A 57,671-nucleotide genomic window follows, 5' to 3' on the forward strand; every position below is an offset into this window, starting at 1 on the left:
AGCCGGAGGTCCGTTACGGCCTCACCACCATGTGCGTCGGCTTCGGCATGGGCGCCACGGTGATCTGGGAGAACCCGCACCACAAGGACGCCGGAGGCAACAAGTGAGCACCGCTGAACTCCTGAAGGGCGCGGCCGAGCTGTTCCCGGACGAGGTCGTCACCCAGGCGCACGTACGCCACCTCGACCTGCCGTACGGCGCCGGGCGCTTCGCGCTGATCACGCTCGACAACGGCTTCGACCACACCAAGCCGACCACCTTCGGCCCGGCCTCGCTGGCGAACCTCAACACCGCCATCGACCAGGTCGAGCAGGAGGCCGCGGCCGGCGAGATCGTCGGTGTCGGTGTCACCGGCAAGCCGTTCATCTTCGCCGTCGGCGCCGACCTCAAGGGCGTCGAGCTGCTGAAGAACCACGACGACGCGCTCGCCATCGGCAAGGGCGGCCATGAGGTCTTCAAGCGCCTCGCGGGCCTCGCGGTGCCGACCTTCGCGTACTACAACGGCGCGGCCATGGGCGGTGGCGTCGAGGTCGGTCTGCACTGCGAGTACCGGACCGTCTCCAAGGCGCTGCCCGCCTTCTCGCTCCCCGAGGTCTTCCTTGGCCTGGTCCCCGGCTGGGGCGGCTGCACGCTGCTGCCGAACCTGATCGGCGCCGACAAGGCCGTCTCGGTGATCATCGAGAACAGCCTCAACCAGAACAAGCAGCTCAAGGGCCAGCAGGTCTACGACCTCGGTATCGCCGACGCCATCTTCGAGGGCGCCGACTTCCTGGAGCAGTCGCTGATCTGGACCGCCCAGGTACTCAAGGGCGACGTCGAGGTCGAGCGTCCGGTGATCGACCGCGGTGAGGCCTGGGACCAGGCTGTCGCCAAGGGCCGTTTCATCGCGGACGGCAAGGTGCACGGGGCCGCTCCGGCCGCCTACCGCGCCCTCGACATCATCGCCGCCGCCAAGAACGGCGACCTTCAGCAGGGGTACGACGCCGAAGACAAGGCGCTCGCCGACCTGATCATGGGTGGCGAACTGCGCGCCGGTATCTACGCGTTCAACCTGGTGCAGAAGCGCGGCAAGCGCCCGGCGGGTGCGCCGGACAAGAACCTGGCGCGTCCGGTCACCAAGGTGGGCGTGGTCGGCGCGGGCCTGATGGCATCGCAGCTGGCTCTCCTCTTCCTGCGTCGCCTGGAGGTGCCGGTCGTGCTGACCGACATCGACCAGGAGCGCGTCGACAAGGGTGTGGGCTACGTCCACGCCGAGATCGAGAAGCTGCTCGGCAAGGGCCGTATCAACCAGGACAAGGCCAACCGTCTGAAGGCTCTGGTCAGCGGTGTCCTGGACAAGGCCGAGGGCTTCTCTGACGCCGACTTCGTCATCGAGGCCGTGTTCGAGGAGATCGGCGTCAAGCAGCAGGTGTTCGCGGAGGTCGAGGCGGTCGCTCCGGCGCACGCGATCTTCGCGACGAACACCTCGTCGCTCTCGGTGTCCGAGATGGCGTCGAAGCTCAAGAACCCCGAGCGGGTCGTCGGTTTCCACTTCTTCAACCCGGTCGCCGTCCTGCCGCTCCTTGAGATCGTCCGCGGCGAGCAGACCGACGACGCCTCGCTGGCCACGGCGTTCGCCGTCGCCAAGAAGCTGAAGAAGACGGCGGTTCTGGTGAAGGACGCCCCGGCGTTCGTCGTGAACCGCATCCTCACCCGCTTCATGGGCGAGATCCAGAACGTCATCGACGAGGGCACGCCGGTCGAGGTGGCGGAGAAGGCGGTGGAGCCCCTGGGCCTGCCGATGTCTCCTCTCGTCCTCCTGGAGCTGGTCGGTCCCGCGATCGGTCTGCACGTCTCGGAGACCCTCAACCGGGCCTTCCCGGACCGCTTCACGGTCTCCCCGAACCTCGCGGCCGTCGTCAAGGCGGGCAAGCGCGGCTTCTACGTGTACGACTCCGGGAAGCCGGAGCTCGACCCCGAGGTTGCCGCGCTGCTCAAGCAGGGCGATGTCGTCCTGACCGAGGAGCAGGTGCGGGCGCGCGTCCTGGACGCGGTGGCACAGGAGATCGGGCTCATGCTCGACGAGGGTGTCGTCGCCGAGGCCCAGGACATCGACCTCTGCCTGATCACCGGCGCCGGCTGGCCCTTCCACCTGGGCGGCATCACGCCGTACCTGGACCGCGAGGGCGTGTCGGAGCGCGTGAACGGGAAGCGGTTCCTGGAGGCGGGCGTGGCCAGCGTCCCCGTATAACCGCTGATGATGTACGTCGGTGCCCCGCACGCCAACCGGTGTGCGGGGCACCGGCGTTGTCGTCGCTAGAGGTCTTCCTGCCAGGCGGCGAGTGCGAGGCCGGGCTCGTCCTTCTGGCGGGCGAGGCGCAGGACGCCGTCCGGGGTCATGCTGGCGGCCACGACGCGTCCCTCGGCGTCCTCCGCCAGGGCGACCCGGGTGCCTGACGGGAGCTGCGGGCCGGACTCGGTCCACCACAGGCCCGCCGACTCCAGTTCGGTCGGGTAGGCGGCGAAGGCGACACGGCCGGAGGCCGAGCGCTGTGCGAGCAGGGTGCAGTCGTGGCCGTCCAGGACACAGCGGGCGGTGGCCACCGGGCCGGGGCCCACGGCGGCGATGAGCGCGACCGGATCGCCGCCCGGCCGCCACGCGTACAGCATGCCCTCGGGGTCCGCGAAGAACAGCGTCGTCTGCTCCTTCGAGGTCGGCAGCGCGCTCAGCGTGCCCGGCTCGATGCGGACGGGCAGGGGATCGGCCGCGATCGGGCGGGCGCCGGCTTCCTGCTGATGCCAGCTCAGGATCCCGTCGGGGTTGGTGGCGTACACCTCGACGAGGCCCGACTCCCCGGTGACGGCGACGAGTTCCTCGTGCACCCTGGAGCCTCTGAGGTTGTGCCAGGCGTTCCAGCCGCCGCGTTCCTTCTGGTTGATGGTGTGGACGCCCTTGCTGCGGTTGCGCACGAAGAGGTACGCCCGGCCCTCGGCGTCGACGGCGACGGCGGGCGTGCCGCTCCGCTCGCCGTTCTTCTGGGGATGGCCGATCGGGATCCAGTCCAGGGGCGCGAGCAGGGGCCGGAAGTGTGTGGAGTGCACCAGGCCCGACTCGCCCCGCACCGTGGGCCGCCAGGCGACCAGATGGGCGTAGCCGTCGGCACCTTGGCCGACCGCGAACCCTGCCTGCACACTCTGCTCGCCGCCCACGCGGCGCGGGGCGTCCCACGGGCCGCCGGGGACGCGTTCCGCCCGGCACAGGACGGCGTCGTCCGACAGCCAGTAGACGCCGAGGCGGCCGTCGCGGCCGCGGATGAGCCAGTCGCCGTTCACCGCCTCACTCTATTCGGGCCGAACCGCGGACCGGGGATCGGCCCCCGCCTGGTCACAGCCGTTCGGGGCCGACACTTCTCCCGCGCGGCCGGACGGCCGCGCCCGCGTCTTCCGGCGCCGAAACCGGGCAGGCATTCCTCTACGTTGGACAGACGTGGCACGCGCGCACACCCGCGACACAGAAAGTTGACGCAGATGACCGACCAGCTGACCGTGAGCGTCCTGGGCACCGGGATCATGGGGGCCGCGATGGCCCGTAACCTCGCGAAGTCCGGCCTCGCCGTGCGGGCCTGGAACCGCACCCGCGCCAAGGCGGAGCCCCTCGCCGCCGACGGCGCGTACATCGCAGACACGCCCGCCGACGCCGTCCGGGGTGCCGATGTCGTACTGACCATGCTGTACGACGGTCCCGCCGCGCTGGACGTCATGGACGAGGCCGCGTCCGGCCTGCGTCCCGGTGCCGTCTGGGTGCAGTCCACCACCGCCGGTCTCGACTCGATCGCCGATCTGGCCGCCTTCGCCGAGGGACACGACCTGGTGTTCTACGACGCGCCCGTCCTGGGCACCCGGCAGCCCGCCGAGGCCGGGCAGCTCACCGTGCTCGCCGCCGGGCCGGAGCGGGGGCGGGAGACCGTGACGCCGGTGTTCGACGCGGTCGGTGCGCGCACCGTGTGGACCGGGGAGGACGGGGCGGCGGGTACCGCGACGCGGCTGAAGCTGGTCGCCAACAGTTGGGTGATCGCCGCGACCAACGCCACCGGTGAGGTGCTGGCGCTGGCCAAGGCGCTCGAGGTGGATCCGCAGGGGTTCTTCGACCTCATCGCGGGCGGGCCGCTCGACATGGGCTACCTGCGGGCGAAGGCCGGGCTCGTGCTGGAGAACCGCCTGACGCCCCCTCAGTTCGCCGTGACGACCGCCGCGAAGGACGCGCGGCTTATCGTCGAGGCGGCTGAGCGGCGGGGGGTACGGCTGGATGTCGCGGCTGCCGGTGCGGAGCGGTTGGAGCGGGCTGTTGTGCAGGGGCATGGGGGCGAGGACATGGTGGCAGCGTATTTCGCCAGCTTTGACGAGAAGTCGGAGGACTGAGCGGCGGGGTGGGGCTGGGCGGAGGTGGGTCGCGCGGCCCGGCGGGGTGGCTGAGGCGGGTGGGTCACGCAGCCCGGCGCGAGGGCTGAGGCGGGGGTGGGTCGCGCAGCCCGGCGCTGACGGGGTGCCGCCTGCGCCCACCCGTGCCGCCCCAGGCGGCACGCATGCCCGCAGCTGGGCGGTACGGGGGTCGCAGCTTGAGGCGACGGCAACCCACCGCCTGCAGGGTGGAGCGCCGACCCAGACCGCACGCATGCCCGCAGCTGGGCGGTACGGGGGTCGCAGCTTGGCGGGACGGCAGCCCGTCGGCTGCTGGGTGGGCGCCGATCCAGGCCGCACGGCTGCCCGCAGCTGAGCGGGACGGGGGGCGCAGCTTGGCGGGACGGCAGCCCGTCGGCTGCTGGGTGGGCGCCGATCCAGGCCGCACGGCTGCCCGCAGCTGAGCGGGACGGGGGTCCGCAGCTTGGCGGGCGCCGCGTGCGACCCTAGGCCCATGGGTGATGAATCTCCGCTGCTTGTCATCGTCGACGCGGCGAATGTCGTCGGGTCGGTTCCCGATGGGTGGTGGCGGGATCGGCGGGGGGCCGCGGAGCGGTTGCGGGATGTGCTGGCTGCTGATGGGGTGCCGGGGCATCTCGGGCCCGTGGAGATCGTGCTCGTCGTGGAGGGGGCCGCTCGGGGGGTCGCGTCCGTGCCCGGCGTGCGGGTCGAGGGGGCGAGTGGGAGCGGGGACGATCACATGGTCGAGTTGGTCGCGCGGGCGAGCGGTCGGGACTGTCTCGTCGTCACGGCCGACCGTGAACTGCGGCGCCGGGTGACGGAGTTGGGCGCGGAGGTCACCGGCCCCCGGTCGGTCCGCCGCCGGTGATCTCGTACCCGGCGAGCGACAGCCGCATCCCGCACTGGTCCTCGGCCTCCACCGTCACCCGCTGCCCCCAGTGGGCGGTGAGGCGCTGGGCCACGTCGACCAGGCGGCGGCGCTCCTGCGGGGTGTAGGCGGGGAAGCGGGTCCAGCCGCGTTCGGCGATCTGGTTGCCCAGTTCGTGGAACAGGGCCGACCTGGTGCGCTGTTCCTCCTCGTCGCTGAGCGGGGTGGACTCTTCGCCTCCCGTGTACCGCACGTTGTACAGGTCTCGGATCACTGATGGCTCGCCGTTCCGGTCGGGTATGTGTCCGGTGAGCCTACCGACCCGCCTACCGACCCCGCAGTCTCCGCCGGAGCGGGCCGCGGGGCCGGATCGGTGGCTGGGCCCGCTACTGGGCGTCTCCGGGCTTCGGCGGCTTCACCACGTCGCTGACCTTCGTCTCCGCGTGCCGTCCGAGACGGCTGTGGGAGCGGCCGTAGACGAAGTACACGACGAAGCCGGCGGCCATCCAGACGGCGAAGCGGACCCAGGTCTCGGCGGGCAGGTTGAGCATCAGCCACAGCGAGGCGCACACCGACAGGATCGGGATGAACGGCACCCACGGGGTGCGGAAGGCCCGGTGCAGGTCGGGGCGGCTACGCCGCAGGATGATCACGCCGATCGCGACGACCACGAAGGCGAACAACGTGCCGATGTTCACCAGCTCCGCCAGCTCGCTGAGCGGGGTGAAGCCGGCGAGGATCGCGATGAGCACGCCGAGCAGGATGGTCGGCCGGTGCGGGGTCTTGAACCGCGGATGGACGTGGGAGAAGAAGCGCGGCAGCAGTCCGTCACGGCTCATCGCGAAGAAGACCCGGGTCTGGCCGAGCAGCAGGATCATGCAGACCGTCGTCAGGCCGACCGCGGCGCCGAAGCTGATGAAGCCCGCGAACCAGGGATGCCCGGTGGCCTTGAAGGCGTCCGCGAGCGGGGCGGTGATGGACAGATCGGTGTAGTGCTGCATGCCGGTCACGACGATCGACACGGCGACATACAGGGCCGTGCAGATGACGAGCGAGCCGAGGATGCCGCGGGGCATGTCGCGCTGTGGGTTCTTGGTCTCCTCGGCGGCCGTGGCGACGACGTCGAAGCCGATGAAGGCGAAGAAGACGACGGAGGCGGCGGTGAAGATGCCCATCACGCCGAAGTTGGAGGGCGCCCAGCCGAACATCAACTGGATGAGCGGGGATTGCAGGCTCTCCCCCGCATCCACGGCCTGCGCCTTCGGGATGAACGGGTCGTAGTTGTCGCCGTCGATGAAGAAGGCGCCCGCGATGATCACGGTCAGCACCACCGTCACCTTGATGGCGACGACGAGCGAGGTGACCCGCGCGGAGAGCTTGGTGCCGACCACGAGGATGGCGGTGAGCAGCAGGACGAGCGCGGCGGCGAGGATGTCGAAGCCGAAGCCGTCGGCGCCGTCTCTGGTGCCGAGCGCCTCGGGCAGCTCCCAGCCCGCGTTGTCCATCAGCGAGGCGATGTAGCCGGACCAGCCGACGGCCACCACCGCCGTGCCGAGCGCGAACTCCAGGACCAGGTCCCAGCCGATGGTCCAGGCCGGCAGTTCGCCGAGAGAGGCGTACGAGAACGTGTACGCGGAGCCCGCCACCGGGACCGTGGAGGCGAACTCGGCGTAGCAGAGCGCGGCGAGCGCGCAGACGACGCCGGCCGCGACGAAGGCCAGCGCGACGGAGGGACCGGCGTTGTTCTTGGCGACCGTGCCGGTGAGGACGAAGATGCCGGTGCCGATGATGACGCCGACGCCGAACACCGTCAGATCGAGCGCGGACAAGGATTTCTTGAGCGCGTGCTCGGGTTCCTCGGTATCGAGGATGGACTGCTCGACCTTCTTCGTCCTGAAGAGGGTGCTGCTCACGGGCGTACCTCCCACGCTGTGTCGTCCTCGACATGATCGAGAGGGGGCGTGGTGCGTATGCCCCGGCGCGGTTCGTTTCACACGGATGGGCCGGTTTCACCACCCTTCGCGGTGGTGGAACCGGCCCATCCGGACGCGGGGTGAGGTGCTAGTCGCGCGCGGGCTCCACGGTGGCCTCCGGACGGTCGAAACGGCCGTCCAGCTTGGAGACCAGTCCGGTGACCTGGCGGGCGATGTCGGGGGCGGTCAGCCCGATCTCGGCCATGACCTCCTTGCGGGAGGCGTGGTCGAGGAAGCGCGGCGGGATGCCGAAGTCACGCAGCGGGACGTCGACGCCGGCGTCGCGCAGGGCCTGGGCGATCGTCGAACCGACACCGCCGACGCGGGAGTTGTCCTCGACGGTGACGACCACGCGGTGCCGCTCGGCGAGGGGCGCCATGGCCTCGTCGACGGGCTTGACCCAGCGCGGGTCGACGACGGTCGTGGAGATGCCCTGCTTGTCGAGCAGGGAGGCGATCTCCAGGCACATCGGCGCCAGGGCGCCCACCGAGACCAGGAGCACGTCCGGCGTCTCCGTCCCCGGCTCGCGCAGTACGTCCATGCCGCCGACGCGGCCCACGGCGGGTACGGCGGGGCCGACGGCGCCCTTCGAGAAGCGGACCACGGTCGGCGCGTCGGTCACGTCGACGGCCTCGCGCAGCTGGGCACGGACCTGGTCGGCGTCGCGCGGGGCGGCCAGCCGCAGCCCGGGGACGACCTGGAGGATCGACATGTCCCACATGCCGTTGTGGGAGGCGCCGTCGGTGCCGGTGACGCCGGCCCGGTCCAGTACGAACGTCACACCACACTTGTGGAGGGCGACATCCATCAGGACCTGGTCGAAGGCACGGTTGAGGAATGTGGCGTACACCGCGAACACCGGATGCAGACCGCCCGTGGCCAGGCCCGCCGCGGAGACGGCGCCGTGCTGCTCGGCGATCCCGACGTCGTAGACCCGCTCCGGGAAGGCCTTGGCGAACTTCTCGAGGCCGACCGGCTGGAGCATGGCCGCGGTGATGGCGACGATGTCCTCGCGCTCCTTGCCGAGCTTGACCATCTCCTCGCCGAAGACGGAGGTCCAGTCGGCGCCGGAGGAGGCGATCGGCAGGCCCGTGTCGGGGTGGATCTTGCCGACGGCGTGGAAGCGGTCGGCCTCGTCCTGGAGGGCGGGCTGGTAGCCGCGGCCCTTCTCGGTGAGGCAGTGCACGATGACGGGCCCGCCGAAGCGCTTCGCCCGCGCCAGCGCGGACTCCAGGGCCTCGATGTCATGGCCGTCGATCGGGCCGACGTACTTCAGGCCGAGGTCCTCGAACATGCCCTGGGGTGCGATGAAGTCCTTCAGGCCCTTCTTGGCGCCGTGGAGGGTCTCGTAGAGCGGCCTGCCGACGACCGGCGTGCGGTCGAGGATCTCCTTCGTCCGGGTGAGGAAGCGCTCGTACCCGTCGGTCGTCCGCAGCGTGGCCAGGTGGTTGGCGAGACCGCCGATGGTGGGCGCATACGACCGCTCGTTGTCGTTGACGACGATGACCAGCGGGCGGTCCTTGGCCTCGGCGATGTTGTTGAGGGCTTCCCAGGCCATGCCGCCGGTCAGGGCGCCGTCACCGATCACGGCGACCACGTGGTCGTCGCGTTTACGGATCTCGTTCGCTTTCGCGAGGCCGTCGGCCCAGCCGAGGACCGTGGAGGCGTGCGAGTTCTCGATGACGTCGTGCTCGGACTCGGCCTGCGAGGGGTAGCCGGACAGACCGCCCTTCATCTTCAGCCTGCTGAAGTCCTGGCGGCCGGTGAGCAGCTTGTGCACATAGGACTGGTGGCCGGTGTCCCAGAGCACCTTGTCCTTGGGTGACTCGAAGACCCGGTGCAGCGCGATGGTGAGCTCGACCACGCCGAGGTTCGGGCCGAGGTGGCCGCCGGTCTTGGAGACGGCTTCGACCAGGAAGCTCCGGATCTCCTCCGCCAGCAGGGCCAGCTCCTCCAGGCTGAGCCGGTCAAGATCACGCGGTCCCCTGATGCGGGTCAGCAGCGGCACCCGTGCCTCCTTGCAGTAGAGCTGATCGAGCTGTTGCCGGGCCTGTCGAGTCTAATGTTCCGCCTGAGCGGGCGATGCCCGGGCGGTGCGTCATAGGTCACGCGATCGGCTGTACCCAAGTTGTGGCATTCCTACGACATGCCTGTTGCCCGGCACCTGAAGATGCCGGGCAACAGTCGCGCCCCGTCAGGGGCGCGGGGAACTGCGCGACCAGCCACAACCGGCCGGCAGCCCGCGAACGACCTGTCTAGGCACGACCTGCCGTCTTCTGCGTCTTACGGGTGATCGAGTCAATGACCACCGTCGTCAGCAGAACACCCGCAGTGATCATGTACTTCACCGGCTCCGCGATGGACTCCAACTGAAGCCCGTACTGGATCGACACGATCACCAGCACACCCAGCAGCGCGTTCCACGTACGCCCACGCCCACCGAACAGCGACGTACCACCGATGACCGCCGCGGCGATCGCGTTCATCAGCAGGTCACCCGTACCGGCGCTCTGGTTGGCGGACGCGATCTTCGAGGCCAGGAACAGACCGCCGATCGCCGCGAAACCACCCGAGATCGCGAACACCGAGATCCGGATCGCGGTGACGTTGATACCCGCACGGCGGGACGCCTCCACGCTGCCGCCGAGGGCGAAGATCTTGCGGCCGTACGAGGTACGCCGCAGCACGAAGTCGGTCAGGAACAGGAAGCCCAGGAAGATCACCGTGGCCAGCGGCAGGCCCTTGTACTGGTTGTACATGGCCGCCGCGGCGAAGGAGACGATGGCCAGCAGCACCGTGCGCATGAGCGTGTCGCTGAGCGGCCGGGACGGAACGCCCGCCGCCTCGCGGCGCCGGTTGCCCAGGAACGACGTGATGAAGAAGACGGCGACCATCACGATCGCGAGACCGTACGCGGCGGCCACGTCGCTGAAGAAGTACGTGGTCAGATTGCCGATGAAGCCGTCGCTGTCGAGGTTGATCGTGCCGTTCTCGCCGAGCGTCTGGAGCATGAAGCCCAGCCAGAACAGCAGACCCGCCAGGGTCACGGCGAAGGCGGGAGCGCCGAGCACCGCGAAGAAGAAGCCGTGTGCCGCGCCGATGGCCGCACCCGCGGCGACGGCGAAGAGCACCGCCATCCACTCGGGCCAGCCCTGGTTGACGGCGAGGACGGCCGCGATGGCGCTGGCCGCGCCGCTGACCGAGCCGACCGACAGGTCGATCTCGCCGAGCAGCAGCACGAAGACGATGCCGACGGAGATCATGCCCGTACCGACCATCGTGACGGTGATGTCACTGATGTTCTGCGCGGACAGGAACTGCGAGTTGAGGGACTGGAAGACGACGCAGATGACGACCAGGCCGACGATCACCGGCAGGGAGCCCAGCTCGCCCGCCTTGATCTTCCGCTTGAACTCGCCGAGGTAGCCGGCCAGGCCCCGCTCGCGCACCAGGAGCCGTGGGTCGACCGCGGTCACCGCGGCCGCGGCGGCCTCGGGGTTCTCGACGGCGTGCGCGTCCTGCGGGGACGCGGAGGTCTTGTCGATGCTCACTGCTGAACCTCCCCGGTCGTGCGCGCCGCACGGCGGGTCACGGCATTGTCGGTGGCGCCGGTGATGGCGGAGATGATCTCCTCCTGCGAGGTCGTCTTGACCTCGAAGACGCCGTTGTTCTGGCCCAGTCGCAACACGGCGACCTTGTCGGCCACGGCCTTCACATCGGCCATGTTGTGGCTGATGAGGATGACCGCGTGGCCGCGCTCACGCAGCCGCTCCACCAGGTCGAGGACCTGGGCGGTCTGCTCGACACCGAGGGCCGCGGTGGGCTCGTCGAGAATGACCAGCTTGGGCTCTCCGAGCATCGACCGGGCGATGGCCACGGTCTGGCGCTGACCGCCGGAGAGCGAGGCGATCGGGATACGGACGCTGGGGATGCGGATGGAAAGCGTCTTCAGCAACTCCTGAGAGCGGCGCTCCATCTCCACCTCGTTGAGGACGCCCCACTTCTTCAGCTCACGGCCGAGGAAGAGGTTGCCGACGACATCGATGTTGTCGCACAGCGCGAGGTCCTGGTAGACCGTCGCGATGCCCAGGGCCTGGGCGTCGTGCGGCCGGTTGATCGAAACGGCCTTGCCGTCCCATTCGATGACGCCCTCATCGATGGGATGTACGCCGGCGATCGTCTTCACCAGCGTGGACTTTCCGGCGCCGTTGTCGCCGACGAGGGCGATCACCTCGCCGGCGTGGACCTCAAGCTCTACGTCGGTGAGCGCCTGAACGGCACCGAACCGCTTGGAGACCCCGCGCAACGCCAGCACGGGCGTAGCGGACACGTGAACCATCTCCTTCGCCGCCTGACCCGGCGGGAGGTTGTGCAGAAAGATTGGGGGATGTTCCGTCCGGCGCCCCGCAACGAGCTTGCGGGGCTGTGTGTATGCGGGGCGCCGGAGGAGCCTGGAGAGCTGCGGTCCCGGTACGGGAGTTCGGACAATGCTTCCCGAATTCCCGTACGTTCACAGGGACTTGCGGCTGTTTACTTCAGACCGATCTTGTCGCAGGCCGACTTGTACTTGGCCGTGCAGATCTCGTCGATCGTGTAGACGCCGTCCTTGATGACGGTGTCGTTGATGTTGTCCTGGGTCATCGAGGTGACCGGGACCAGGACCGACGGAACGCCCTTGGCGCTGCCGCTGTCGACCTTGTCCTTGGCGATGGAGTCCAGGGACTCACCCTTGGCGAGCGCGACGGCCATCTCGGCGGCGGCGTTGGCCTCGGGGGCGTACGGCTTGTAGACGCTCATGAACTGGTCGCCGGTGACGATGCGCTGCACGGCGGCGAGTTCGGCGTCCTGGCCGGTGACCGGCGCGTCGATGCCGGCCGACTTCAGGGCCGTGATGATGCCGCCCGCCATGCCGTCGTTGGCGGAGTAGACACCGATGATCTTGTCCTTGCCGAGCGCCGAGATCGCCGACTCCATGTTGGCGTTGGCGGCCTCCGGCGCCCACTCCTTGGTGTCGTACTCCTTGCCGACGTTCACCTTGCCGTCGAGGACGGAGTGCGCGCCCTCCTTGAACTGGGCGGCGTTCGGGTCGGTGACGGAGCCGTTCATCATGACGATCTGGCCGTCCTTGGCCTTGGCGCCCAGCGCCTTGAGCAGGGCCTCGCCCTGGGTCTTGCCGACCTGCACGTTGTCGAACGAGGTGTAGGCGCTGATCGGGCCCTCGGCGAGGCGGTCGTAGGCGACGACCTTGATGCCGGCGTCCACGGCCTTCTGCACGGAGTTCTGGATGGCCTTGGCGTCCACGGCGTCCAGGATCAGCACGTCCACCTTGTTGGTGATCATCGTGTCGACCTGCTGGGCCTGGAGGTTGGCGTCCTGGCGGGCGTTGTTGTACTGGATCTCCGCCTTGTTGTTCGTCAGCTCCCCGATCTTCTTCTCGATCAAGGGGCGGTCGAACTTCTCGTACCGCGCGGTCTTGTTCTCCGGGAGCAGGAGTCCGACCTTGATGTTGTCACCCTTGGCGGCGGTACCAGCGGTCTCGCTGCCGCCGTCGGCTTCCTCAGCGCTGCCACAGGCGGCGAGGGAAACGGCCATCGCACCTGCGGCAATGGCAACGGCGGCACGACGCATACGCGTGTTCACTTCAGAAACCTCCCTGACGAGGCCGCGTCGTTGCGGCCGAGGTGGCTGGAAGTCAACTCGGCCACACGTGCGACGTCAAGAAGTAAATCCTTAACGGGTTGGCAACGGTGCCATCCGTTCTCTAAGTGAAGACAGGGGCAGCGGCCGTCAACGACCCGTCCAAAAGGGTCGAATCACCCATCTCACTGAGCGCCAGCGCGAGGGCCCCGAGGACCTCCGCGCGGCCGCCAAGTGCCCCTGGCAACACCGAGAGCTGACGTGCGGCACTGGGGATCGCGTACCGGCCGACCGACTCCCTGATGGGCCCGAGCACCAGCTCACCGGCCTCGGCGAGATCACCGCCGAGGACCACTCGGCTCGGGTTGAGCAAATTGCAGAGATTGGCGACTCCACTGCCGATGTGACGGCCGACGTCGGCGATCACCCGACGGCAGCCCGGGTCTCCGTCCCGTGCCAGCCGCACGACGCCTTCCATGGTCAGATCGGTGCCGTGGCTGGACTGGAGGAGCGGGAGCACATAGCGCGCGGCCGTGAAGGTCTCCAGGCAGCCCCGGTTGCCGCAGCGGCAGACGGGACCGGACTCATCAAGAGTAATATGCCCGATTTCTCCCGCTGTGCCACCCGGGCCGCGGTAGATCTTGCCGTTGATGACCAGGCCGGCCCCGACACCACTGGCGACCTTGATGTACGCCAGGTCCCTCGCACCCCGGCCGCTGCCCCAGACCATCTCGCCGAGCGCGGCCAGGTTGGCGTCGTTGTCGACATGGACGGGCACGCCGAGCCGCCCCCGCAGCTCCTCGGCGGGCTTGGTGCCGGTCCAGCCCGGCAGGATCGCGGTGGAGCCCAGGGTGCCCGACTCGACGTCGATCGGTCCCGGCACGCCCAGGCCCACGCCCGCGACCTTGGAACGGTCCACTCCGGTCGCCGCGATCAGCCGGTTGACCAGCTCTTCCGCCCGATCGAAGCTCTGCGTGGCGGAGGCGTCCACATCGAGCGGCTCGGCCTCCTCGGCCAGCACCTGATGGGCGAGATTCCCGACCGCGACGCGCAAATGCGTATGCCCGAAGTCCACACCGATCACGATCCCGGCGTCCCCGCTCAGCGAGACGCTCCGGGCCCTGCGGCCGCCCGCCGACGTGGGCGTGACCTCGACCGTTCCGCCGTCCTTGAGCTCCCGGACGATGTTGGAGACCGTCGCCGCGGACAGTCCGGTCGTCCTCGCGATCTCCGCCTGCGTGAGCGAGCCCGCCAGCCGTACGGCCCGGACGACCCGCTCGAGGTTGGCTCGGTGCAGCGACGACTGCGACCCCGGAGTCTCCATTGACCCACACCCTCGTCCCGTTGACTGGGGAGCCCCTTCGCCCCCCTGTGGTCCACGTCACACGCGGAGAGTGACCGGACCTTGTACAAGTTATGAACCCCAAACTCCGCTGAAGGCACCTATGCCGTCAACCCCTTGACAGAAATCGGTCCCTGCCGCCGTACACAGGGGTCGGGCCCGGAGAGTTGTCTCTCCGGGCCCGACCCCTGTGCGCAACGGGTGAAGCAGCGGTTACGTGATGGCGCCGGCCGCCGGACCGGCGAAGCGACCCGGCCGGCCGTACGGTGCGACGGTGAGCGTCAGCGGAAGGTGCCCTGCGACACCGAACCGGCGATCCGGCGCTGGAAGATGATGTACACGATCAGTACGGGCACCACCGTGACCACGATCGCCGCGAACAGCGCACCGTAGTCGATGTCGTAGACCTGCGAGGACGCGTAGGCAGCCATCCCCTGGGTCAGGACCCACTTGTCCTGGTCGGTGTTGAGCGCCACGGGCAGCAGGAACTGGTTCCAAAGACCCAGGAAGTTGAAGATCGCCACCGCCGCCATGCCCGGACGGGCCATCGGCAGCATCACCTGGAAGAACGCCCGCCAGTCACCGGCGCCGTCGATCAACGCGGCCTCGTAGACGTCATGCGGCAGCGACCGGAAGAACGAATAGAGGAAGAACATCGTGAACGGCAGCGCGAACGCGACGTAGGTGAGGACGAGTCCCGGACGCGTGTTCAGGAGCCCGAAGTTCTGCAGCTGGAAGAAGAGCGGCACGATCGCCAGGAAGACGGGGAAGGTCAGCCCGGCGAGCATCACGTAGTAGATCAGCCGGCGTCCGGGGAACTCGAACCGGGCCAGGATGTAGGCGCACATCGCGCCCAGCAGCATCACCAGGAACAGCGCGGAGACAACGACGATCACCGAATTCAGGAAGTACTTCCCGATGTTCGCGTCGGTCCACGCGTGCTCGTAGTTCTCGAACCTCCAGCGATCCGGCAGCGCGAATGGCGACGACAAGATCTCGCTGGTCGACTTGAACGACGACACCAGCACCCACAGCATGGGCACAATCACGATCACGGACCACAGGATCAGCAGGGCGTGCGCGATCGTCGCGAACCTGCGGTCGCTGCTCGCGACGCCTCTCGTCAGCTTCCGGTCACTCGCCGGTTTCCGGTCGCTCGTCGTCTTCCGGTCGGCGGCTATGGCGCTCACTGGGCACCTCCCTTGGCTGCAGCACGCCGAGCCCTGAACCCAGGCGCTTTCTTCTTGCCCTCACTCTCGCCGCCGCCCGTCAGGCGGTTGACGGTGAACACCAGCGCCGCGAACACCAGGGTGACGACGGCGAGGACGACCCCCATCGCGGTGGCATAGCCGAACTGCTGCTTGGCGAAAGCGACGTTGAACAGCCGCTGACTGATCGTCAGGGTCGAGTTGTTCGGTCCACCGTTCGGCAACATCGCCTGTACGTAGACGAACGCGTCGAGGGCGGCGATGCCCAGGTAGATGTACGCCGTCTGCACACTGTCCCGGATCGCCGGCAGGGTGACCGAGATCGTCATCCGGAACCGGCCGGCTCCGTCGATCCTGGCCGCCTCGTACAGCTCGGCGGGAACTCCCTTGATCGCGGCGATGAAGAGCACCGCGTAGAACCCGACGAGCCCCCAGACGATGACGAACATCAGGGCCGGCATGGCGCTCGACGTCTCGCCCAGCCAGGCGAACGTGTCGAACTGGTCGAGGCCGAGCGCGGTGAGGACGCCGTTGACCAGGCCGGCGTTCGGGTCGTACATCTGCGCCCAGATCAGGCCGACGATGATCGCCGGCACGACGTAGGGGAAGAACGAGATGATCCGGTAGAACGACGCTCCCCGGATCCCTCGGACGGGGCCCTTGCTGGGCCCGCCCAGGGTGATGGCCACCGCGACCCCGAGGGAGAGCGTCAACGTCACCAACGGCACGAAGACCGCCAGCAACGCGACGTTGCGCAACGCCTTCAGGAAGATGTCGTCCTGGAACATCTTGGTGAAGTTGTCGAAGCCGACGAAGTTGTAGTCCGGGCTGAAGCCGCGCCAGTCGGTCATCCCCCAGTAGATCGCCTGGACGAAGGGGATCAGGACGAAGGTCACGAAGATGGCCAGCGGGACACCGAGGAACGCGAGGAAGAACGTCACCCGGTCGAAGGTGAGCTTGCGGCGTCGGGGCCGCCCGCCGCGAGCCGCCGGCGTCGGCCGACCGCTCGCGGTGTCGGAAATGGTGGTCGTGTCTTTCATCGCGGTGCTAGCTGACCTTGATCTTGTCGACGGAGTCGTCTTCGCGGATCTTGTCGGAGATCTTCTGCAGAGCCGAGGTCAGGCCCTTGGCGTCGAGGTCACCGGAGAGGAACGAGTTCCACGGCACCAGCTGGTCGGTGTTCATGCCGTAGGCCTCGACGAAGTTGTAGGTGAAGATGTTGGTGCCGGCGGCCTCGAGCATCTTCGTCTGCGAGACGAGGGCCGACGACCCGTAACCGTCGGCGGGCACGGTGCCCTTGACGATCGTCGGGGCCAGCTTCGTCTTGGAGAAGTTGGCGGCCGCCTTCTCCGACAGCATCGCCCGCAGCACTTCCTTGCCGCCGGCCGGGTTCTTGCCCTGCTTGGGCACGATGAACGGCTCGCCGGCGGCCGCGCGGAGCGCCTCGTAGGGCAGCTTCGGCTTGTCGGTGAGCGTCATCGACGGGAATCCGGTCATCTGGAAGTCCGCCTTGGTGGCCTTCTTCATCTCGTTCTCGATCCAGCCACCGGACGGGTAGAGCAGCGCCTTCTGGTCGTTGCTCCAGATCGCCTGCGCCTTCTGGAACTGGGTGCCGGAGCCACCGGGGACGAACATCTTCTCCTTGACCATGGTCTCCATGACCTTGATGACGCCCTGGATGGCCGGGTGCGACCAGCAGCCCTTCTCCAGGTTCTCCAGCGCGAGCCGGACCTCGTCGCCGCCCTCCTTGATCGCCGAGTCGATCAGGAGCGTGCGGTAGTAGGTCGCCGCCTCCTTGCCGTGGACGAAGAGGTACTTGCCCTTCTTCTTCGCCTTCTGGCCGAGGTCGAGCGCCTCATCCCACGTCTTCGGCGGGGTCCAGTTGTTCTCCTCGAAGAGCGTCTTCGAGTACCAGACGCCGTACACGGTCATCACGTAGTTGAGCGCGACGAACTTATCCTTGAACGTACCGGGGTCCTTGACGCCGGGGTAGACCGTGTCGGCGATCTTCTTGCCCTCGTAGTTGTTCGCCTCGAAGACGTCGTCGAGCTCCTCGAGCTGGTCGAGAATGCCGAGGAAGCCGATCTGGTCCTCACCGGAGTTGTCGATGAGGTCCGGCGGATTGCCGCCGACGAACCGGGGCTGGAGCTCGGGAGCGATGTCGACGACCGGCTTGACCTGGACCTTGACGCCCTTGACCTGCTGGCCCATGACCGTGTTGGCGTAGTCGACATAGTCGGTGCCGTAACCGCCGTCGAAGATGGCCGCCTCGACCTTGGAGTTCTCGGCGACACCGAACGGGTTCTTGGCCCCCTTCTTGCCCTTCGCGCCGCCGCCACCGTTGTCGTTGCTGGAGGGAGAGCCACACGCAACCGCGAACGAACCCATGGCCGCAGTTGCGATCGCCCCACGCAGGAGCGTGCGCCTGTCAAGAGAGCCGGCACGAATGGTCATCTCTGCATCCTCACTGATCGATTGGATCTGTACGGGTTTGCTGCGTATGCGGCTGCCGGGCCAGGTTGGCCATGCGCTTGCCGCACTTCTCTTTGAGCGCGTCCTGGTGTGGGTTTCCGCCTGAGATGTCGGCGGAGATACACATCGGGGCGTTTCGCCGTCGTCTCGGAGCCGCTCGGCGGCACCGATGGTGATCAGCTGAGTGATGCCGGAAAAGCAGTCGCCGGGGCCAGAGCGACGGTCGCGCTCCACCTGATCAGATCGCGATGGCCTACGCCGGAAGTGGATCCCATGCTAAGTCCTCGCCTTCTCCAGGACTCAGGCGGTGAACCGGATCCTCCCGGCACCGCGGTCAGGTCAAGCAGGGTGGTGCAGGACGTTCGGATCGAGTGAATTGCCGACAGGTATAGTCCACTTCCCGCCAACGGAGCAAGATCGAATGCAAGGTTGGCTGTTGGTCTTTTCCGAGTTGAGACCTCGCGGAAATATGAGCGGCCTGCACCCTCCTTGCCGGATAAATCCTCGGGATTGCCCCCGAATGCCCCACCCAACACCCTTGACAGGCTTGGCCACTTGCGCCACTACTGGTCCTTGCACACCGAGATTGACAACGTTGTCCAGGGTGCAGGGAGGGTGCTTGCTCATGCAGCGCAGAAGTCGGCACAGATGGGGTTCGGCGGTCGTCGTGACGACCGCCTTTGCTTTGGCCGTCAGCTCGCAGGGGGTGGCGGTGGCGCTGCCCGGCGAGGCAGCAGCGGCCGACCGGGAGTTCGCCTCCTCGTTCGAGGCGGGCGATCCGGCGCCCGACTGGCTGAACACCGTCGACACCGCACCGGACGGCAGCAAGCGCGCCTCCGGTGTCGACGGCGGGTACAGCAGCGGCATTCCGGGCAATGTGACCGACCATGTCACGGACGTCCGGGCCAGCGGGGAGAACACCGGCGCCGGCGAGGTGAAGGAGAACCTCGTCGACGGCGAGCCGAGCAGCAAGTGGCTGACCTTCGCGCCCACCGGCTGGGCGGAGTTCGATCTGGACGCGCCGGTCAAGGTGGTCACCTACGCGCTGACGTCGGCCAACGACCACGACGAGCGCGACCCGGTGGACTGGACCCTCAAGGGCTCCACGGACGGCACGAACTGGACCACCCTGGACACCCGCACCGGCGAATCCTTCGCCGAGCGGTTCCAGACGAAGACGTACGACATCCCGGCAGCCAGTGTCGCCGAGTACCGGCACTTCCGGCTCGACGTGACCAAGAACAACGGCGCCTCGGACGCCCTCCAGCTCGCCGATGTCCAGTTCTCCACGGGCGGCGGTGGCGACCCGATCCCGCAGGACATGCTCTCGCTGGTCGACCGCGGCCCGAGCGGCTCGCCGACCGCGAAGTCGGGCGCGGGCTTCACCGGCAAGCGGGCGCTGCGCTACGCCGGGCGGCACACCGCCGACGGGCAGGCGTACTCGTACAACAAGGTCTTCGACGTCGATGTGGCCGTCGGGCGCGATACGCAGCTGTCGTACCGGATCTTCCCCTCCATGGCGGACGGTGACCGGGACTACGACGCCACCAACGTCTCCGTCGATCTCGCGTTCACGGACGGGACGTATCTGAGCGACCTCAAGGCCACCGACCAGCACGGGTTCGCGCTGACGCCGCAGGGGCAGGGCGCGGCGAAGATCCTCTACGTGAACCAGTGGAACAACGTGGCCTCGCGGATCGGGTCGGTCGCGGCCGGGAAGACCGTGGACCGGATCCTGGTGGCGTACGACTCCCCCAAGGGGCCGGCGAAGTTCCGGGGCTGGCTCGATGACGTGGCGCTGAAGGCCGTACCGCGGGAGAAGCCGAAGGCGCATCTGTCGGACTACGCGGTGACGACCCGCGGCACCAACTCCAGCGGTGGCTTCTCGCGCGGCAACAACTTCCCCGCGACGGCCGTTCCGCACGGGTTCAACTTCTGGACGCCGGTGACGAACGCGGGTTCGCTGAGCTGGCTCTACGACTACGCACGCGGGAACAACGCCGACAACCTGCCGACGATCCAGGCGTTCAGCGCGAGCCATGAGCCCAGCCCCTGGATGGGCGACCGGCAGACCTTCCAGGTGATGCCGTCCGCCGCGTCGGGTACGCCCGACAACGGCCGTGAGGCACGGGAGCTGGCCTTCCGGCACGAGAACGAGACCGCGCGGCCGTACTACTACGGGGTGCGTTTCGAGAACGGTCTCAAGACGGAGATGGCGCCGACCGACCATGCGGCGGTCATGCGCTTCACCTATCCCGGCGACGACGCGAGCGTCTTGTTCGACAACGTCACCGACCAGGCGGGCCTGACGCTCGACAAGGAGACCGGCACCTTCACCGGTTACTCCGACGTGAAGTCGGGGCTGTCGACGGGCGCGACCCGGCTGTTCGTCTACGGGGTGTTCGACGCGCCGGTGACGGAGGGGACGTCGAGCGGGGTCAAGGGCTATCTGCGGTTCCAGCCCGGCGACGACCGGACCGTGACCCTGCGGATCGCCACCTCCCTGATCAGTGTCGATCAGGCGAAGGACAACCTGCGGCAGGAGATCCCGGACGGCACGTCCTTCGACGCCGTGAAGTCGAAGGCCCAGCGGCAGTGGGACAGGATCCTCGGCAAGGTGGAGGTCGAGGGCGCGACGCCGGACCAGCTGACCACGCTGTACTCCAGCCTGTACCGGCTGTACCTGTACCCCAACTCCGGCTTCGAGAAGGTCGGTTCGAAGTACCAGTACGCCTCCCCGTTCTCGCCGATGCCGGGCCCGGACACCCCCACGCACACCGGCGCGAAGATCGTGGACGGCAAGGTGTACGTCAACAACGGTTTCTGGGACACGTATCGGACGACCTGGCCGGCCTACTCGCTGCTGACGCCCGGTCAGGCGGGTGAGATGGTCGACGGGTTCGTGCAGCAGTACAAGGACGGCGGCTGGACCTCCCGCTGGTCCTCGCCCGGGTACGCGGACCTGATGACCGGCACCTCGTCGGACGTGGCCTTCGCGGACGCGTACGTCAAGGGCGTCGGCTTCGACGCGAAGTCGGCGTACGACGCGGCCGTCAAGAACGCCACGGTGGTGCCGCCCTCGTCCGGCGTGGGCCGCAAGGGCATGACCACCTCGCCGTTCCTCGGCTACACGAGCACCGAGACGCACGAGGGCCTGTCGTGGGCGCTGGAGGGCTATCTCAACGACTACGGCATCGCTCGGATGGGCCGGAAGCTGTACGAGAAAACGGGCGAGAAGCGGTACAAGGAGGAGTCGGAGTACTTCCTCGACCGCGCCCAGGACTACGTGAACCTCTTCGATTCCGAGGCCGGTTTCTTCCAGGGCCGCGACGCCAAGGGTGACTGGCGGGTCGAGTCGTCGAAGTACGACCCGAGGGTGTGGGGCTACGACTACACCGAGACCAACGGCTGGGGCTACGCGTTCACGGCCCCGCAGGACTCCCGCGGCCTCGCCAACCTCTACGGCGGGCGCGGCGGCCTCGGCGACAAGCTCGACGAGTATCTCGCCACCCCCGAGACGGCCTCGCCCGAGTTCGTCGGCTCCTACGGCGGAGTCATCCACGAGATGACGGAGGCACGGGACGTCCGGATGGGCATGTACGGGCACTCCAACCAGGTCGCCCACCACGCCCTCTACATGTACGACGCGGCCGGGCAGCCGTGGAAGACGCAGAAGAACGTCCGTGACGTGCTGTCCCGCCTCTACGTCGGCAGCGAGATCGGGCAGGGCTACCACGGCGACGAGGACAACGGCGAGCAGTCGGCCTGGTTCCTGTTCTCCGCGCTCGGCTTCTACCCGCTGGTGATGGGCAGCGGCGAATACGCCGTCGGCTCCCCGCTGTTCACCAAGGCGACGGTCCATCTGGAGAACGGCCGGGACCTGGTCGTCAAGGCGCCGAAGAACAACGCGAAGAACGTGTACGTGCAAGGGCTGAAGGTCAACGGGCGTCCCTGGACGTCGACTTCGCTGCCGCACTCGCTGATCGCGAAGGGCGGAGTCCTGGAGTTCGACATGGGGCCGCGGCCCTCGCGATGGGGTACCGGGAAGAACGCGGCGCCCCCGTCGATCACCCAGGACGACGAGGTGCCGACGCCGCGTGCGGACGTGCTGAAGGGTGAGGGCGCCCTGTTCGACAACACGTCGGCCACGGAGGCGACGGTGACGTCGGTGGATCTGCCGGTCACCGCGGGCGCGAAGGCCGTCCAGTACACGCTGACCTCCTCGGACCGGACGAAGGCGCCGACCGGCTGGACGCTCCAGGGCTCCTCGGACGGGACGAAGTGGCGCACGCTCGACCAGCGGTCGGGTGAGTCCTTCACGTGGGACAAGCAGACGCGCGCGTTCTCCGTGGGGCGGCCGGGTACGTACGAGAAGTACCGCCTGGTGCTGAACGGCGTGGCGACCGTCTCGGAGGTCGAACTGCTCGCCTGAGCCGAGCAGTTGAGGAATCGAGGAGTTGAGGTCTCGTGCCGCTTCCCGTGCCCGTCCTCGCCGAGGGCGTCGACCCGGCCTGGCTGCCACCGGCCGCCTTCCGGCCGCTCGGCACCCGGCGGACCCTGATCCGCGGATCGGGTCTCCTGGTGGAGACGGTGCACGGTGAAGTGGCGGACGCCTGCGCCCGGTTCGGAGGTCGCGTGGACCGCGATCCCGGGCCGGGCGCGGGTGTGTCTTACGACCTGGTGCTCGAGTTGGAGCCGGGGCGCGGGGACCTCGGGGACGAGGAGTTCGTGTGCGGGCGTGAGAACGGTTGTACGACCGTCTCCGCGTCCGGGCAGTCCGGGTTGCTGTACGGCCTCTTCCACGTCGTCAGGCTCGGCGAGGACGCCTTCAGCGGCGACCGCGCCCGCGAGGTGCACCGCCCGGCCCTCGCGCTGCGCATGCTGGACCACTGGGACAACGTGGCCGTGCACCCGGTGATGGGGCAGGTGGAACGCGGTTACTCCGGCGGTTCGCTGTTCTGGGAGGACGGACGGGCGCGCGGAGATCTGGAGCGCGTGCGGGCGTACGGCAGGCTGCTCGCGGCCTGTGGGATCAACGCCGTGGCCGTGAACAACGTCAATGTGCACAGGACCGAGGCGCGTCTGCTGACCGACCGGATCAGTGAAGTCGCCGCTCTGGCCGACGCGTTGCGGCCGTACGGGATCAGGACGCATCTGTCGGTGACGTTCGCCGCGCCGATCGTGCTCGGGGGTCTGGAGACGGCCGATCCGCTGGACGCGCGGGTTCGGGAGTGGTGGGCGCGGGCGACCGCCGAGGTGTACGCGGCGATACCGGACTTCGGCGGGTACGTGGTGAAGGCCGACTCGGAGGGGCAGCCGGGCCCGTTCGCGTACGGCCGCAGTCACGCGGACGGCGCGAACATGCTGGCCGCCGCGCTGGCTCCGCACGGCGGCACGGTGCACTGGCGGGCGTTCGTCTACAACCACCGCCAGGACTGGCGGGACCGTACGACGGACCGGGCGCGGGCGGCGTACGACCATTTCGTGCCGCTGGACGGGGAGTTCGCGGACAACGCGGTGCTCCAGGTGAAGCACGGGCCGATGGACTTCCAGGTGCGGGAACCGGTGTCGCCGGTGCTGGGCGCGATGCCGGGGACGCGGCTGGCGGTGGAGGTGCAGGCGACGCAGGAGTACACCGGTCAGCAGCGGCATGTGTGCTGGCTGGGGCCGATGTGGAGCGAGGTGCTGCGGTTCCGGCCGGAGGGTGGAACGAGCGGGGCGGGCAGGGCGGGTGGAGCGACCGTGGGGGACCTGGCCGGTGGTCTGGTCGCGGTATCCAACGTCGGCGACGATCCCTTCTGGACCGGGCATCCGCTCGCCCAGGCGAACCTCTACACGGTCGGCAGGCTCGCCTGGCAGCCGGACGCGGACCCGCACCGGCTGCTGGACGAGTGGATCGCGCTGACGTTCCCCGCCGCTCCCCCGCGGCTGGTCGCCGGGCTGCACAAGGTGCTCAAGGGCTCCTGGCGAACGTACGAGAAGTACACCGCGCCGCTCGGCGTGGGCTTCATGGTGCAGCCCGGGCATCACTACGGCCCCAGCGTGGACGGCTACGAGTACAGCCCGTGGGGCACCTATCACTTCGCCGACCGGGACGGCATCGGCGTGGACCGCAGCGCGGCGACCGGCACCGGGTATGCGGCGCAGTACGCCAAGCCGTGGTCCGAGGTGTACGAGTCGCCGGACACCTGCCCCGACGAGCTGCTGCTGTTCTTCCACCACATGTCGTACGGGCACATACTGCGCAGCGGCAAGACGGTGATCCAGCACATCTACGACACGCATTTCGAGGGCGTGGCCGAGGTGGAGGAGGCCCGGGAGACCTGGGCCTCGCTCGTGGACCTGGTCGATCCGGCACGCCATGCGCGGGTCGCCGAGCGCTACGAGGAGCAGTTGCGCTCGGCCCGGGAGTGGCGGGATCAGGTGAACAGCTACTTCTTCCGCAAGTCCGGTGTGGCCGACGCACATGGGCGCCGCATCTAGTCAACTACCCAGCGCTAAAACGCTGGGCTTGCACAACGGGTATCACTGGGTGTGATGCTGCGTTTGCGTCCAGCCCCGCCCCGAGGTGTTCGGGGTGGGGCAGGGGCCGTTGACTGGGCCCCGCGTCGCCACAACTCCCACGCGCGGGCGCGGATGTTGCGGGAGCTGTTCCGGTCTGCGTGATCAACGAATCCGCAGGACCGGCACGCGAACCAGGCCTGGCTCACCCGGTTCGCCTTGTCGATGTGCCCGCACTCGGCGCAGGTGCGGGAGGTGTACGCCGGATCGACGTACACCACCGGCACACCCGCCCGGCGGGCCTTGTACGCGATGAAGCTGCCGAGCTGGGCAAACGACCAGCTGGCGTGGGTGGCCCGTTGGGGCTTGCGAAGCCGTACCCGCTCGCGGATGCCTGTCAGGTCTTCCAGGGCGATTCCGCGACCGGTGCGTTCTGCCTCGGCCACCACATGTTTCGCGATCTTGTGGTTGATGTCTTTAGCCCTGCGGGCCTCCTTGCGCCGCCGCTTCTTCAGCCGGCGCTTCGCGGACGGGGTGTTCTTCTTCTGCAGTTTGGTGCGCAGCGTCCGTTCGCGGACCCGGATGCGGTTGAGCGCGCGTCCTGCCATGATCTCGCCGTCCGAGGTGGTGGCGATGTTGACGATGCCCAGGTCGATGCCGAGGAAGTCCACCGGCTCGGTGTTCAGCGGCACTTCGGGGACTTCGCAGGTGGCGCTCAGGAACCACATGCCGTCCCGCTCCAGTAGGTCGGACTCGCCCTTGCGGTACAGGGCGAGGGTGGCCAGCTGCTCCGGGGAGGCGGTGAACGCCACGTTCTTGACCCGCCCGCCGGTGGTCCAGATCGACACCGTGCGGCCGGGGATCTGCCAGGACAGCATGCGGTTGTCGTAGGGCTGCGCGCCCTGGGGGCGGAAGGCGATCGGCTTCTTGGTGGCCCGGCGGAAGCGCTTGGAGCCGGGCCGTCCCAGGTTTCCGGCCTTCAGGTTCGCCCGCAGCGTGGTGTACGCGTCGCAGGTCTTCTTGATGACGTGCTGAGCAGCCTGCGCCCCCAGCCCCCAGCGGGACTTGGCGGTGTCGTAGGCATGCTTGCGCAAGGCGAAGTTCTTGAACTCCCCGCGCTCGAAGGCCACCTCGCTCACCCAGGTGGCGGCCTCGTTGCAGGCGTGCAGGGTTGCCTCAAGTGCCGCCGCCTGCTCGGGCGTCGGCAGCAGCTTGACTGCACCACCAGCTTCACGATCACGAACGTACACACCTGCGCGAAACAGCACCGCATGTTCGAAGTCGATCACCTGAACGAGTGACACCCACGGTTGTGTGTCGGCGCCAAGGGAGTCGTGAACGCCCAGGGTTCCTCGCAAGAAACAAGCTGAAGGCGCCAGTCTTCGGCGGCGGCGCGGTCGAGGATGCGGTCGAGAACGGTCAAGTCGTAGGTGTCTTCGGTGGGTTGGGTCAGGGACCAGGAGAAGACGCCCACGGTGAGCGTGTCGATGCCGGCCCGGTCGAACAGGCGGTGGTCCTCGTCCCACACCTCCTGCGGCCACTGTTCCGGGTTGTAGTCGCCGCCGTAGGGGATCTTCGGGGTACGGGGCGCGGCGGTCATGCGGTGAAGTCCTCCTCGGTCTCGGCGATCACCGGGCGGCTGCTGTGCAGCAGGGACAGCAGCAGCGGGGCGGCCAGGAGGGCGGGCAGGGCCTCGGTCAGCAGGGCGGTCGACGCGGCCGTCAGCACCAGCAGGGAGGCGGCGGCGAGGGTGGCGCGGGCGTGCCGTACGAGGAAGTACGCCGCGAGGCGGGCCGTGTCGCGGGTGCGGAAGGCGAACAGGGAGGTGAGGACCAGCGCGTGCGCTCCCCACAGCAGCGAGCCGGCGCCGATCGCCCCAAGCAGCACCGCCCACCAGCCGGGCAGGCCGGTCGCGGAGAAGTGGGTCAGCGTGAAGGCGATGACGGTCAGCCAGGCGAGCAGGGGCGCCCAGAGCTTCAGCGCCGGGAGGGCGTTGAGCCGCCAGCCGCGTGCGTAGGTGCGGGCCGGGTGCAGGTCGGTGAGGTCGCCGGAGCGGTGGTGCAGGGAGTACAGGGCGGCGGACAGGGCGGGGCCCAGGGGGAGCAGGCATACGGCGGCGAGGGGCAGGTTGCCCGGGTCGGGGCCGAGGAGCAGCAGACCGGCGAGGCCGGGTGCGGCGGCGAGGAGCAGCAGGGCCTCCACGGTGACCAGGGTGTGGATCAGTGCGGCGGCGCGGGAGAGGACGCCGGTGCCGAAGCCGTCCGCGCGTAGGCCGGCGCCGCTCACCCGTTCTCCTTCTTGAAGCGTTCGTACGCCTTGTTGTGCAGGTCGACGAACTGCTGCATGTTCTTCGCCTTCAACTCGGAGACGTAGTCGTCCCATTCGGACAGCGAGCGCTTGCCGAGGACGAACTGGAGGGTGTTCTGGGTGACGTGGTCCCTGAGCGGCGTCTCCCACAGGGAGGCCTGTTCCTGCTCGAAAGACTGCAGTGGGTGGGCGGGGCCGATGGGCGTCTGCTGGCGCTGGGACATGGCGTCCTGGAACTTCTTCTCGTCGGGGCTGAACATGGAGGAGACGAGTTCCCAGCTGCCGCCGTAGGCGAAGACGCCGTTGTAGAAGCCGTAGTCCTTCTGCATGTCCTTCGGGGCGTCCGGGTCGGAGCCCATGAGGCTGATGCCGTCCTTGGTCTTGTACTGGCCGCCGGAGCGGGTGTACGTGACGCCCTCGACGCCCCACCGCGCGAACCGCTGGCCCTCGTCCGAGTACCACAGCCAGTCCACGAACTGCATCATCGCGACGAAGCTGTCGCTCTTGAGCGCCTTGCTGGAGATCATGACGCCGTTCTCCAGCCGGACGCCGCCCAGCACGATCGGGCCGGCCGGGCCGAGCGGCACCGGAATCATCTCGATCTTCGCGCCCTTGACCTGCTTTTGCAGGTTGTACCGGTATTCCTGCACCAGTACCTGCGGGTTGGCGCTGATCGCGAAGCACTTCTCGCCCAGGAGTTTCTGCGCGGCCTCGTCGTCGGTCTGGGTGAAGCTCTCCGGATCCACCAGCTTCTCGGTGACCAGCTTGCGCACGTACTCGATCATCTGCCGGAAGGTGTCGGTCGCTCCGGTGAAGACGTACTTCTGCGCGTTCGCGTCCCAGCTGATGTTGTCGTACGTCCAGCCGGCCCGGACGCCGTACGCCTGGCCGAGGTAGCTGAACAGGGCGGCGGCCGGGTAGGGCGTGTTCTTGCTCCAGCGGTCGGAGAACGGATAGCGGTCGGGGTACTCCGCCTTGATCGCCTTGAAGACCTCGTACACCTCGTCCCAGGTGCCGGGCAGGCTCAGCCCGAGCCGGTCGAGGACGTCCGTGCGCAGCGCCATCGAGTAGCCGGATCTGGCCTTCTCGTGCAGACCGGGCAGCACATACAGCTTGCCGTCGGCCTGCCGGTAGGAGTCGATCTCCGGCTCCAGCTTCCAGCGCTTGACCTTGTCCCGGAAGTTCGGCATCAGGTGCAGGTAGTCGCTGACCGGCAGGATCGCGCCCGACGAAACGAACGCGACCTCCGAGGGGTGGTACGTCTTGGGGATCAGGAAGGGGGCGTCGCCCGAGCCGATGAGGACGCTGCGCTTCTTCTCGTAGTCGACCAGGGGGACGGCGACAGGATCGAAGGTGACGCCGGTGCGCTTGGCGAGCTCCTTCCAGAACAGCCAGCTGTCCTTCATCGGGTAGACCGGGTTGTTGTTGTGCAGGATCGAGAACGACAGCGGCTTGGTCGCCTTGAACTGCTGGCCGACGCGGTACTCCTTCATCGCGCCGTTCTGTTTTTTCGACAGGTCCTTGGAGTCCCCTCCGTCGTCGCCGCTGCCGCAGCCGGTGAGGGTGGCGAGGCCGATGAATCCAGCGGCGGCGAGCATCTGACGCCGCGACAGCTGTCCTGCGTTGTTCACGGATGACATGGGCACTCCTTTGTCAGCCCTTGACCGCGCCGAGCATCACGCCCGAGACGAAGTAGCGCTGGACGAACGGATAGACACAGAGGATGGGCAGTGAGGTCAGCACGATCGTGACCGCCTGGATGTTCGCCCCCACCTGGCTGAGCTGTGCGTCGGCGGCACCGGCGTTGCCGCCCGTGGTGGCGCCGGAGATGAGGTTGCGCAGATAGACGGTGACCGGCATGAGCTCGGACTTGTCCAGATAGAGAAAGGCGCTGAACCAGGAGTTCCAGAAGGCCACCGAGTAGAACAGCACCATCGTCGCGACGACCGCCTTCGACAGCGGCAGCACGATCCGCAGCAGAATGCCGTACGTACTCAGGCCGTCGATCTGCGCGGCCTCCTCCAGATCGGTGGGCAGGCTCTCGAAGAAGGCCTTCATCACCAGCAGGTTGAACACGCTGATCGCGTTGGGGAGCGCGATGGCCCAGATGCTGTTCTTCAGGCCGAGGCTGGTGATCAGGACGTAGTTGGGGATCAGGCCGCCGGTGAAGAACATGGTGAAGACGGCGACGCCGACGAGGAAGCCGCGCCCCTTGAGATGCTTCTTCGACAGGACGTAGGCGTAGCTGGTGGTCAGGATCATGGCGATGGCGGTGGCGACCACCGTGTAGAGGACGGTGTTGCCGTAGTTCCGCCAGAACATCGAGTCCTGGAACACGATCTTGTACGTGGTGAGGTTGAACCCCTCGGGCCACAGCGTCACTTCACCGGCGCGGATCTTTTGCTCGGAACTGAACGAGCGGGCGATGATGTTGACGAACGGGTACAGGGTGACGATCACGACGACGGTGAGGATGAACCCGTTGACTCCCTGGAACACGCGGTAGGAACGACTCGGCTTCACCACAGGCTCGTCCCCACTGTGCGGCGCGAGAGCTGGTTGGCGGAGATGATCAGAAACAGGCCGATGATCGCCTCGAACAGGCCGATCGCGGCGGCATAGCTGAAGCTGTTGGACTCCACACCGGTCCGGTAGACATACGTGGAGATCACGTCCGCCGTCGGATACGTCAGCGGGTTGTACAGCAGCAGGACCTTCTCGAAGCCGACCGCCATGAACGTGCCGATGTTGAGGATCAGCAGCGTGATCATGGTGGGCCGGATGCCGGGCAGGGTGACGTGCCAGATCTGCTGCCAGCGGTTGGCGCCGTCGATCCTCGCGGCCTCGTACAGGTTGTCGTCGATCGTGGTGAGCGCGGCGAGGTAGAGGATCGTGCCCCAGCCGGCGGTCTGCCAGATCTCCGAGCCGACGTAGATCGTGCGGAACCACTCGGGTTCCTGGATGAAGCGGATCGGGTCCTGGCCGAACCAGCCGAGCATGTGGTTGACCGGGCCGTCCGTGGCGAGCATCTGCATGGTGATGCCCGCCACGATGACGATCGACAGGAAGTGCGGCAGATACGAGACCGACTGCACGAACCGTTTCAGCGCCCGTCTGCGCACCTCGTTGAGCAGCAGCGCGAGAACGATGGGGATCGGAAAGCAGAACACCAGCGTGAGTCCGCCGAGCCACAGGGTGTTGCGGAACACCTGCCAGAACGTGGGGTCGGTGAGGAACATCTCCACATAGCGCAGGCCCACCCACTCCTCGCCCAGGATCGACCCGCCCGGCTCGAAGCGCCGGAAGGCGATCACATTGCCGATCATCGGCAGATACCGGAAGACCAGGAAGAACAGCAGCGGCAGCACGACCAGTGAGTACAGCTGCCAGTCCCGGCGCACCGCCCGCCGCCAACTGCGGTGCGACGGGCGGGAAGCGGAGGAGGACGCGGACTTCGGTCGGGGCGGGTCCTGGGTGCCGGGCGGTGGCGTCGATCTGGTGGAGGTGCTCATGCTCGGTCCTCCCGGACGGATTCGCGGAACCGAAACTTTCGAGCTCTTACCGGTAACTCGCGGCAACTTAAAGCTCCTAGAAAGCGCTGTCAATGGGGGCCGCAACGGTCAGTTGAGACGAGAGGAAGCGTTATAAACCCGCCGCCGTATGGGTAAGGCACAGAGACTTGACCGCTCAGTCCATCGCAAGTTTCAGTATGAGGACCGACTCCTGCGAGGTGCCGACGTGCCAGTGTTCGACCTGCCCCTGCCGGAACTGGAGCACCGCCGCCCGGCACTCGACGAGCCCGCCGACTTCGACGCGTTCTGGCGGGACACCCTGAGGGAGTCCGAGCGGCCCGAACCCCTGCTGTCCGTCCACCCGGTGGAGACCGGGCTGCGGCTGACCCGGACCTGGGACGTGACCTTCCGGGGCTTCGCGGGCGAACCGGTGCGCGCCTGGTTCAGCAGACCCGCCGACAGACCCGAACCGCTGCCCGCGATCGTCGAGTTCGCGGGGTACGGGCGCGGGCGCGGCCTCCCGCACGAGCGGCTGACCTGGGTGAACGCCGGTTACGCACATCTGCTCATGGACAACAGGGGCCAGGGCGACCAGTACGGCAACGGCGGCCACACCCCCGACCCGCACGCCAACGCACCGGGCGGCCCCGGCCCCGCCGTACGGGGCCTGCTCGACCCGCGCGACTACCACTACCGGCGTCTCATCACCGACGCCGTACGTGCCGTCGCCGCCGTCCGCGCCCTGCCCGGCGTGGACGCCTCACGAATCACGGCCGTCGGCAACAGCCAGGGCGGCGGCCTCGCCCTCGCCGTCGCCGGACTCGTCCCGGACCTGGCGGCGGCCCTGATCACCGCACCCCTCCTGTGCGGCATCCGGCGCGCACTGGACCTCACGGACGCGGGCCCGTACGGCGAGATCGTCGCGTACCTCACCGTCCATCGCGGCGCCGAACAGGCGGCGTACCGCACGCTCTCCTACATGGAGGGCATCTCCTTCGCCCGCCGCGCCCACGCCGCGACCCACTTCGGGGTCGGCCTGCGCGACACGGTGTGTCCGCCGAGCGGTGCGTACGCCGCCTGGAACAGTTATGCGGAGCTGAGCGGCGCGGACCCGCGCAAGGAGATCCACGCCTATCCGTTCAACGGCCACGAGGGCGGCGACGCGTTTCACGTACGGGGACAACTGGCGTGGCTCCGGGACCTGTTGGGCTGACCCCGTGTGCCAAGCGTTTACAAGTGGGCAACACAGCGCTAACTTGCCCCACAGCGGGGGGTGGGAGCGCTCCCACAATCGGTGGACCGGAACCCGCCCAGGAGTGCTCCCATCCCCCGCATCCATGCGCGCACGTTCCTCACGACCGCCGAGCGAAGGGACGTAGAACTGTCATGCCCGCGACAACATCTGCGCCACCTCCCCGCCCCAGACCCCGATTACCGCTCCCGACCCGCCGCGGAGCCCTTCTCCTCGTCCTGCTGTCCCTGCTCACGACAATCCCGGCCCTCGGTCTGATCGTCACGGCCGGCGGCGAGGCGGAGGCCCACGGCACCCCGATGAAGCCCGGCAGCCGCACCTTCCTGTGCTGGCAGGACGGGCTCACCGACACCGGTGAGATCAAGCCCGTGAACCCGGCCTGCAAGACGGCCCAACAGGTCAGTGGCACCACGCCGTTCTACAACTGGTTCTCCGTGCTGCGCTCGGACGGCGCCGGCCGCACCCGCGGCTTCGTGCCGGACGGTGAGCTGTGCAGCGGCGGAAACACCAACTTCACCGGTTTCAACACCCCCAGTGCCGACTGGCCGTTGACCCATCTGACCTCGGGCGCGACCGTCGACTTCTCGTACAACGCCTGGGCCGCGCACCCGGGTTGGTTCTACGTCTACATCACCAAGGACGGCTTCGATCCGACCTCCGCGCTCACCTGGGACGACATGGAGGAGCGGCCGTTCCTGAGCGTCGACCACCCGCCGCTGAACGGTTCGCCGGGCACGGTCGAGGCCAACTACTCCTGGTCCGGGCAGCTCCCCGAGGGCAAGTCGGGGCGGCACATCATCTACATGGTGTGGCAGCGCTCGGACAGCGCGGAGACCTTCTACTCCTGCTCCGACGTCGTCTTCGACGGCGGCAACGGCGAGGTCACCGGTATCAAGCAGCCCGGCAACCCGACCGATCCGGTGCCGGGCACCTGCACGGCCACCCGGAAGACGACCGGCAGCTGGAGCGGTGGCTACCAGTCCGAGGTGACCGTCACCAACTCCGGCGACGTCCCGATGCTCGGCTGGATGGTCGACTGGACGCTGCCGGGCGGCCAGAAGGTCGACAGTCTGTGGAGCGGCGCCCCGACGTACAACGGGCAGGCCGTGATGGTCCACAACGCCGGCTGGAACGGATCACTGGATCCGGGCGAGAGCACGACGTTCGGCTACGTCGTCACCGGTTCCGGCGGTGATACGGCGACGAGTTTGCCCTGCCGGGTCGGCTGAACGAAGAAGCCGAGAGGAGCCGAGAAGAGGGTCTCCCGCGTTGTCCACGCGGGAGGCCCTCCCGCCGATGTCACAAACGCTCCGGCTGTCTCGTCCCAAGTAGAGAGACAGACCTCGGCGCGGGAAGGTGATGATCATGCGGGTGTTCGTGGCGGGCGGGAGCGGGGCCTTGGGGCGGCGGCTGGTGCCGCAGCTGGTGGCCCGGGGCCACCAGGTGACGGCCACGACGACGAGCGCGGCCAAGCTGGGCATGCTGGCGGAGCTGGGCGCTCAGGGCGTCGTGATGGACGGGCTGGACGGGGTGTCGGTCCGGGAGGCGGTGGACCGGGCCCAGCCGGACGCGATCGTGCACCAGATGACCGGGCTCGGCACGGGCAAGCCCGACATGCGCCACCCGGACCGCTTCTTCGCCCCGACCAACCGGCTGCGCATCGAGGGCACGGACCATCTGCTGGCCGCCGCCGAGGCGACCGGCGTGCCCCATGTGTTCGTGCAGAGCTTCGCGCAGAGTTTTGGGCCCCGTGCGAGGCTGCTGACCGAGGAGGATCCGATCGACCCGGGCACGGCGGCGACCGTGCGCAGGCTCTCGGCGGGTGTGCTGCACATCCAGGACGTGGTGCCCAAGGCCGGCGGCACGGTCCTGCGCTACGGCGGGTTCTACGGGCCGGGCGCGAGCGACGACGTGGTCGAGATGGTGCGCAAGCGGAAGTTCCCGCTCGTGGGGGACGGCAGTGGCTGGAACTCCTGGGTACATCTCGACGACGCGGCCAGTGCCACCGTCCTGGCCATCGAGCAGCGGGCGAAGGGCGTGTTCAACATCGTCGACGACGAGCCCGCCCAGGTCCGGGACTGGCTGCCGTACCTGGCCGCGTGTGCGGGGGCGAAGCGGCCGATGCGGGTGCCCAAGTGGCTCGCCAGGCTGCTGGCCGGGGAGTTCGCGGTGACTCTGATGACCGAGAGCCACGGCTTCTCCAACGCCAGGGCCAGGCGGGAGCTCGGCTGGGAGCCGCGCTATCCGTCGTGGCGGGTGGGCTTCAAGGAGGAGTCGGCCTGAGCCGGGCCGAGCCGCCATCGCCTACCGGATCCTCGGCAGCGTGAGTGAGCCGAGGACGCGGTCCAGGAGACCTGGTTGCGACAGGCCGTCGATGGCCTGCGGCACCACCAACTCTTCTGGCCGAAGGGTGCATTGGCACCCCTCGGCCACAGCAATCCCTTGAGTCGCTTTGCGTGTGGCGCCCACCCTGATCACTGGCTTCCGCCCACCAGGCAGGAAGCGTCGTCAGCGTTCAGGGGAGGACGCCACCCATGCGAAGACTCCACGCCCTCTGGGCTGTGGCAGGAGCGGCAGGATTGCTCACGGGCGCGATCATGCCCGCGGCGGCCGGTTCCGGATTACCGGTCAGCGCACCGGACACCACGCCCGTGCAGAGCGGCGCCAAGACCGGCGCCCCGTACCAGCAGACCGTGACCCTCGTCACCGGCGACACCGTGTCGCTCACGACCAGCCCGGACGGCAAGTACGCCGTCGACGTACAGCGTGGCAAGGGCCGTGAGGCCGCCACCTTCCTGTCCAGCGAACGCGACGGCGAGATCAGCGTCTTGCCCTCCGACGCGCTCCCGCTGATCCAGGCGGGCCGCCTCGACCCCGCCCTGTTCAACATCACCCAGCTGGTGAAGCAGGGCTACACCGACGCCCAAGCCGGGGCCACCCCGGTCATCGCGACCTACACCAAGGGCAGTGCGACCCCCGACGGCGCGCGTCGCACGCTCGCGCTCCCTGGGATCGACGGCGCCGCACTGAGCGCCGAGAAGTCCACCGCGTTCTGGGCGGACATCGCCCCCGCGCTCGGCACCGAACCGACCTCGAAGGCCGCACGCCTGCTCGGTGAGGGCATCGAGAAGATCTGGCTGGACGCCAAGGTGGAGGCGTCCCTCGAGGGAAGCGTTCCGCAGATCGGCGCGCCCGAGGTGTGGCAGTCCGGCTACGACGGCAAGGGCGTCAAGGTCGCCGTCCTGGACACCGGCGTGGACGCCGGGCACCCGGACCTCGCGGGCAGGATCGCCGAGTCGCGTACCTTCGTGCCCGACCAGGCCGTGCAGGACGGTCACGGCCACGGCACCCACGTGGCGTCCACGATCGTCGGCTCGGGCGCGGCCTCGGACGGCAAGCTCAAGGGCGCGGCGCCCGGTGCGGAGCTGCTGGTCGGCAAGGTGCTGGGCAACGACGGCCGCGGCCAGACCTCCTGGATCCTCGAAGGCATGCAGTGGGCGGCGAACTCGGGAGCGAAGATCGTCTCGATGTCGCTGGGTGGTACCGCGTCAGGCCCCTCCGACGTGCTGAGCGAGACCGTGGACGAGCTGTCCGAGTCGACAGGCACCCTCTTCGTGGTCGCCGCCGGCAACACCGGCCCGGTGGAGGGGACCATCGGCACGCCCGGCATCGCCGACTCCGCGCTGACGGTGGGCGCGGTCGACAAGTCCGACAAGCTGGCCTCCTTCTCCAGCCGGGGCCCGCGCCTCGGTGACTCCGCGATCAAGCCGGAGATCACCGCGCCGGGCGTGGGCGTCGTCGCCGCCCGTGCCGCAGGTACCAGCATGGGCACGCCCGTCGACGACAACTACACGTCGTCGAACGGCACTTCGATGGCGACTCCGCATGTCTCGGGCGTCGCCGCGCTGGTCGCCCAGGCCCATCCGGACTGGACGGGCCAGCAGATCAAACAGGCCCTCGCCAGCACCGCGAAGACCAGCCCGGACACCACCGTGTTCGAGCAGGGCGACGGCCGGGTGGACGCCGTGCAGGCCGTCGAGCAGGGCGTCTTCGCGACCCCGGCGCTCAGCTTCGGCACGTACAAGGACAGCGACACCGAGACCGACAGCAAGGACATCACGTACACCAACACCACTGACGAAGCAGTGGAGTTGAAGCTCTCCTCGTCCCTCACGGCGGCCACCCCGGCCACGGGCCTCGTGACCGTCCCGGCGAACGGCACCACCACCGTCGCGGTCACGGTCGCCCCCGCCGACCAGGCCGAGGGCCGGTACACGGGCCACATCACCGCGAGCGCCGACGGCGTCCGGGTCACCACGGCCGTCGGCTTCGAGAAGCAGCCGAAGACCTACCGCCTGAAGGTGTCGGTGGTGAACCGCGGCGGCAAGCCGTCCACCTCGCCATCGATCTTCATGTTGCAGGAGCTGAACGGCGCGTACCCGGCAACGACCGGTTACATCGGCAGCGGCTACACCCTCAACGTGCCGGCCGGCACGTACTCCACGGCGGCCTGGATCCCGGAGCGGGACGCGGGTGCACTGGAGGTCGCCACCTCGGTCGTCGGTGATCCCGAGATCAAGGTCGACAAGGACACCGAGGTCGTCCTCGACGCCCGCAAGGCCGTCGAGATCAAGCCGAAGACCAGGGAGGACTCCGAGTTCCAGGGGTTCACCACCAGCTGGCACCGGGAAGGTCCGGGTTCCGCCCTCAGGGTGACGTACCTTCAGAACTGGTGGACCGACCGCGTCTACGTCACTCCGACCGAGAAGGTCACGGAGGGCATGTTCGAGTTCGTCTCCAAGTTCCGGCTGGCCGCCAAGGAGTTGACGGCGAGCGTCACCAGTCCCGAGACGTACGAACTTCCCCTCGACTACGTACAGACGCGGAACGGCCTCCCGGCGGGGTTCAGCGGTGAGCGGAAGGTGCGGGCGGTGGCCGCCGGCAGCGGCAGCGCGGCCGACTTCGAAGGGCTCGACGTCAAGGGCAAGGTGGCGGTCGTCCGGGTGCCGGCCGGGAAGACGGCGGACGAGGCGCTGGCCAACGCGACCAAGGCCGGGGCCGGTTACGTGATCGCGTACCGCGAGACGCCCGGGTACTGGATCTCCTGGGTGGACAGCGCGACGATCCCGCTGATGGTCGCCACCGGCGAGGACGGCGCGAAACTCGGGGCGCTGCTCGAGAGCGGGAAGAAGGTCACGCTGAAGCTGGACGGCACCGCGGTCAGCCCGTACGTCTACAACGTGATGTTCCCGCAGACCGGCGCCGTCGCGGAGAACCAGACGTACTCCCTGAACAGCTCCAACACCGTGCGGCACACGGTCCGTTACCACGGGGGCAAGGCCGGCCAGGTCGGCAAGGACGCCGTCTACCGGTACCGCCCCGCGCAGTCCGCCGCCGTCGAGGCCAGCTACAAGACGCCACTCGGTACGGAGCGCACCGAGTACTACAACGTCTCCCCCGACACCCGTGTCTGGCACGCCGTCTACCCCGACGGGAATGCGGCCCTGCCCCAGTGGAACACGCTGCGGACCTTCGACAAGGCGGGCCGGGTACCCACCGAGGACTGGCTGCGCCAGGTCGTGCGCCCGGCGTCCAGTGAGCAGTACGGCGTCTCCCAGCGCACCGGCGACAAACTCACCCTCAAGGTCCCGGAGTTGAGCGATGCGGCACCGGGTCACTACGGGTACGTGGACAATGCCCAGGACACCGCGAAGGGCGCGCTGTACGCGGACGGGAAGCTGATCGGCGACTCCGTTCGCGGCTCAGGAACCTTCGACGTCCCGGCGGCGAAGACCGCATACCGCTTCGTTCTCGACGCCCGGCGCACGGCCGACTGGGCGACGTACTCCACGAGCACCCACACCGAATGGTCCTTCACCTCGGCGCGCACGGAACAGCAGACGGCGCTGCCGCTGCTCTCCGTCGATTACGACGTGGACGGGCTGGACCTCCTGAACCGGGTCGAGTCCAAGGGGAGGTCGGAGCTCGGGCTCTCCGTCCGGGACCAGCACAAGAGCATCACGACCGGTCAACTGAAGGCCTGGGTCTCCTACGACGACGGCACCACCTGGAAGGAGGTGAAGGTCCGGCACGGCAAGGCGGAGCTCAAGCACCCGAAGAAGGGCGCCGAGTTCGTGTCGCTGCGTGTGCGGGCCGCCGACCGGAACGGCAACGCGGTCGACCAGACCGTGGTGCGGGCGTTCGGCCTGAAGTAGAAGGCTTGAAGTAGGAGGCCTGAAACAGACGGCATCCCAGGCCGGTACTGACAGCCTTAACAAACATTGCCTACCGTGCCGAGCCATGGCGAACACGGCATATGACACGGCAGACCAGACCCCTGCCGCGAGCCCCTGGGCCGCGGTGGGGGTCTCCGCCTTCGACGAGCTGGTATACCGGGCGATCCTCCACCAGCCCGATGCCGGCGCGGCCGGCTGGGCGCTCCTGACCGGCGCCTCCCCGGCCCGGGTGCGCGAATCCTGCAACCAGCTGCTCGCGGTCGGGCTGCTCCAGCCGCCGGATTCCATGGGGGGATTACGCGCGATCGACCCGAGAGTGGCGGTCCGCGGGCTGATCAGACGGCGCGAGACGGTGTCCGAACTGCTCGCCGCCACCGCCGAGGAGATGGCTACCGCGTACGAGGCCGGGCTGCTGCGTGAGGAGCCGTCCCGGCTGATCGAGGTCGCTTCCGGCGAGGGTGCCATCGCCGCTCGCCTGGAGGAGATGTACGCGCGCGCCGAGCACGAGGTGTGCCTCTTCGACACGCCTCCATATCTCGCACCGCCCACACGACAGTTGGATCTCCAGACCGATCTGCTCAGACGCGGGATCGTCTCCCGCGGGATCTACGCGGCGCCCGCCCTGGAAGATCCGAACGTCCTCTCCCGCACTTGGAGGATGGTCGAACTCGGCGAGCAGGCCCGGGTGTTGCCCTCCGTGCCGGTCAAACTGCTGGTGGTCGACGGGTGTCGGGCGATGCTCCCGCTGACCTCCTCCGCGGCGGGCGGCTACTGCGCCGTCGTGGTGTGGCACTCGGCGGTGACCGAAGCCCTGCAGAGGCTTTTCGAGATGGCCTGGCAGCAGGCGACACCGCTCGGCCGGCCGGTCGGCGACAGCGAACTCCCCGAGGGTGAACGGACGTTGATCAGGTTGCTGGCGGCCGGCTTGAAGGACGAGGCGGTGGCCCGTCATCTGGGTGTGAGCCTGCGGACCCTGCGGCGGCGGGTGAGTGAGCTGCAGGAGCGGCTGGGGGCGACGAGCCGGTTCCAGCTGGGGGTGCGGGCCTCGCAACGCGGCTGGCTCTGATCGCGAGGGGCCGCACCGCGTACGGGGTGCGGCCCGACTTCCGTACAAGGGATCCTACTTGCAGATCAATTGCGGATCAGGCCGACCGTCAACAGCCTTGGCCGAAGGGGGCATTGGCACGCCCCGGCCACAGGAATCCCTTGAGCCGCATTCCCCGCGGCGCCCACCCTGATCACTGGCTTCCGGCTCACCAGGCCGGAAGCGACTTCAGTGTTCAGGGGAGGAAGTCCACACATGCGAAGACTCCACGCCCTCTGGGCCGTGGCAGGAGCGGCCGGACTGCTCGCGGGGGCCATCACCCCCGCGACGGCCGGCTCCAAGTCACCGGTCACCGAGCCGGGCGCCACGCCCTTGCCGAGCGCCACCGCGCCAGGCACCACCAGCACCCAGACCGTCACTCTCATCACCGGCGACACGGTCACCCTCACCACCGCCGCCGACGGCAAGTCCGCCGTCGACGTCCGACGCGGCAAGGGCCGCGAGTTCGCCACCTTCCTGTCGAGCGAGCAGAAGGGCGAGGTCAGCGTCGTACCGGACGACGCGATCCCGCTGCTTCAGGCGGGCCGTCTCGACCCGGCCCTGTTCAACGTCACCCAGCTCGTCAAGCAGGGGTACGCGGACTCGAAGACCGGCGCCATCCCGCTGATCGCCACCTACCGCCAGGGGAACACCATCCCCGAGGGCGCGCGCAGGACGCTGTCCCTGCCCGGCATCGACGGCGCCGCGCTCACCGCGAAGAAGTCCACCGCCGAGAAGTTCTGGGCGGACGTCGCCCCCGACGCCGAGAACACGGCCGCCGCCGAGCCCACGACCAAGGCGGCAAGGCAGCTCGACGGCGGCCTCGACAAGCTCTGGCTGGACGCCAAGGTCAAGGTGTCCCTCGACGTCAGCGTCCCGCAGATCGGCGCCCCGGAGATGTGGCAGGCGGGCTACGACGGCAAGGGCGTCAAGATCGCCGTCCTGGACACGGGCGCGGACACCGGACACCCGGACCTCGCGGGCAAGATCACGGACTCGAAGACGTTCGTGCCCGATCAGGAGGTACAGGACGGTCACGGCCACGGCACCCATGTCGCGTCCACGATCGCCGGCTCGGGCGCTGCCTCCGACGGCAAGCTCAAGGGTGTGGCGCCGGGCGCGGAGCTGATGGTCGGCAAGGTCCTCAACAACGCGGGCTCCGGCCAGACGTCGTGGATCATCGCCGGCATGCAGTGGGCGGCGGACTCCGGCGCGGACATCGTCTCCATGTCCCTCGGCGGTACGGCCTCCGGCCCCTCGGACCCGATGAGCGAGACGGTGGACGAGCTGTCCGCGTCGACCGGCACCCTCTTCGTGATCGCCTCGGGCAACTCGGGCCCGCGGGCGCAGACCGTCGGTACGCCGGGCATCGCCGACTCGGCGCTCACGGTCGGCGCCGTCGACAAGTCCGACAAGCTCGCCTCGTTCTCCAGCCGTGGCCCGCGCCTCGGCGACTTCGCGGTCAAGCCGGAGATCACGGCGCCCGGCGTGGGCATCACAGCGGCCCGCGCCTCCGGTACCGCCATGGGCACGCCGCTCGACGACAACTACACGGCGGCCAACGGCACGTCGATGGCGACTCCGCACGTGGCGGGCGCGGCGGCGCTGGTCGCGCAGGCCCATCCGGACTGGACGGGCGAGCAGATCAAGCAGGCCCTGGCCAGTACCGCGAAGACGAACGCCGACAACTCCGTGTTCGAGCAGGGAGACGGCCGCGTCGACGCCGTGCGGGCGGTCACTCAGAACGTCTTCGCGACCTCGGCGCTGAGCTTCGGCAAGTACGAGGACGGCGACACGGAGGTCGGCAGCAAGGACATCACCTACACCAACACCACTGACACACCGGTGGAGTTGAAGCTCTCGTCGAGCCTCGCCGACGTCACCCTGGGGGCCGGCACCGTGACCGTGCCCGCGAAGAGCACCGCCACGGTCCCGGTCGGCGTCGACCCGGCGCAGGCAGCCCAGGGCCGGTACGCGGGCCACATCACCGCGACCGCCGACGGCATCCTGGTCACGACGGGTGTCGGCTTCGAGAAGGCGCCGAAGACGTACGACCTGAAGGTCTCCCTCGTGGGCCGCGACGGCAAGCCGACCACTGGGGGGTCTCTCTACACGTTGCAGGAGCTGAACGGCGCCTACGCCAACGCCTACGGCTCCCTGGGCGCCACCGGGACCTGGGAGGTCCCGGCCGGTACGTACTCCATCGCCACCTGGATCCCTGACAAGGACGCGGGCGGCGTGGCCGTCGGCACGTCGGTCGTCGGCAACCCCGAGATCAAGGTCGACGGGGACACCGAGGTCACGCTCGACGCCCGCAAGGCGGTGGAGATCAAGCCGAAGACCAAGGAGGACGCCGAGCACCAGGGCTTCAGTACCTCCTGGCACCGCGAAGGGCCCGGCAGCTCCTGGGGGTTGACGTACAGCCAGGGCCCTTGGACCGAGCACATCTATGTGGCGCCGACCGAGAAGGTCACCGAGGGATCTCTCGAGTTCTACGCCAAGTTCCGTCTGTACGCCAAGGAGTTGACGGCGAGCGTCACCAGCCCCGAGAAGTACGCGCTGCCGCTCGAATACGCCAACACGTACAACGGCTTCCCGGTGAAGATCACCGGTGACCGCAAGGTGCAGGCGGTGGACGCGGGCGCCGGCACGGCGGCCGACTTCGAAGGGCTCGACGTCAAGGGCAAGGCTGTGGTGGTCGGGGTCCCCGCCGACACGTGGGGGCCGGACGAGGCGATGGCCAACGCGGCTGAGGCGGGCGCGAGTTATCTGATCGCGTATCGCAAGAAGGCCGGCCATTGGCTCACGGCCGTGGACAAGGCGACGATGCCGGTGATGATCGCCACCGGCGAGGACGGCGAGAAGCTCACCACCCTGCTGAAGAGCGGCAAGAAGGTCACGCTCAAGCTGGGCGGAACAGAGGTCAGCCCGTACGTGTACAACGTGACCCTCCCGCAGTCCGGAGCGATCTCGCCGGACCAGACGTACACTCTGGACCGCTCCACCACGGCGAAGGTGAAGAGCCGGTACTACGCGGGCAGGGCGGGCGAACTGGGGGCGGACACCGTCTACACGTTCCGCCCCTGGCAGCTCGTCGGGGTCGAGTCCAGTGACTACATGCAACTCGGCCGGGAACGCACCGAGTATTTCAACGTGAGCCCCGATACCCGCGTCTGGCACGCCGTCTACCCGTCCTGGGAGTCGTTCGGTGGCCAGTGGAACACCTTGCGGACCTACGGCAAGGCGGGCACCCAGCCGAGCGAGGACTGGCTGCGCCAGGTGGTACGTCCGGCGACGAGCACCGAGTACGGCCTCTCGGAGCGCACCGGCGACAAACTCACCCTTCAGGTGGCGGAGTTCAGCGACGCGACGCCCGGTCACTACGGGTACGTCAGAGACGCCGGCGACACCGCGCAGGGCAAGCTCTACGCGGACGGGCGGCTGATCGGCGACTCGACGGTCGGCGGATACGGCGTCTTCGACGTCCCGGCGGCCAAGGCCTCGTACCGCTTCGTGCTCGACACGCAGCGCAAGGCCGGCTGGACGCCGTACTCGACGAGCACCCACACCGAATGGTCCTTCACCTCGGCGCGCACCGAGGAGGAGACGGCGTTGCCCCTGCTCTCCGTCGACTATGACCTGGACGGGCTCGACCTCCTCAACCGTGCCGAATCCAAGCGGAAGCTGGAGCTCGGGCTCTCCGTCCGGGATCAGGAGGGGAGCGTCAAGGCCAAGTCCCTCAAGGCCTGGGTCTCGTACGACGACGGAACGTCCTGGAAGGAGGCGAAGGTCCGGAAGGGCAAGGCCGAGATCAAACACCCGAAGGGCGCGAAGTTCGTGTCGCTGCGCGTGCAGGCCTCCGACGGTGCCGGAGACCAGGTCGATCAGACCGTCCTGCGGGCGTATGGCCTGAAGTAGGAGCGCCGCCAAAAGCCGTGCGACAGCTTTAACACAGATCGTCTACCGTGCCGGGCCATGGTGAACACGGCATACGACTCGGCACTCAGACAGAGCCCTGCACCAAGACGGCCCCCCGCCGCGAGCCCCTGGGCCGCGGTGGGGGTCTCTGCCTTCGACGAGCTGCTGTACCAGGCGATTCTCCATCAGCCCGATGCGGGCACGGCCGGCTGGGCACGGCTCACCGATGCGTCTCCGGGCCGGGTGCGCGAGGCCTGCGACCGGCTTCTCGCACTCGGTCTTCTTCAGCCGCCCGATTCCACCGGCGGGTTACGGGCCGTCGATCCGCGCGTGGCGATCCGCGCCCTGATCCGGCGACGCGAGACCGAGTCCGAGCTGCTCGCCGCCACCGCCGACGAGATGGCGACGGCGTACGAGGCGGGGCTGCTGCGCGAGGAACCGTCGCGCCTGGTCGACGTCGTGGCGGGCGAGGGCGCCAACGCCGCGCGTCTGGAGGAGCTTTACGCGCGCGCCGAGCACGAGGTGTGCGTCTTCGACACTCCCCCATATCTCGCCCCGCGCACCCCGCAGTTGGACCTCCAGGCGGATCTGCTCAGCCGTGGCATCGTCTATCGCACGGTGTACGCGGCCACCGCCCTGGAGGACCCGGACGTGCTGTACCACGCCTGGAAGATGGTCGAACTCGGCGAGCAGGCCCGGGTGTTGCCCACCGTGCCGGTCAAACTGCTGGTGGTCGACGGCAGCAGGGCGATGCTGCCACTGACCGCCTCCGCCGCGGGCGGCTACTGCGCGGCGGTGGTACGGCACTCGGCGGTGACCGAAGCGCTGCAGAAGCTCTTCGAGCTGGCCTGGCAGCAGGCGACGCCGCTCGGTCAGCCGGTCGCCGACGGCGAACTCACCGAGGGTGAGCGGGCGTTGACGAGGCTTCTCGCCGCGGGGATGAAGGACGAGGCGGTGGCCCGGCACCTGGGGGTGAGCCTGCGGACGCTGCGTCGGCGGGTGAGCGAACTGCAGGAGCGGCTGGGCGCGGCGAGCCGTTTCCAGCTGGGGTTACGGGCGGCGCAGCGCGGCTGGGTGTGACGGTATGACGCGAGGGGCCGCACCCCTGTCCAGCCAGGGATGCGGCCCCTCAACTGCCGTACCGGATCGTCTACTTGCGGATCAGGCTGCGCAGCACGTACTGCATGATGCCGCCGTTGCGGTAGTAGTCGGCCTCACCGGGGGTGTCGATGCGGACGACCGCGTCGAACTCGACACCGGTGTCGGTGGTGACCTTGACCGTACGCGGGGTGGTGCCGTTGTTGAGCTCCTCGACGCCGGTGAAGTCGAAGGTCTCCTCGCCGGTCAGACCGAGGGCCTCGGCGGACGCGCCCTCCGGGAACTGCAGCGGGAGCACGCCCATGCCGATGAGGTTGGAGCGGTGGATGCGCTCGTACGACTCGGCGATGACGGCCTTCACGCCGAGCAGCGCGGTGCCCTTGGCGGCCCAGTCACGGGACGAGCCGGAACCGTACTCCTTGCCGGCCAGGACGACCAGCGGGATGCCCTGCTCGATGTAGTGGCGCGAGGCGTCGTAGATGAACGACACCGGGGCGCCCTCGACGGTGAAGTCGCGGGTGTAGCCGCCTTCCGTCCCCGGCGCGATCTGGTTGCGCAGGCGGATGTTGGCGAACGTGCCGCGGATCATGACCTCGTGGTTGCCTCGGCGGGAGCCGTAGCTGTTGAAGTCACGACGCTCCACACCGTGCTCGGTGAGGTACTTGCCGGCCGGGGTGTCGGCCTTGATGGCACCGGCGGGCGAGATGTGGTCGGTGGTGACCGAGTCACCCAGCTTGGCCAGGACGCGGGCGCCGGTGATGTCGGAGACCGGGGTGGTCTCCATCGTCATGCCCTCGAAGTACGGGGGCTTGCGGACGTACGTCGACTGCGGGTCCCACTCGAAGGTGTTGCCGGTCGGGATCGGCAGCGCCTGCCACTGGGCGTCGCCCGCGAAGACGTCCTGGTAGGACTTGTTGAACATGTCCTCGCCGATGGCGTTCGCCACGACGTCGTTGACCTCGGCCTCGGAGGGCCAGATGTCCTTCAGGTAGACCGGGTTGCCGTCCTGGTCGATGCCCAGGGCCTCACGCGTGATGTCCACCTTCATGGAGCCGGCGAGGGCGTACGCGACGACCAGCGGCGGGGACGCCAGGTAGTTCATCTTGACGTCGGGGTTGATACGGCCCTCGAAGTTCCGGTTGCCGGAGAGCACCGAAGTCACGGCCAGGTCATGGTCGTTGACGGCCTTGGAGACCTCCTCCGGCAGCGGGCCGGAGTTGCCGATGCAGGTGGTGCAGCCGTAGCCGACGAGGTTGAAGCCGACCTTGTCGAGGTAGGGGGTGAGCCCCGCCTTGTCGAAGTAGTCGGTGACGACCTTCGAACCCGGGGCGAGGGTGGTCTTGACCCACGGCTTGCGGGTCAGGCCCTTCTCCACGGCCTTCTTCGCGACGAGCGCGGCGGCGACCATGACGTACGGGTTGGAGGTGTTTGTGCAGGAGGTGATCGCGGCGACGGTCACGGCACCGTGGTCGATCTCGTACGTCGAGCCGTCGGGGGCGGTGACGGTGACCGGGTTGGACGGCACGCCGTTGGGCGCGACGGCCGGGGAGTCGGAGGCCGGGAAGGACTCCTTGCCCGACTCGTCCACGGTGTCGACGTAGTTGAGGACGTCCGACTTGAACTGCTCGGCGGCGTTGGCGAGGACGATACGGTCCTGCGGGCGCTTCGGGCCGGCGATGGAGGGGACGACCGTGGAGAGGTCGAGCTCCAGCTTCTCGGAGAAGTCCGGCTCGGCCTTCGGGTCCAGCCAGAGGCCCTGCTCCTTGGCGTACGCCTCGACGAGGGCGAGCTGCTGCTGCGGGCGGCCGGTCAGCTTCAGGTACTTGATGGTCTCGTCGTCGATCGGGAAGATCGCGGCGGTGGAGCCGAACTCCGGCGACATGTTGCCGATGGTGGCGCGGTTCGCGAGGGAGGTGGCGGCGACGCCCTCTCCGTAGAACTCGACGAACTTGCCGACGACGCCGTGCTTGCGGAGCATCTCGGTGATGGTCAGCACGAGGTCGGTGGCGGTGGTGCCGGGCTTGAGCTCACCGGTCAGCTTGAAGCCGACGACGCGCGGGATGAGCATCGAGACGGGCTGGCCGAGCATGGCGGCCTCGGCCTCGATACCGCCGACGCCCCAGCCAAGGACGCCGAGGCCGTTGACCATGGTGGTGTGGGAGTCGGTGCCGACGAGGGTGTCGGGGTAGGCCTGGCCGTTACGCACCATGACGGTCCGAGCGAGGTGCTCGATGTTGACCTGGTGGACGATGCCGGTGCCGGGCGGGACGACCTTGAAGTCGTCGAAGGCGGTCTGGCCCCAGCGCAGGAACTGGTAGCGCTCGCGGTTGCGGCCGTACTCCAGCTCGACGTTCTGCGCGAAGGCCTCGTTCGTGCCGAACTTGTCGGCGATGACCGAGTGGTCGATGACCAGCTCGGCCGGGGAGAGGGGGTTGACCTTCGCCGGGTCGCCGCCGAGCGCCTTGACGGCCTCACGCATGGTGGCGAGGTCCACGACACAGGGCACACCCGTGAAGTCCTGCATGATCACGCGGGCCGGCGTGAACTGGATCTCCTGCGACGGCTGGGCCTGCGAGTCCCAGCCGCCGAGGGCGCGGATGTGGTCGGCGGTGATGTTCGCGCCGTCCTCGGTGCGGAGGAGGTTCTCCAGCAGCACCTTCAGGCTGTACGGAAGGCGGGCCGAGCCTTCCACCTTGTCCAGCCGGAAGATCTCGTACGACTCGTCGCCCACCTGCAGCGTGCTGCGGGCGTCGAAGCTGTTCGCCGACACGACAGTCTCCTTCTTTGATGTGCGCGTTCCCACCGCATCCTGCCGCCACGACGTCTTGGCCGATCCGCTAAGGTAAGGCTAAGTTAGGTAACCCTTAGTGCAAGACCGAAGAGCGCGTGCGGCTGCGGTACGCCTCGGCAGATATCTCGATGTCGAGATAACTCTAGTACATGAGGGCGGAATGGTCATGCCCAGGCCTCCTGCGCTGTCTCGGTGAACCCTGGCAAACGATGTCGTGTCTCATGGCTGCTCAGTTCAGGATCTTCCGCAGTACGTCCCACTGCAACGGGCCGAATCGGTAGTACGACCCGACGTTGAACCACTCGCCGTCGGGCGACCACTTGACGATCGAGATGCTGAAGCGATCGCCTTCGTACGTGTACGGAGTGCCGGTTACGAACCGCACGATCTCCGGCTCCACCCGGGGCTGGACGACTGCCAGATCGAGGCTGCGGGCGAAGCTGATCCGCTCGATCCGTGCGGAGTCCCAGCCCAGCGTGACGTAGGCCCGGAACGTCTTCCGTGCGGATTCCACGAGTTCTTCGTCGGGTTCCGGCAGCCCGAGGTCGCGAAGGATCGACGAGACGGTCGCCGCCTCCAGGCCGGCCGGAAACGTGAAGTATGCGTTCACGGTCCGGTTCGTGTAGTCGATCGAGATCATCGCGACGTCGTCCAGGCCGTGCCGGGCGAAGAAGTCGGCGTTCTCACCCAGCGCACGGGGCATGGAGGAGATGGCGGCGAGCTGGGACACTCCCTGCACGTCGCGGGGGAAGTGCACATAGATCTTGTGGAAGCCGCCCAGAACCGCGAAGTCGATGAGGAACTCGTCGACGGAGCAGTGCTTGCGGAGGTCCGAGAGCAGTGCGCCCACGGGATGGTCGGTCGGCGGCACGAGTCCGTGCGCCAGCGCATGGGCGTAGGGATCGTCGATCGCTCGGGGCACCTGGATGGTGAGATCGAGATCTCCCGCGTGTCCTTCGCCGGCCGAGGCGCTGAAGATGATCCCGCCCTCGAACGGCTCGAACGCGTTCAGGATCGGCCGGACCGTGTCCGGCGAGCAGCGCAGATCGAGCAGGCCGGCGGCTTCCTCGATGGCCGAGTACACCGTTTCCACATCGACTTCCCCATTGACCGGTCCGGACATTCCGTTCTCCCAAGCGTCGTTGTTCATCGTGTGAAAATCCCGGCGACCGCTGTCTCGCAGCCGCCGGGATTTCCAGGGGGGAACCGTTCTGCTCGAAGTTGCCGTCGCGCGTCAGGCAGCGGCGCCCTTCTGGGTCAGCAGATCGGCGGCCTTGGCGGCGGTCCCGGCGGTGGCCAGTTCGTCTCCGGCCACCTGGACGCCGTACCGCTTCGTCAGGATGACGCTCAACTCGATCAGGACCAGGGAGTCCAGGTCGAGACTGTGGAACTGCGTGTCGGCAGTCGTTTCGGCGGGGACGTCGAAGTGCGTCCTGAGAAGGTCGAGCACTGCTTCGGGCTCGAGGGAGATACGGCTCGTCATGGCGTTTCCTTTCGGGGTACGGCGGCTGTCAGGTGAGGGTGATCTCCGGCCAGGTGAGCGCCGCGGAACCCCACGTCAGACCGGCCCCGAACGAGGTCAGCAGCAGCCGGTCACGGGGCTGGAACCGGCCCTGGGCGGCAGCGTCGGCCAGGGCCAGCGGGATGGAGGCGGCCGAGGTGTTGCCCACCTGCTCGATATGGGTGACCACGCGCGATCTGTCCACGCCCAACTGCCGGGCCAGCGCATCCAGGATGCGCAGATTCGCCTGGTGGCCCACCACATGGTCGACCTGATCGACGCTCCAGCCCGCCCGGGCGAGCGCGACCGCCGAGGACTGTGCCATCCGGCGGACCGCGTGCACGAAGACCTCCTTGCCGTTCATACGGATGTACTGGTCGTCCGGGTGCGGCGCACGGTCGGTGGAGCGGTGCCGGGAACCGTTCCCCGGAAGGGCGACCAGGTCCTTGAAGGCGCCGTCCGAGCCCAGGTCCACGCTCTGGACCGCACCGGCCTCGTCGCTGGTTCCGCGGCGCAGCACCGCGGCACCGGCACCGTCGCCGAAGATCACCGCCGTACTGCGGTCGGCGGGGTTGAGGAAGGGGCGGAACGTCTCCGCACCGATGACGAGAACACGCTCGGCGTACCCGGCCACCAGGGCGGCGGACGCGGTGGCGAGCGCGTACACGAACCCCGAGCAGCCGGCCGCCACGTCCAGGGCGGCGACCGGGCCGAGGCCCAGGCGGGCGGCCACGTCCGGTGCGGTGGCGGGGATCTGCTGGTCGGGAGTGGCAGTGGCCACGACCACCATGCCGATGTCGTCGGGTGCAGCGGCCCCGGCCGACTTCAGTGCCCGGTGGCCCGCCTCGACGGCGAGGTCGCTGGTGGCCACGCCGGGATCGGCCCAGTGCCGCTTCCGGATACCGGTGCGCCGGACGATCCATGCGTCGCTGGTGTCCATCCGGCGGGAGAGTTCCTCGTTGGTCACGGTGCGCGGCGGCACATAGCCGCCCAGTCCGGCGAGGACGGCAGCGGGCGCGCTCACCGCCTCTCATCTCCCCGGCTGCCGTTCCGCGCGGGCGAGTTGAGAAGATGCGCGACGCCGACCCGGGTCCGTACGCCGTGCAGGGCTCCGACCACCTCGGCCGACCGCCATGTTCCGGACGGGGCGGGCAGCAACCGGGCCTGCTCCAGACGGGCCGTCACCTCGCCGTCGGACCGGGCCGGTGCGGTGCCGCCGGCCGTGATGCGGGCCCGTCGCATCCAGAGGTTGTTGCTGTGTACACGCTCGACGCCGTCGAGCGTGTAGAGCAGGACCTGACCGAGCTGCATGGCGGTGACCAAAGCATCGATCATGGTGGCCGGGGCGTCGTCCTGGGCGGCCTCCGCCCCGTCCGGGACCAGCGCGACCCGGGCGGTCGCCCGCAGGTCGTCCTCGTTGTCGCCCGTCACGTTCACGCCGGTGAGCAACTGTTGCCGCGCACCATGCCGAACGCCGTAGGGCGCGTCGTTCCAGGGGCCGGGCAGTTCCTCCGCCAGGTAGTAGGTCCGGCGGGTGCCGATCGGGTGAGAGCCCGCGGCGTGCCGGGCGTGCACGCGAGCCGACAGCGAGCCGACACGGCAGTCCAGGGTGGTCGACCACTCCTCGCCGCGCGTCTCGGCGGCGACCAGCCGACCGCTCACCGGCAGCTCCGCCAAGCCCTCCTCGTCCGGGCCGGAGCCGGCCTTCATATCGACCGACCGCACCTCGAACCGGGCGTCGGGGGCGAGGCCGTACGTGTGGGCCGCGTACAGACCGGTGAGCCGGGCGGCGAAGAGCATCACATCGATGGAGCTGAGATGAGGTTTCTGGTTCTGGTCGCCTTTGCGGGACCACAGGCCCGGAATGGCGACATGGGCCGTGGCCTCGATACCCGAAGCGTCGTCGGCTCCCGGCGATATCGTGAGATCGGTCAGCGAGTGTTCGACCCGTTTGAATCCCTCGCCGAGGAATCTGCTCTCTCGTGGGCCGAGGAAATCGTCGATGGACGCGAGTTCCAGGGATGGCACAGGGTACTCCTGTTCCCGCCGATGAACCGCCTCCGAGTTCAGCTGGAGGAGCGCTCGGCGCGCTCGCCGCTGAATGGGATGAAGGCTTCGGCGATCGCGTAGCTGTCTTCGTACGTGTGGTATCGGGTGATCTGCCCGTCCACCACGGAGAAGTGCAGCGCGTAGGCGTTGGCGAACGTCTTTCCGGTGGCCAGGACGCCGAAGACGGACTCGGCCGTGACCACCGCGTGCTGTCCGTCGACCATGCGGGCGTGCAGCGTGAAACTCTGCGGCGCGGTCAGCACTTTGGGGAAGGTCTCGAAGAATTCGGCGATCTCCCGCCGGGTGGACCTGGTGCCGGTCCAGGGCACGTGCGGGCTTCCGGCCACCCGGAAGTCCACGCGGTCGGCGAACAGCTCGAGCAGGCCGGGCAGATCGCCGGAGGCGTACCTCTCGAAGAACGCGTCCACGATCGCCCCGGTGGTGGTCGGCTGCGCTGTCGTCATGTCGACTCGCTCCGTCTGTCGGTTACTTGGCGGGAAGGGCGCTACTCGGCGGACAGGGCGGCACGCCCCGCGAGGTGGATCGCCGTCAACTGGGCGACGCGCTCGCCGAGGTGCTCGGCGGTGGCGATGTCGGCCTTGTGCACGGCGTCGGCGGGGAGGTCGCCCGGGGTGGTGGCGGCGGCGCCGTTGAAGTAGCCGAGCCGGTTCAGGTCGCTCTCGCTCTCGTGGCTGAGGTGCCAGCCGGGGAGCAGGCCGAGGCTGACCCAGATCATCCCGTGCTGGGCGCCGAGGGTTGCGAAATAGCCGAGGGTGGAGTCCTTGTCGCCCGCCTTGCAGGCGCCGATGGTGAACCCCGACCCGAGCTTGTCCTTCCAGGCCTGCCGTGCCCAGCGCTTGTTGGTCGACTCCGCGAAGGTGTGGAACTTTCCCGACGCCGATCCCATGTAGGTGGGCGCCCCGAAGACGATCGCGTCGGCGTTGTCGAGGGTCTCCCACTTGGCGTCATCCATGGCGTCGACGGTCACCATGGTCACTCCGGCGCCCACGGCCTCGGCACCGACTCGGACGGACTGCGCCAGTACATCGGTGTGGCCCCTGCCGGAGTGGTAGGCGACGGCGATGGTCGGCGGCTTTTCCATCGGGTGTTCTCCTTTGGTCGTGAGGGCAGTTCACGCGCGTGCCGGCACCCGCTCGTGCTCCATTCGGAAGTCCTGCCGGCCGTAGTCGTGTCGGGCCCGCTCGATGGCCTCTGCGGTGCTCATGACGGGCGTCCAGTCGAAGATCCGGGCTATGGTCTCGATGCGTTCCGCCATGGAGCCGCTGACCACGTGGCAGGGAATCTCCAGCTCGTCCAGCGTGGCGAGCAGCATCTTGTCGACGGTCGCGCGGAAGTCGTTGTTCATCGGCCGGTGGCCGTCCGCGGCGATCGGCAGTTCGTGGCGCAGGTGGACATAGGCGTCGTAGGTGGCCTTGACGTGTTGCTTGAAGGCGTGCCCGTACTGCTCGACGACCTTGCCGAAGAAGGCCATCTCCTCCGGCGTCGCCGTCGCCGGGCCGCCCTCGTTCCCGGCGTCGGCGTTGGGGTTCATGCCGTACCGGAGCCGGGCCGCGCCGTAGAGCCATTCCTGGAGGGAGGACCCGTCGGAGATGAAGTGGTCCCCGAGCAGGGCTTCCTGTACGGCGCGGCCGGTGTGGCGGCGCATGGTGAGCTGGAGGAACTGCGCCGGCGTCACGTCCGCGAGCTTCACGCCCGGCAGAGCCTCCGGCATGATCTCCCTGATCGTCCGGGCGAGCGAGCGGGGTACACCGGTGTAGTACGACAGTGCCATCACCGTCGACGTCTTGCCTGAGGAGTAGGTTCCGGACACGGATATCTTCACGGGCATCTCCACTTCCCGGCAGCGCGTTGCAGGTCGCACGGCACTGCCGCATACGGCGAGAGATCGGGAAAAGGGATATCGCAAAAGCTGGATGAGGCAATTCCGCCGGAAAGCCGGACGGCGAGAAATCAGTGAGCAGGCCCGCATCACATGTCACGGCCATGGCCGGAGTCGGCGAGCGCTCAGAAGATCACAATCCGCTGCCACGGGACTGTTTTTGGGCAGGGAAGGTGTCCAAAAAGAGTGACACGGATGGCAACTCCGCACCAAGAGTAGCCAGAAGTGATGTGAGTCACACCAACTGCCGCCGTGTCCACCGGAGTTCACACCGGACAGCCGCGCAACCGCACCGTACGGGCCGGTCCCGTGACAGCGACCGGCTTCGAGGAACCGGTCGAGTTCGCCCATCAGTGCGCGAAGTCGGGGTATCCGAGGTGAACCGGGACCACCCGGCCTTTCCCGAAGGGAGACGCTGATGCCGCTCACATTCCGCAAGAGTTTCCGGATCCTGCCGGGGGTGCGACTGAACATCAACCGGCGCTCGTGGTCCATCACGACCGGTGGCGGGCGCGGCCCCCGGCACACACGCAGCAGCACAGGACGTCGTACGACATCAGTGGATTTGCCCGGACCTTTCGGGTGGCGTCGTACCCGTACCACTCGGCGGCGTTGACGAGCCGTCACCCGAATGGCCCCCTCAACGGGCGCCATCTCATATCTGAGATAACCTCAACCTCATGGCAGACGACTACCTCGTACGCATCGGCAAGCTCATCCGTGACGCCCGGCAACATCGGGGCTGGACGCAGTCACAACTCGCCGAGGCGCTCGGCACCAGTCAGAGTGCGGTGAATCGCATCGAGCGGGGCAACCAGAACATCAGCCTTGAGATGATTGCCCGCATCGGTGAGGCGCTGGACAGCGAAATCGTGTCTCTGGGTTACGCGGGCCCGATGCATCTGCGGGTGGTCGGCGGTCGTCGGCTGTCCGGCTCCATCGACGTGAAGACCAGCAAGAACGCGTGCGTGGCACTGCTGTGCGCCTCGCTGCTCAACAGCGGGCGCACGGTGCTGCGTCGGGTGGCGCGCATCGAGGAGGTGTACCGCCTGCTGGAGGTGCTGGGCTCGATCGGGGTGCGCACCCGCTGGATCAACGACGGGGTCGACCTGGAGATCGTGCCGCCGGCCGAGCTGGAGCTGGAGGCGATCGACGCCGAGGCGGCCCGCCGCACCCGCTCGATCATCATGTTCCTCGGTCCGCTGCTGCACCGTATGGACCGTTTCAAGCTGCCGTACGCGGGCGGTTGTGATCTGGGCACCCGGACCATCGAGCCGCACATGATCGCCCTGCGGCGCTTCGGGCTCGACATCGCCGCCACCGAGGGGCTGTACCACGCCCAGGTGGACCGGTCCGTCTCCCCCGTGCGGCCGATCGTGCTGACCGAACGCGGGGACACGGTGACCGAGAACGCGCTGCTGGCCGCCGCGCGGCACGACGGCGTCACCGTCATCCGCAACGCGTCGTCCAACTACATGGTCCAGGACCTCTGTTTCTTCCTGGAGGCGCTCGGCGTCAAGGTCGAGGGCATCGGCACCACCACGCTCACCGTGCACGGCATGCCGACCATCGACGTCGATGTCGACTACTCCCCCTCCGAGGACCCGGTCGAGGCGATGAGCCTGCTGGCCGCCGCCGTGGTGACGGAGTCGGAACTGACGGTGCGCCGGGTGCCGATCGAGTTCCTGGAGATCGAGCTAGCGGTGCTCGAGGAGATGGGCCTCGACCACGACCGGTCGGCGGAGTACGTCGCCGACAACGGCCGTACCCGGCTGGTGGACCTCACCGTCCGGCCCTCCAAGCTGGAGGCGCCGATCGACAAGATCCACCCGATGCCGTTCCCTGGCCTCAACATCGACAACGTCCCGTTCTTCGCGGCCATCGCCGCCGTCGCACAGGGCAAGACCCTCATCCACGACTGGGTCTACGACAACCGGGCCATCTATCTGACGGACCTCAACCGCCTCGGCGGCAGGCTCCAGTTGCTCGACCCCCACCGCGTCCTGGTCGAGGGCCCCACCCGCTGGCGCGCCGCCGAGATGATGTGCCCGCCGGCCCTGCGCCCCGCCGTCGTCGTCCTGCTGGCGATGATGGCGGCGGAGGGCACGTCCGTGCTGCGAAACGTGTACGTCATCAACCGGGGGTACGAGGATCTGGCGGAGCGGCTCAACTCGGTGGGGGCGCAGATCGAGATCTTCCGGGACATCTGAACGGACGCCGTCGTCCGCCGCGGATCAGAGCAGCTTGTCCTTCGCCTTGTAGTAGGCCCCGCCGAACGGCAGGAACCAGGGGGTGCCGTTGTAGAAGGGGACGGGGACCTTGGGGAAGCCGAGGCCGCGTAGGGGGTTGGCGTCGGGCTTGCCGTCCATCATTTCGGCGACGGCGCGGCCCATGTACGTGGCCATCTGGACGCCGTGGCCGCAGTAACCCATGGAGTAGTAGAGGCCGTTGACGTCGCCCGCGTGCGGGATGCGGTCCCAGGAGAAGCCGACCGTGCCGCCCCAGACGTAGTCGATGCGTGCCCCCGCCAGCTGCGGGAAGATCTCGGTCATCTCGCGCTTGAGGATGTCGCCGCTCTTGACGTCGGAGGCGGGGTTGGAGGGGGCGAAGCGGGCCCGGCCGCCGAAGGCGAGGCGGTTGTCGGGGGTGAGGCGGACGTAGTGGCCGACGTTCTTGTGGGCGACCAGCAGGCGGCCGTTGGGGATGAGTTCCTTGGCGCGTGCCTCCCCCAGCGGCTCGGTGACGATGATGAAGCTGCCGACGTTGATCAGCCGCTTGCGGAACCACGGCATCGACTTGTCGGTATAGGCGTCCGTCGCCGCCATGACCTGCTTGGCACGGATGGTGCCGTGCAGGGTTTCCACCACGAAGCCTCCGCCGGGGAGGCGTGTGAGGCCGGTGGCGGCGTTGCGCTCGTGGATCTCGGCGCCGGCCCGCTCGGCGGCGTCCGCCAGGCCGCCGACGAACTTGCCCACGTGCAGGCCCGCGCTGTCCGGGTCGAGCAGGGCGCCGTGGTAGTAGTCGGTGCCTAGCTCGGCCCGCAGTTCGCTCTTGCTCAGGACGATCGTCTCGTGGCCGAAGTTGTCGGCCAGGTCGCGCTGCTTGGCCCGCAGGCCTTCGAAGTGCCCGGGCTTGCAGACCGCGCCGAGGCGCCCTGAGCGGTGGAAGTCGCAGTCGATCTGCTCCCTGACCGTGAGCTCCTCGACCACGTCCACCGCCTCGCGGAACGCGTCGTACAGCTCGCGGGCCCGCTCCTGGCCGTAGCGCTTGCGGGCCTCGGCGGGGGCGATGGTGATGCCCTGGGTGCACATGCTGCCGTTGCGGCCGGAGGCGCCCGAGCCGACCTTGTCCTTCTCGACGAGGACGACCCTGGCGCCCTTGCGGGCGGCGTGGTAGGCGGTGGACAGCCCGGTGAGACCGCCGCCGATCACCACCACGTCCGCCTCGTCGGGCAGGTCCTTGCCGGAACGGTCGGGCAGGGCGGGGGCTGTGTCCAGCCAGTAAGGGATCTGCTTCATGGCGTGCGTCCTCACATACGTCGCTTGGGTCCGGGAGTGTCAGCAGCCGAGCAGCTTCGGCAGGCCCGACAGGTCGGGCAGCTCGTCGTACGGCTGGTAGTCGGCGCTGCCGAGGCGGCCGTAGCGGTTGATCCACACCCGGCGCTTCAGGCCGAGGTCGCGGGTCGGGATGTGGTCGTACTCCCAGCCCTGGGCGGTGTGGATGACCTGGGACGGCTCGACGCCCATGGTCTTGAAGGCGTACTCGAAGGTCTGCCGGTCCGGCTTGTAGGCGCGGGCCTGCTGGGCGGTGATGACGTAGTCGAACTCGACGCCGATGTTCTGCACGTTGCGCGCGATCAGGTTGTCGTCCGTGTTGGAGATGATCGCGATCTCGTACTTGGTCTTCAGGGCGCGCAGCGCGTCCGGGACCTCCGGCCAGGGGCCGAAGGTGGGGACGGCCTCGACGAGGGCGTCGCCGTCGGACTCGCGGTACTCCAGGCCGTGCAGGCGCATGGCGTTGCGCAGGCTGGAGTGCAGGATCTCGTGGTAGGGGCGGTAGGCCTCGAGGACGGCCTGGAAGCGCATGACGCGGAAGTCGTCGAGGAACTCGTCGACGTCCAGGTTGTCCAGGTCCAGCCGGTCCTCGAGGACCTTCAGGGTGGTGGGGGCGAGTTCGAAGTTGATCAGGGTCGCATAGGCGTCGAAGGTGACGATCTCTCGCATGGTGTTCGCCTCAGTCTCGGGGGTTCCGGATTTCCATGGGGTGGGGCTTCAGACGACGCGTTCGCCGGGGGTGACGATCGCGTCGAGTGCGGCCAGGTCGGCCGGGCTCGGTATCCAGTCGGCCGCCGCCGCGTTGGCGGTGACCTGGTCGGGGGTCATGGCGCCGCAGATGACGGAGCCGACGGCTGGGAGGGCGGCCAGTGCGCCGACGGCTACCTGGAGGAGGGTCAGGCCGCGTTCGGCGCCGTACGCCGTGAGCGCCTCGGCCTTGTCGAGGGCCGCGTCGGTGAGCCAGCCCTGCCGCCAGGACAGGCGGCTGCCGGGCGGGGGCTCCTCGCCGCGCCGGTACTTGCCGCTGAGCAGGCCGTTGGCCAGCGGATAGTACGGCAGCAGGCCGACGCCGTGGCGCAGGCAGGCCGGGATCAGGTCCCGCTCCACGCCTCGGTCGAGCAGGTGGTAGCGGGCCTGGGCCGACACGAAGGCGTCGGTGAGGTCTTCGGCGGGGAGGTTGGAGCAGCCGAGGTGGCCGACCTTGCCCTCGTCCACCAGCTCTCGGAGCGCGGCGACCGTCTCCTCCAGCGGGGTGACGCCGTCCGGCTCGTGGTACTGGTACAGGTCGATCCGGTCGGTGCCCAGGCGGCGCAGGGACGCCTCGACGGCGTACCGGATGTAGGGGCGGGAGCCGCGCGGGCCGTATCGGTCCGCCTCCGCTCCCATCTCCATGCCGAACTTGGTGGCCAGAACTACCTCGTCGCGGTGGCCTTTCAACGCCGCACCCAGGAGCCGTTCGCCGTCACCGCGACCGCCGTACATGTCGGCGGTGTCGAAGAGGGTGATCCCGGCATCAAGTGCCGCGTGTACGACGGCCGTTGTGCCCTCCTCGTCGAGGCGGGAGCCGAAGTTGTTGCCGCCGACGCCCACCACGGAGACGGCCGGGCCGCGTTCACCGAGCGTGCGGTATCTCATGACCGGTTCCCGAAGCCGATGCAGACGTTCTTGGTCTGCGTGTAGCTGTCGAGTGCCGCGAGGCCCTTCTCGCGGCCCCAGCCGCTGTGCTTGTAGCCGCCGAAGGGGAGTTCCACGCCGGTGCCGACGCCGGTGGCGTTGACGTAGACCTGGCCGGCCCGGATGCCCTCGGCGAGCCGCATCGCCCTGTCGATGTCGCGGGTCCAGACGTACGAAGCCAGGCCGTACGGGCTGTCGTTCGCGATGTCCAGGGCCTCGTCGGCGTCGTCGAACTCGATGACGGTGATGACGGGGCCGAAGATCTCCTCGCGAGCGCACCGGGCCTGGTTGTCCAGTCCGGTCAGGACCGTCGGCTCCACGAAGTAGCCGTCGGCCAGCTCGGGGTCCGAGGGAGCGCCTCCGCCGGCCCGTGCCACGGCGCCCTCCTCGCGGGCC

44 protein-coding genes and 1 pseudogene (2 of these 45 cut by a window edge) are annotated in these 57,671 nt (G+C 68.5%); 16 read left to right on the forward strand and 29 right to left on the reverse strand.

Features of this window, described 5'->3' with window-relative positions; translation table 11 throughout:
- Both KCH48_RS35015 and KCH48_RS35020 read left to right on the forward strand, forming a co-directional pair.
- Positions 1–107 carry the 3' portion of an acetyl-CoA C-acyltransferase gene (locus KCH48_RS35015; protein ID WP_210580883.1) on the forward strand. The gene continues 1,120 nt to the left of window position 1, outside the view, so the window shows 107 of its 1,227 coding nt (coding positions 1,121–1,227); its start codon lies beyond the left edge, outside the window; the stop codon is at positions 105–107.
- On the forward strand, positions 104–2,230 hold the full coding sequence (locus KCH48_RS35020; protein WP_210580885.1) for a 3-hydroxyacyl-CoA dehydrogenase NAD-binding domain-containing protein: 2,127 nt from the start codon (positions 104–106) through the stop codon (positions 2,228–2,230). The genes KCH48_RS35015 and KCH48_RS35020 overlap by 4 nt, the downstream gene beginning before the upstream one ends.
- 65 nt (positions 2,231–2,295) lie before the next feature.
- Here KCH48_RS35020 and KCH48_RS35025 read toward each other — a convergent pair whose 3' ends face one another.
- Positions 2,296–3,312 carry a hypothetical protein gene (locus KCH48_RS35025; protein ID WP_210580887.1) on the reverse strand — a complete coding sequence of 339 codons (1,017 nt, stop codon included), beginning with the start codon at positions 3,310–3,312 and terminating at the stop codon, positions 2,296–2,298.
- Between the two features lie 144 nt (positions 3,313–3,456).
- Here KCH48_RS35025 and KCH48_RS35030 point away from each other — a divergent pair, with 144 nt between their 5' ends.
- Together KCH48_RS35030 and KCH48_RS35035 are read left to right on the forward strand one after the other, a co-directional pair.
- Positions 3,457–4,398, forward strand: a complete 942-nt coding sequence (locus KCH48_RS35030) for an NAD(P)-dependent oxidoreductase (RefSeq protein ID WP_374104743.1) — start codon at positions 3,457–3,459, stop codon at positions 4,396–4,398.
- Positions 4,399–4,891: 493 nt separating this feature from the next.
- Positions 4,892–5,266 carry an NTP pyrophosphohydrolase gene (locus KCH48_RS35035; protein ID WP_210580891.1) on the forward strand — a complete coding sequence of 125 codons (375 nt, stop codon included), beginning with the start codon at positions 4,892–4,894 and terminating at the stop codon, positions 5,264–5,266.
- Here KCH48_RS35035 and KCH48_RS35040 read toward each other — a convergent pair.
- The 10 genes from KCH48_RS35040 to ngcE form a co-directional block, all read right to left on the reverse strand.
- Positions 5,235–5,540, reverse strand: a complete 306-nt coding sequence (locus KCH48_RS35040; RefSeq protein WP_210580893.1) for a hypothetical protein — start codon at positions 5,538–5,540, stop codon at positions 5,235–5,237. The genes KCH48_RS35035 and KCH48_RS35040 overlap by 32 nt on opposite strands.
- Positions 5,541–5,652: 112 nt before the next feature.
- The gene (locus KCH48_RS35045) at positions 5,653–7,179 is read right to left on the reverse strand and encodes an amino acid permease (protein WP_210580895.1); all 1,527 of its coding nucleotides are present in this window, start codon (positions 7,177–7,179) and stop codon (positions 5,653–5,655) included.
- 148 nt (positions 7,180–7,327) lie between these two features.
- Positions 7,328–9,247 carry a 1-deoxy-D-xylulose-5-phosphate synthase gene (gene dxs / locus KCH48_RS35050; protein ID WP_210580896.1) on the reverse strand — a complete coding sequence of 640 codons (1,920 nt, stop codon included), beginning with the start codon at positions 9,245–9,247 and terminating at the stop codon, positions 7,328–7,330.
- 247 nt (positions 9,248–9,494) lie between these two features.
- A complete protein-coding gene (locus KCH48_RS35055; RefSeq protein WP_210580898.1) occupies positions 9,495–10,790 on the reverse strand; it encodes a sugar ABC transporter permease in 1,296 nt (431 codons plus the stop codon).
- Entirely contained in the window at positions 10,787–11,578 is a 792-nt protein-coding gene (locus KCH48_RS35060; RefSeq protein ID WP_210580900.1) for an ATP-binding cassette domain-containing protein, read from the reverse strand. The genes KCH48_RS35055 and KCH48_RS35060 overlap by 4 nt, the downstream gene beginning before the upstream one ends.
- A gap of 191 nt (positions 11,579–11,769) precedes the next feature.
- On the reverse strand, positions 11,770–12,867 hold the full coding sequence (locus tag KCH48_RS35065; RefSeq protein WP_210580962.1) for a substrate-binding domain-containing protein: 1,098 nt from the start codon (positions 12,865–12,867) through the stop codon (positions 11,770–11,772).
- A 133-nt stretch (positions 12,868–13,000) separates the two neighbouring features.
- Positions 13,001–14,200: an ROK family transcriptional regulator gene (locus tag KCH48_RS35070; RefSeq protein ID WP_210580901.1), complete on the reverse strand. Its 1,200-nt coding sequence runs from the start codon at positions 14,198–14,200 to the stop codon at positions 13,001–13,003.
- 299 nt (positions 14,201–14,499) lie between these two features.
- Positions 14,500–15,408, reverse strand: a complete 909-nt coding sequence (locus KCH48_RS35075) for a carbohydrate ABC transporter permease (protein WP_210580903.1) — start codon at positions 15,406–15,408, stop codon at positions 14,500–14,502.
- A complete protein-coding gene (locus KCH48_RS35080) occupies positions 15,405–16,466 on the reverse strand; it encodes a carbohydrate ABC transporter permease (RefSeq protein WP_210580906.1) in 1,062 nt (353 codons plus the stop codon). Before KCH48_RS35080 ends, KCH48_RS35075 begins: the two co-directional genes overlap by 4 nt.
- A 7-nt stretch (positions 16,467–16,473) precedes the next feature.
- Positions 16,474–17,880, reverse strand: coding sequence for an N-acetylglucosamine/diacetylchitobiose ABC transporter substrate-binding protein (gene ngcE, locus KCH48_RS35085; RefSeq protein WP_246886341.1), 1,407 nt, complete (start codon positions 17,878–17,880; stop codon positions 16,474–16,476).
- A 643-nt stretch (positions 17,881–18,523) separates the two neighbouring features.
- Here ngcE and KCH48_RS35090 point away from each other — a divergent pair.
- Both KCH48_RS35090 and KCH48_RS35095 read left to right on the forward strand, forming a co-directional pair.
- Complete coding sequence (locus KCH48_RS35090; RefSeq protein WP_210580907.1) at positions 18,524–22,330, forward strand: GH92 family glycosyl hydrolase; 3,807 nt, start codon at positions 18,524–18,526, stop codon at positions 22,328–22,330.
- A gap of 35 nt (positions 22,331–22,365) precedes the next feature.
- Positions 22,366–24,381 (forward strand): alpha-glucuronidase, encoded by a 2,016-nt coding sequence (locus KCH48_RS35095; RefSeq protein WP_210580910.1) that lies wholly within the window; start codon positions 22,366–22,368, stop codon positions 24,379–24,381.
- 14 nt (positions 24,382–24,395) lie between these two features.
- On the opposite strand, the gene KCH48_RS35100 is transcribed toward KCH48_RS35095, so the two are convergent.
- The 6 genes and pseudogenes from KCH48_RS35100 to KCH48_RS35125 all read right to left on the reverse strand — a co-directional run bounded on the left by KCH48_RS35100 (position 24,396) and on the right by KCH48_RS35125 (position 30,218).
- Complete coding sequence (locus tag KCH48_RS35100; protein ID WP_374104744.1) at positions 24,396–25,703, reverse strand: RNA-guided endonuclease InsQ/TnpB family protein; 1,308 nt, start codon at positions 25,701–25,703, stop codon at positions 24,396–24,398.
- Positions 25,704–25,756: 53 nt separating this feature from the next.
- Positions 25,757–25,999 (reverse strand): annotated as a pseudogene (locus KCH48_RS35105) (beta-galactosidase); the annotation flags it as partial.
- Entirely contained in the window at positions 25,996–26,685 is a 690-nt protein-coding gene (locus KCH48_RS35110; protein ID WP_210580912.1) for a hypothetical protein, read from the reverse strand. The pseudogene KCH48_RS35105 and the gene KCH48_RS35110, both read right to left, overlap by 4 nt.
- Positions 26,682–28,337 (reverse strand): extracellular solute-binding protein, encoded by a 1,656-nt coding sequence (locus KCH48_RS35115; RefSeq protein WP_210580967.1) that lies wholly within the window; start codon positions 28,335–28,337, stop codon positions 26,682–26,684. Before KCH48_RS35115 ends, KCH48_RS35110 begins: the two co-directional genes overlap by 4 nt.
- A 22-nt stretch (positions 28,338–28,359) precedes the next feature.
- Positions 28,360–29,232, reverse strand: a complete 873-nt coding sequence (locus tag KCH48_RS35120; RefSeq protein WP_210580913.1) for a carbohydrate ABC transporter permease — start codon at positions 29,230–29,232, stop codon at positions 28,360–28,362.
- Positions 29,226–30,218 (reverse strand): sugar ABC transporter permease, encoded by a 993-nt coding sequence (locus KCH48_RS35125; protein WP_210580915.1) that lies wholly within the window; start codon positions 30,216–30,218, stop codon positions 29,226–29,228. The genes KCH48_RS35120 and KCH48_RS35125 overlap by 7 nt, the downstream gene beginning before the upstream one ends.
- A 226-nt stretch (positions 30,219–30,444) precedes the next feature.
- Here KCH48_RS35125 and KCH48_RS35130 point away from each other — a divergent pair, with 226 nt between their 5' ends.
- From KCH48_RS35130 to KCH48_RS35160, 7 genes are all read left to right on the forward strand, one after another.
- Positions 30,445–31,431 carry an acetylxylan esterase gene (locus tag KCH48_RS35130; protein WP_210580917.1) on the forward strand — a complete coding sequence of 329 codons (987 nt, stop codon included), beginning with the start codon at positions 30,445–30,447 and terminating at the stop codon, positions 31,429–31,431.
- 173 nt (positions 31,432–31,604) lie between these two features.
- Complete coding sequence (locus tag KCH48_RS35135) at positions 31,605–32,699, forward strand: lytic polysaccharide monooxygenase (RefSeq protein ID WP_210580919.1); 1,095 nt, start codon at positions 31,605–31,607, stop codon at positions 32,697–32,699.
- Between the two features lie 136 nt (positions 32,700–32,835).
- Positions 32,836–33,753 carry an NAD(P)-dependent oxidoreductase gene (locus tag KCH48_RS35140; RefSeq protein WP_210580921.1) on the forward strand — a complete coding sequence of 306 codons (918 nt, stop codon included), beginning with the start codon at positions 32,836–32,838 and terminating at the stop codon, positions 33,751–33,753.
- A 251-nt stretch (positions 33,754–34,004) separates the two neighbouring features.
- Positions 34,005–37,685, forward strand: coding sequence for a S8 family serine peptidase (locus KCH48_RS35145; RefSeq protein WP_210580923.1), 3,681 nt, complete (start codon positions 34,005–34,007; stop codon positions 37,683–37,685).
- An 85-nt stretch (positions 37,686–37,770) separates the two neighbouring features.
- Complete coding sequence (locus KCH48_RS35150; RefSeq protein ID WP_210580925.1) at positions 37,771–38,772, forward strand: helix-turn-helix transcriptional regulator; 1,002 nt, start codon at positions 37,771–37,773, stop codon at positions 38,770–38,772.
- A 234-nt stretch (positions 38,773–39,006) separates the two neighbouring features.
- Positions 39,007–42,708, forward strand: coding sequence for a S8 family serine peptidase (locus tag KCH48_RS35155; RefSeq protein ID WP_210580927.1), 3,702 nt, complete (start codon positions 39,007–39,009; stop codon positions 42,706–42,708).
- Between the two features lie 57 nt (positions 42,709–42,765).
- Complete coding sequence (locus KCH48_RS35160; protein ID WP_210580929.1) at positions 42,766–43,788, forward strand: LuxR C-terminal-related transcriptional regulator; 1,023 nt, start codon at positions 42,766–42,768, stop codon at positions 43,786–43,788.
- 70 nt (positions 43,789–43,858) lie between these two features.
- On the opposite strand, the gene acnA is transcribed toward KCH48_RS35160, so the two are convergent.
- The 8 genes from acnA to KCH48_RS35200 form a co-directional block, all read right to left on the reverse strand.
- On the reverse strand, positions 43,859–46,576 hold the full coding sequence (gene acnA, locus KCH48_RS35165; protein ID WP_210580931.1) for an aconitate hydratase AcnA: 2,718 nt from the start codon (positions 46,574–46,576) through the stop codon (positions 43,859–43,861).
- Positions 46,577–46,826: 250 nt separating this feature from the next.
- Positions 46,827–47,747 carry an aromatic prenyltransferase gene (locus KCH48_RS35170; protein WP_246886343.1) on the reverse strand — a complete coding sequence of 307 codons (921 nt, stop codon included), beginning with the start codon at positions 47,745–47,747 and terminating at the stop codon, positions 46,827–46,829.
- Positions 47,748–47,831: 84 nt separating this feature from the next.
- Entirely contained in the window at positions 47,832–48,080 is a 249-nt protein-coding gene (locus KCH48_RS35175) for an acyl carrier protein (RefSeq protein ID WP_210580934.1), read from the reverse strand.
- A gap of 28 nt (positions 48,081–48,108) precedes the next feature.
- Positions 48,109–49,122, reverse strand: coding sequence for a beta-ketoacyl-ACP synthase III (locus KCH48_RS35180; protein WP_210580936.1), 1,014 nt, complete (start codon positions 49,120–49,122; stop codon positions 48,109–48,111).
- Entirely contained in the window at positions 49,119–50,126 is a 1,008-nt protein-coding gene (locus KCH48_RS35185; protein ID WP_210580938.1) for an AvrD family protein, read from the reverse strand. The genes KCH48_RS35180 and KCH48_RS35185 overlap by 4 nt, the downstream gene beginning before the upstream one ends.
- A 38-nt stretch (positions 50,127–50,164) precedes the next feature.
- Positions 50,165–50,611, reverse strand: coding sequence for a nuclear transport factor 2 family protein (locus KCH48_RS35190; RefSeq protein ID WP_210580940.1), 447 nt, complete (start codon positions 50,609–50,611; stop codon positions 50,165–50,167).
- Positions 50,612–50,652: 41 nt separating this feature from the next.
- Positions 50,653–51,249 (reverse strand): flavodoxin family protein, encoded by a 597-nt coding sequence (locus tag KCH48_RS35195; protein ID WP_210580942.1) that lies wholly within the window; start codon positions 51,247–51,249, stop codon positions 50,653–50,655.
- Between the two features lie 30 nt (positions 51,250–51,279).
- A complete protein-coding gene (locus tag KCH48_RS35200) occupies positions 51,280–51,990 on the reverse strand; it encodes an AAA family ATPase (protein ID WP_307841039.1) in 711 nt (236 codons plus the stop codon).
- A 309-nt stretch (positions 51,991–52,299) separates the two neighbouring features.
- Between KCH48_RS35200 and KCH48_RS43030 the strand changes: the two genes are divergently transcribed.
- From KCH48_RS43030 to KCH48_RS35210, 3 genes are all read left to right on the forward strand, one after another.
- Positions 52,300–52,428 (forward strand): hypothetical protein, encoded by a 129-nt coding sequence (locus KCH48_RS43030; RefSeq protein WP_282615222.1) that lies wholly within the window; start codon positions 52,300–52,302, stop codon positions 52,426–52,428.
- Between the two features lie 37 nt (positions 52,429–52,465).
- Entirely contained in the window at positions 52,466–52,663 is a 198-nt protein-coding gene (locus tag KCH48_RS35205) for a DUF4236 domain-containing protein (protein ID WP_210580946.1), read from the forward strand.
- A gap of 64 nt (positions 52,664–52,727) precedes the next feature.
- The gene (locus tag KCH48_RS35210; RefSeq protein WP_210580948.1) at positions 52,728–54,257 is read left to right on the forward strand and encodes a UDP-N-acetylglucosamine 1-carboxyvinyltransferase; all 1,530 of its coding nucleotides are present in this window, start codon (positions 52,728–52,730) and stop codon (positions 54,255–54,257) included.
- Between the two features lie 24 nt (positions 54,258–54,281).
- Here the strand turns inward: KCH48_RS35210 and KCH48_RS35215 are convergent, their stop codons facing one another.
- The 4 genes in view from KCH48_RS35215 to KCH48_RS35230 are tightly spaced (at most 48 nt apart) and all read right to left on the reverse strand, a layout consistent with a single transcriptional unit that may run on beyond the window.
- Positions 54,282–55,565 carry an FAD-binding oxidoreductase gene (locus KCH48_RS35215; RefSeq protein ID WP_210580950.1) on the reverse strand — a complete coding sequence of 428 codons (1,284 nt, stop codon included), beginning with the start codon at positions 55,563–55,565 and terminating at the stop codon, positions 54,282–54,284.
- Positions 55,566–55,604: 39 nt separating this feature from the next.
- On the reverse strand, positions 55,605–56,270 hold the full coding sequence (locus KCH48_RS35220) for a haloacid dehalogenase type II (RefSeq protein WP_210580952.1): 666 nt from the start codon (positions 56,268–56,270) through the stop codon (positions 55,605–55,607).
- 48 nt (positions 56,271–56,318) lie between these two features.
- Positions 56,319–57,236, reverse strand: coding sequence for an aldo/keto reductase (locus tag KCH48_RS35225; protein ID WP_210580954.1), 918 nt, complete (start codon positions 57,234–57,236; stop codon positions 56,319–56,321).
- Positions 57,233–57,671, reverse strand: the 3' portion of a protein-coding gene (locus KCH48_RS35230) for an aldehyde dehydrogenase (RefSeq protein ID WP_210580956.1). The gene runs 1,022 nt beyond the window's last position; the window shows 439 of its 1,461 coding nt (coding positions 1,023–1,461); its start codon lies beyond the right edge, outside the window — the gene reads right to left on this strand; the stop codon is at positions 57,233–57,235. The genes KCH48_RS35225 and KCH48_RS35230 overlap by 4 nt, the downstream gene beginning before the upstream one ends.

The organism is Streptomyces sp. GESEQ-4 (genome assembly GCF_017948455.1).
In the GTDB taxonomy this organism is placed as follows: Bacteria; Actinomycetota; Actinomycetes; order Streptomycetales; family Streptomycetaceae; genus Streptomyces.

What these genes read in the sequence shown, in the direction of transcription:
- KCH48_RS35070 (WP_210580901.1), bottom strand. Translation starts at nt 14,200, where the DNA reads ATGGAGACTCCGGGGTCGCAGTCGTCGCTGCACCGAGCCAACCTCGAG.
- ngcE (WP_246886341.1), bottom strand. Translation starts at nt 17,880, where the DNA reads ATGACCATTCGTGCCGGCTCTCTTGACAGGCGCACGCTCCTGCGTGGG.
- KCH48_RS35035 (WP_210580891.1), top strand. Translation starts at nt 4,892, where the DNA reads ATGGGTGATGAATCTCCGCTGCTTGTCATCGTCGACGCGGCGAATGTC.
- KCH48_RS35220 (WP_210580952.1), bottom strand. Translation starts at nt 56,270, where the DNA reads ATGCGAGAGATCGTCACCTTCGACGCCTATGCGACCCTGATCAACTTC.
- KCH48_RS35155 (WP_210580927.1), top strand. Translation starts at nt 39,007, where the DNA reads ATGCGAAGACTCCACGCCCTCTGGGCCGTGGCAGGAGCGGCCGGACTG.
- KCH48_RS35140 (WP_210580921.1), top strand. Translation starts at nt 32,836, where the DNA reads ATGCGGGTGTTCGTGGCGGGCGGGAGCGGGGCCTTGGGGCGGCGGCTG.
- KCH48_RS35060 (WP_210580900.1), bottom strand. Translation starts at nt 11,578, where the DNA reads ATGGTTCACGTGTCCGCTACGCCCGTGCTGGCGTTGCGCGGGGTCTCC.
- KCH48_RS35195 (WP_210580942.1), bottom strand. Translation starts at nt 51,249, where the DNA reads ATGGAAAAGCCGCCGACCATCGCCGTCGCCTACCACTCCGGCAGGGGC.
- KCH48_RS35225 (WP_210580954.1), bottom strand. Translation starts at nt 57,236, where the DNA reads ATGAGATACCGCACGCTCGGTGAACGCGGCCCGGCCGTCTCCGTGGTG.
- KCH48_RS35160 (WP_210580929.1), top strand. Translation starts at nt 42,766, where the DNA reads ATGGTGAACACGGCATACGACTCGGCACTCAGACAGAGCCCTGCACCA.
- KCH48_RS35215 (WP_210580950.1), bottom strand. Translation starts at nt 55,565, where the DNA reads ATGAAGCAGATCCCTTACTGGCTGGACACAGCCCCCGCCCTGCCCGAC.
- KCH48_RS35090 (WP_210580907.1), top strand. Translation starts at nt 18,524, where the DNA reads ATGCAGCGCAGAAGTCGGCACAGATGGGGTTCGGCGGTCGTCGTGACG.
- KCH48_RS35175 (WP_210580934.1), bottom strand. Translation starts at nt 48,080, where the DNA reads ATGACGAGCCGTATCTCCCTCGAGCCCGAAGCAGTGCTCGACCTTCTC.
- KCH48_RS35145 (WP_210580923.1), top strand. Translation starts at nt 34,005, where the DNA reads ATGCGAAGACTCCACGCCCTCTGGGCTGTGGCAGGAGCGGCAGGATTG.
- KCH48_RS35190 (WP_210580940.1), bottom strand. Translation starts at nt 50,611, where the DNA reads ATGACGACAGCGCAGCCGACCACCACCGGGGCGATCGTGGACGCGTTC.
- KCH48_RS35135 (WP_210580919.1), top strand. Translation starts at nt 31,605, where the DNA reads ATGCCCGCGACAACATCTGCGCCACCTCCCCGCCCCAGACCCCGATTA.
- KCH48_RS35125 (WP_210580915.1), bottom strand. Translation starts at nt 30,218, where the DNA reads ATGAGCACCTCCACCAGATCGACGCCACCGCCCGGCACCCAGGACCCG.
- KCH48_RS35080 (WP_210580906.1), bottom strand. Translation starts at nt 16,466, where the DNA reads ATGAAAGACACGACCACCATTTCCGACACCGCGAGCGGTCGGCCGACG.
- KCH48_RS35150 (WP_210580925.1), top strand. Translation starts at nt 37,771, where the DNA reads ATGGCGAACACGGCATATGACACGGCAGACCAGACCCCTGCCGCGAGC.
- KCH48_RS35065 (WP_210580962.1), bottom strand. Translation starts at nt 12,867, where the DNA reads ATGCGTCGTGCCGCCGTTGCCATTGCCGCAGGTGCGATGGCCGTTTCC.
- KCH48_RS35210 (WP_210580948.1), top strand. Translation starts at nt 52,728, where the DNA reads ATGGCAGACGACTACCTCGTACGCATCGGCAAGCTCATCCGTGACGCC.
- KCH48_RS35205 (WP_210580946.1), top strand. Translation starts at nt 52,466, where the DNA reads ATGCCGCTCACATTCCGCAAGAGTTTCCGGATCCTGCCGGGGGTGCGA.
- KCH48_RS35170 (WP_246886343.1), bottom strand. Translation starts at nt 47,747, where the DNA reads ATGAACAACGACGCTTGGGAGAACGGAATGTCCGGACCGGTCAATGGG.